This window comes from Planotetraspora kaengkrachanensis, assembly GCF_016862895.1.
In the GTDB taxonomy this organism is placed as follows: Bacteria; Actinomycetota; Actinomycetes; order Streptosporangiales; family Streptosporangiaceae; genus Planotetraspora; species Planotetraspora kaengkrachanensis.
In genome coordinates, this window is record NZ_BONV01000032.1 from 1 (window position 1) to 55,873 (window position 55,873).

Annotated in this window: 56 protein-coding genes (1 of these 56 cut by a window edge); 15 read left to right on the forward strand and 41 right to left on the reverse strand. The window is 71.7% G+C overall.

Annotated features, from left to right (window positions below):
* Positions 1-5: 5 nt before the first annotated feature.
* From Pka01_RS28445 to Pka01_RS28455, 3 genes are all read right to left on the reverse strand, one after another.
* A complete protein-coding gene (locus Pka01_RS28445; protein ID WP_203885984.1) occupies positions 6-1,097 on the reverse strand; it encodes an ADP-ribosylglycohydrolase family protein in 1,092 nt (363 codons plus the stop codon).
* An 83-nt stretch (positions 1,098-1,180) separates the two neighbouring features.
* Positions 1,181-1,816 (reverse strand): class I SAM-dependent methyltransferase, encoded by a 636-nt coding sequence (locus Pka01_RS28450; protein ID WP_203885985.1) that lies wholly within the window; start codon positions 1,814-1,816, stop codon positions 1,181-1,183.
* Positions 1,813-2,244, reverse strand: coding sequence for a DUF6069 family protein (locus Pka01_RS28455; protein ID WP_203885986.1), 432 nt, complete (start codon positions 2,242-2,244; stop codon positions 1,813-1,815). Before Pka01_RS28455 ends, Pka01_RS28450 begins: the two co-directional genes overlap by 4 nt.
* Before the next feature lie 186 nt (positions 2,245-2,430).
* Here Pka01_RS28455 and Pka01_RS28460 point away from each other — a divergent pair, with 186 nt between their 5' ends.
* The 6 genes from Pka01_RS28460 (at position 2,431) to Pka01_RS28485 (ending at position 7,289) form a co-directional block, all read left to right on the forward strand.
* Positions 2,431-3,615 carry a sensor histidine kinase gene (locus tag Pka01_RS28460; protein ID WP_239115463.1) on the forward strand — a complete coding sequence of 395 codons (1,185 nt, stop codon included), beginning with the start codon at positions 2,431-2,433 and terminating at the stop codon, positions 3,613-3,615.
* The gene (locus Pka01_RS28465) at positions 3,603-4,265 is read left to right on the forward strand and encodes a response regulator (RefSeq protein WP_203885987.1); all 663 of its coding nucleotides are present in this window, start codon (positions 3,603-3,605) and stop codon (positions 4,263-4,265) included. Before Pka01_RS28460 ends, Pka01_RS28465 begins: the two co-directional genes overlap by 13 nt.
* Positions 4,266-4,352: 87 nt before the next feature.
* The gene (locus Pka01_RS28470) at positions 4,353-4,775 is read left to right on the forward strand and encodes a CBS domain-containing protein (RefSeq protein WP_203885988.1); all 423 of its coding nucleotides are present in this window, start codon (positions 4,353-4,355) and stop codon (positions 4,773-4,775) included.
* A gap of 158 nt (positions 4,776-4,933) precedes the next feature.
* Positions 4,934-5,656: an MgtC/SapB family protein gene (locus tag Pka01_RS28475; protein WP_203885989.1), complete on the forward strand. Its 723-nt coding sequence runs from the start codon at positions 4,934-4,936 to the stop codon at positions 5,654-5,656.
* Positions 5,657-5,712: 56 nt separating this feature from the next.
* On the forward strand, positions 5,713-6,339 hold the full coding sequence (locus Pka01_RS28480; RefSeq protein ID WP_203885990.1) for an FMN-binding negative transcriptional regulator: 627 nt from the start codon (positions 5,713-5,715) through the stop codon (positions 6,337-6,339).
* Positions 6,340-6,428: 89 nt separating this feature from the next.
* Positions 6,429-7,289, forward strand: coding sequence for an ACT domain-containing protein (locus Pka01_RS28485; RefSeq protein WP_203885991.1), 861 nt, complete (start codon positions 6,429-6,431; stop codon positions 7,287-7,289).
* A 33-nt stretch (positions 7,290-7,322) separates the two neighbouring features.
* Here the strand turns inward: Pka01_RS28485 and Pka01_RS28490 are convergent, their stop codons facing one another.
* From Pka01_RS28490 to Pka01_RS28505, 4 genes are read right to left on the reverse strand one after another with little or no spacing between them, the layout of a single operon-like run.
* Positions 7,323-8,480 carry an alpha/beta hydrolase family protein gene (locus Pka01_RS28490; RefSeq protein ID WP_203885992.1) on the reverse strand — a complete coding sequence of 386 codons (1,158 nt, stop codon included), beginning with the start codon at positions 8,478-8,480 and terminating at the stop codon, positions 7,323-7,325.
* 10 nt (positions 8,481-8,490) lie between these two features.
* Positions 8,491-9,912, reverse strand: a complete 1,422-nt coding sequence (locus Pka01_RS28495; protein WP_203885993.1) for a S41 family peptidase — start codon at positions 9,910-9,912, stop codon at positions 8,491-8,493.
* Positions 9,909-10,961 carry an ABC-2 membrane transporter-related protein gene (locus Pka01_RS28500; protein ID WP_203885994.1) on the reverse strand — a complete coding sequence of 351 codons (1,053 nt, stop codon included), beginning with the start codon at positions 10,959-10,961 and terminating at the stop codon, positions 9,909-9,911. Before Pka01_RS28500 ends, Pka01_RS28495 begins: the two co-directional genes overlap by 4 nt.
* Complete coding sequence (locus Pka01_RS28505) at positions 10,958-11,845, reverse strand: ABC transporter ATP-binding protein (protein WP_203885995.1); 888 nt, start codon at positions 11,843-11,845, stop codon at positions 10,958-10,960. Before Pka01_RS28505 ends, Pka01_RS28500 begins: the two co-directional genes overlap by 4 nt.
* Positions 11,846-12,110: 265 nt before the next feature.
* Here Pka01_RS28505 and Pka01_RS28510 point away from each other — a divergent pair, with 265 nt between their 5' ends.
* From Pka01_RS28510 to Pka01_RS28535, 6 genes are all read left to right on the forward strand, one after another.
* Entirely contained in the window at positions 12,111-13,562 is a 1,452-nt protein-coding gene (locus tag Pka01_RS28510; RefSeq protein ID WP_239115465.1) for a sensor histidine kinase, read from the forward strand.
* On the forward strand, positions 13,559-14,230 hold the full coding sequence (locus Pka01_RS28515) for a response regulator (protein ID WP_203885996.1): 672 nt from the start codon (positions 13,559-13,561) through the stop codon (positions 14,228-14,230). Before Pka01_RS28510 ends, Pka01_RS28515 begins: the two co-directional genes overlap by 4 nt.
* An 88-nt stretch (positions 14,231-14,318) precedes the next feature.
* Positions 14,319-15,584, forward strand: coding sequence for a D-arabinono-1,4-lactone oxidase (locus tag Pka01_RS28520; protein ID WP_203885997.1), 1,266 nt, complete (start codon positions 14,319-14,321; stop codon positions 15,582-15,584).
* Positions 15,585-15,748: 164 nt separating this feature from the next.
* Complete coding sequence (locus tag Pka01_RS28525) at positions 15,749-18,529, forward strand: AfsR/SARP family transcriptional regulator (RefSeq protein ID WP_203885998.1); 2,781 nt, start codon at positions 15,749-15,751, stop codon at positions 18,527-18,529.
* A gap of 128 nt (positions 18,530-18,657) precedes the next feature.
* Positions 18,658-19,266 (forward strand): dihydrofolate reductase family protein, encoded by a 609-nt coding sequence (locus Pka01_RS28530; RefSeq protein WP_203885999.1) that lies wholly within the window; start codon positions 18,658-18,660, stop codon positions 19,264-19,266.
* A gap of 37 nt (positions 19,267-19,303) precedes the next feature.
* Entirely contained in the window at positions 19,304-20,185 is an 882-nt protein-coding gene (locus Pka01_RS28535) for an alpha/beta fold hydrolase (protein ID WP_203886000.1), read from the forward strand.
* A 63-nt stretch (positions 20,186-20,248) separates the two neighbouring features.
* Here the strand turns inward: Pka01_RS28535 and Pka01_RS28540 are convergent, their stop codons facing one another.
* Positions 20,249-20,965, reverse strand: a complete 717-nt coding sequence (locus Pka01_RS28540) for a DsbA family oxidoreductase (RefSeq protein ID WP_203886001.1) — start codon at positions 20,963-20,965, stop codon at positions 20,249-20,251.
* A 104-nt stretch (positions 20,966-21,069) separates the two neighbouring features.
* Here Pka01_RS28540 and Pka01_RS28545 point away from each other — a divergent pair, with 104 nt between their 5' ends.
* Together Pka01_RS28545 and Pka01_RS28550 are read left to right on the forward strand one after the other, a co-directional pair.
* Positions 21,070-21,483 carry a winged helix-turn-helix transcriptional regulator gene (locus tag Pka01_RS28545; RefSeq protein WP_239115468.1) on the forward strand — a complete coding sequence of 138 codons (414 nt, stop codon included), beginning with the start codon at positions 21,070-21,072 and terminating at the stop codon, positions 21,481-21,483.
* A gap of 65 nt (positions 21,484-21,548) precedes the next feature.
* Entirely contained in the window at positions 21,549-21,773 is a 225-nt protein-coding gene (locus Pka01_RS28550; protein ID WP_203886003.1) for a hypothetical protein, read from the forward strand.
* Positions 21,774-22,248: 475 nt separating this feature from the next.
* Here Pka01_RS28550 and Pka01_RS28555 read toward each other — a convergent pair whose 3' ends face one another.
* The 27 genes from Pka01_RS28555 to Pka01_RS28680 form a co-directional block, all read right to left on the reverse strand.
* Complete coding sequence (locus Pka01_RS28555; RefSeq protein ID WP_203886004.1) at positions 22,249-22,773, reverse strand: phage tail protein; 525 nt, start codon at positions 22,771-22,773, stop codon at positions 22,249-22,251.
* Positions 22,774-24,720 carry a putative baseplate assembly protein gene (locus tag Pka01_RS28560; RefSeq protein ID WP_203886005.1) on the reverse strand — a complete coding sequence of 649 codons (1,947 nt, stop codon included), beginning with the start codon at positions 24,718-24,720 and terminating at the stop codon, positions 22,774-22,776.
* Entirely contained in the window at positions 24,720-25,163 is a 444-nt protein-coding gene (locus Pka01_RS28565; RefSeq protein WP_203886006.1) for a GPW/gp25 family protein, read from the reverse strand. Before Pka01_RS28565 ends, Pka01_RS28560 begins: the two co-directional genes overlap by 1 nt.
* Positions 25,164-25,165: 2 nt before the next feature.
* The gene (locus tag Pka01_RS28570) at positions 25,166-25,456 is read right to left on the reverse strand and encodes a PAAR domain-containing protein (protein ID WP_203886007.1); all 291 of its coding nucleotides are present in this window, start codon (positions 25,454-25,456) and stop codon (positions 25,166-25,168) included.
* A gap of 16 nt (positions 25,457-25,472) precedes the next feature.
* Entirely contained in the window at positions 25,473-27,194 is a 1,722-nt protein-coding gene (locus tag Pka01_RS28575) for a VgrG-related protein (RefSeq protein WP_203886008.1), read from the reverse strand.
* Entirely contained in the window at positions 27,184-27,915 is a 732-nt protein-coding gene (locus tag Pka01_RS28580) for a CIS tube protein (RefSeq protein ID WP_203886009.1), read from the reverse strand. The genes Pka01_RS28575 and Pka01_RS28580 overlap by 11 nt, the downstream gene beginning before the upstream one ends.
* 3 nt (positions 27,916-27,918) lie before the next feature.
* Entirely contained in the window at positions 27,919-28,359 is a 441-nt protein-coding gene (locus tag Pka01_RS28585) for a phage tail protein (protein ID WP_203886010.1), read from the reverse strand.
* Between the two features lie 37 nt (positions 28,360-28,396).
* Entirely contained in the window at positions 28,397-30,259 is a 1,863-nt protein-coding gene (locus tag Pka01_RS28590) for a hypothetical protein (protein WP_203886011.1), read from the reverse strand.
* Positions 30,260-30,376: 117 nt separating this feature from the next.
* Entirely contained in the window at positions 30,377-30,508 is a 132-nt protein-coding gene (locus Pka01_RS41370) for a DUF6760 family protein (RefSeq protein WP_275414515.1), read from the reverse strand.
* Positions 30,505-30,999 carry a hypothetical protein gene (locus Pka01_RS28595; RefSeq protein ID WP_203886012.1) on the reverse strand — a complete coding sequence of 165 codons (495 nt, stop codon included), beginning with the start codon at positions 30,997-30,999 and terminating at the stop codon, positions 30,505-30,507. The genes Pka01_RS41370 and Pka01_RS28595 overlap by 4 nt, the downstream gene beginning before the upstream one ends.
* Positions 30,999-31,442, reverse strand: a complete 444-nt coding sequence (locus Pka01_RS28600) for a phage tail protein (RefSeq protein ID WP_203886013.1) — start codon at positions 31,440-31,442, stop codon at positions 30,999-31,001. Before Pka01_RS28600 ends, Pka01_RS28595 begins: the two co-directional genes overlap by 1 nt.
* A gap of 50 nt (positions 31,443-31,492) precedes the next feature.
* On the reverse strand, positions 31,493-33,007 hold the full coding sequence (locus tag Pka01_RS41375; protein ID WP_203886014.1) for a phage tail sheath family protein: 1,515 nt from the start codon (positions 33,005-33,007) through the stop codon (positions 31,493-31,495).
* A gap of 153 nt (positions 33,008-33,160) precedes the next feature.
* A complete protein-coding gene (locus tag Pka01_RS28610) occupies positions 33,161-35,644 on the reverse strand; it encodes a hypothetical protein (protein WP_203886015.1) in 2,484 nt (827 codons plus the stop codon).
* A gap of 106 nt (positions 35,645-35,750) precedes the next feature.
* Positions 35,751-36,395, reverse strand: coding sequence for an eCIS core domain-containing protein (locus Pka01_RS28615; RefSeq protein WP_203886016.1), 645 nt, complete (start codon positions 36,393-36,395; stop codon positions 35,751-35,753).
* Between the two features lie 116 nt (positions 36,396-36,511).
* Complete coding sequence (locus Pka01_RS28620; protein ID WP_203886017.1) at positions 36,512-37,963, reverse strand: hypothetical protein; 1,452 nt, start codon at positions 37,961-37,963, stop codon at positions 36,512-36,514.
* A complete protein-coding gene (locus tag Pka01_RS28625; protein WP_203886018.1) occupies positions 37,960-38,979 on the reverse strand; it encodes a COG1470 family protein in 1,020 nt (339 codons plus the stop codon). The genes Pka01_RS28620 and Pka01_RS28625 overlap by 4 nt, the downstream gene beginning before the upstream one ends.
* Entirely contained in the window at positions 38,976-40,874 is a 1,899-nt protein-coding gene (locus Pka01_RS28630; protein ID WP_203886019.1) for a zinc ribbon domain-containing protein, read from the reverse strand. Before Pka01_RS28630 ends, Pka01_RS28625 begins: the two co-directional genes overlap by 4 nt.
* Entirely contained in the window at positions 40,871-42,922 is a 2,052-nt protein-coding gene (locus Pka01_RS28635; RefSeq protein WP_203886020.1) for an ATP-binding protein, read from the reverse strand. Before Pka01_RS28635 ends, Pka01_RS28630 begins: the two co-directional genes overlap by 4 nt.
* Positions 42,919-43,581 (reverse strand): Pvc16 family protein, encoded by a 663-nt coding sequence (locus Pka01_RS28640; protein WP_203886021.1) that lies wholly within the window; start codon positions 43,579-43,581, stop codon positions 42,919-42,921. The genes Pka01_RS28635 and Pka01_RS28640 overlap by 4 nt, the downstream gene beginning before the upstream one ends.
* On the reverse strand, positions 43,578-44,192 hold the full coding sequence (locus Pka01_RS28645; RefSeq protein ID WP_203886022.1) for a helix-turn-helix transcriptional regulator: 615 nt from the start codon (positions 44,190-44,192) through the stop codon (positions 43,578-43,580). The genes Pka01_RS28640 and Pka01_RS28645 overlap by 4 nt, the downstream gene beginning before the upstream one ends.
* 99 nt (positions 44,193-44,291) lie before the next feature.
* Positions 44,292-45,425: an alpha/beta hydrolase gene (locus Pka01_RS28650; RefSeq protein ID WP_203886023.1), complete on the reverse strand. Its 1,134-nt coding sequence runs from the start codon at positions 45,423-45,425 to the stop codon at positions 44,292-44,294.
* A gap of 200 nt (positions 45,426-45,625) precedes the next feature.
* On the reverse strand, positions 45,626-46,510 hold the full coding sequence (locus Pka01_RS28655) for a hypothetical protein (RefSeq protein ID WP_203886024.1): 885 nt from the start codon (positions 46,508-46,510) through the stop codon (positions 45,626-45,628).
* Positions 46,511-46,632: 122 nt separating this feature from the next.
* On the reverse strand, positions 46,633-47,445 hold the full coding sequence (locus tag Pka01_RS28660; protein WP_203886025.1) for an aminoglycoside 3'-phosphotransferase: 813 nt from the start codon (positions 47,443-47,445) through the stop codon (positions 46,633-46,635).
* 172 nt (positions 47,446-47,617) lie between these two features.
* On the reverse strand, positions 47,618-48,235 hold the full coding sequence (locus tag Pka01_RS28665) for a signal protein (protein ID WP_203886026.1): 618 nt from the start codon (positions 48,233-48,235) through the stop codon (positions 47,618-47,620).
* Between the two features lie 186 nt (positions 48,236-48,421).
* A complete protein-coding gene (locus tag Pka01_RS28670; RefSeq protein ID WP_203886027.1) occupies positions 48,422-48,883 on the reverse strand; it encodes a hypothetical protein in 462 nt (153 codons plus the stop codon).
* Positions 48,884-48,918: 35 nt separating this feature from the next.
* Positions 48,919-49,326, reverse strand: a complete 408-nt coding sequence (locus Pka01_RS28675; RefSeq protein WP_203886028.1) for a hypothetical protein — start codon at positions 49,324-49,326, stop codon at positions 48,919-48,921.
* Positions 49,327-49,536: 210 nt separating this feature from the next.
* A complete protein-coding gene (locus tag Pka01_RS28680; RefSeq protein ID WP_203886029.1) occupies positions 49,537-50,037 on the reverse strand; it encodes a winged helix-turn-helix transcriptional regulator in 501 nt (166 codons plus the stop codon).
* 189 nt (positions 50,038-50,226) lie between these two features.
* On the opposite strand from Pka01_RS28680, the gene Pka01_RS28685 reads away from it, so the two are divergent.
* Positions 50,227-51,387 carry an alpha-hydroxy-acid oxidizing protein gene (locus Pka01_RS28685; RefSeq protein WP_203886030.1) on the forward strand — a complete coding sequence of 387 codons (1,161 nt, stop codon included), beginning with the start codon at positions 50,227-50,229 and terminating at the stop codon, positions 51,385-51,387.
* A 3-nt stretch (positions 51,388-51,390) separates the two neighbouring features.
* Here the strand turns inward: Pka01_RS28685 and Pka01_RS28690 are convergent, their stop codons facing one another.
* The 6 genes from Pka01_RS28690 to Pka01_RS28715 form a co-directional block, all read right to left on the reverse strand.
* Positions 51,391-51,648 carry a hypothetical protein gene (locus Pka01_RS28690; RefSeq protein WP_203886031.1) on the reverse strand — a complete coding sequence of 86 codons (258 nt, stop codon included), beginning with the start codon at positions 51,646-51,648 and terminating at the stop codon, positions 51,391-51,393.
* Positions 51,649-51,856: 208 nt separating this feature from the next.
* Positions 51,857-52,474: a fasciclin domain-containing protein gene (locus Pka01_RS28695; RefSeq protein WP_203886032.1), complete on the reverse strand. Its 618-nt coding sequence runs from the start codon at positions 52,472-52,474 to the stop codon at positions 51,857-51,859.
* Between the two features lie 43 nt (positions 52,475-52,517).
* Positions 52,518-54,059, reverse strand: coding sequence for a molybdopterin-dependent oxidoreductase (locus Pka01_RS28700; RefSeq protein WP_239115471.1), 1,542 nt, complete (start codon positions 54,057-54,059; stop codon positions 52,518-52,520).
* Positions 54,060-54,163: 104 nt separating this feature from the next.
* The gene (locus Pka01_RS28705; RefSeq protein ID WP_203886033.1) at positions 54,164-54,946 is read right to left on the reverse strand and encodes an anti-sigma factor; all 783 of its coding nucleotides are present in this window, start codon (positions 54,944-54,946) and stop codon (positions 54,164-54,166) included.
* Complete coding sequence (locus Pka01_RS28710; protein ID WP_203886034.1) at positions 54,943-55,539, reverse strand: sigma-70 family RNA polymerase sigma factor; 597 nt, start codon at positions 55,537-55,539, stop codon at positions 54,943-54,945. Before Pka01_RS28710 ends, Pka01_RS28705 begins: the two co-directional genes overlap by 4 nt.
* 244 nt (positions 55,540-55,783) lie before the next feature.
* Positions 55,784-55,873 carry the final stretch of an alkaline phosphatase PhoX gene (locus Pka01_RS28715; protein WP_239115472.1) on the reverse strand. 1,347 nt of this gene lie beyond the right edge of the window, so only the last 90 of its 1,437 coding nucleotides appear in the window; the start codon falls outside the window, past its right edge; its stop codon occupies positions 55,784-55,786.

The window sequence follows — 55,873 nt, forward strand, 5'->3', positions numbered from 1 at the left end:
TCACACTAGGTGCCGGGATACCTGTCCGGGCGCGGGTCGCCCGAACCGATGACCAGGTCGGTGAGGTCGTCGGCGAGCTCGATGACGGTGTCCCTGCCCTCCAGCCGGGACAGCCAGGACTGCGAGAGTGCCGCCTCGCCGTGGCGGGCGCCCAGGAGGTTGCCGCAGACGGAGCCCGTGGAGTCGCTGTCGCCCGAATGGTTCACGGCGAGCAGCAGCGCGCGGTCGATGTCGTCCTCGCCGACCAGGGCGCAGTAGACCCCGATCGCGAGAGCCTCCTCGGCGACCCAGGCGCCACCGAGCGTCTCGACGGCCTCCGGCGACGGGCGTCCCTCGCCCGCCAGGGCCACCGCGGCCTCCACCGCCGCGGTCGTCTCCTCATGTGCGGGCCGCTCGGCGATCAGGCGCAGAGTCTCCCGTACGGCCTGGCTCACCGTGCCGCCGCGCGAGACGAAGAAGACGATCGAGGCGAAGGCGCCGGCCGCGACGTACCCCGTGGGATGCCCGTGAGTGATCTGGGCGCACTCCGCGGCCAGCCGGAAGGCGCTGGACGCGTCCGGCGCGGCCAGGCCGAAGGGGGCGGAGCGCATGACGGTGCCGCAGCCCTTGGAACCGGGGTTCACCGGCCCCGGCATGCCAGGACCCGCGAGCGGGCCGAGGTTTCTACGCAGGCCGGACAGGCAGGCGTTTCCCGGCGCGCGCCGCGAGTACAGCCAGGCCTGCTCGCGGAGCCATCCCGTGCGGACGAGGCCGTCCGCGGCCGGCGGCGCCTGATGCTCCTGGGTGTCGAGCCAGCGCAGATAGGCGTTCCTGACGATGTCGACCTCGGCGCCGCCGACGCCCTTCTCCCTCTGGAGCACACCGGCGCGGATCAGCCCCTCGACGGTGAACAGCGTCATCTGCGTGTCGTCGGTGACCAGGCCGACCTTGCCGCGCCAGTCGTGCACGAAATCCGTCAGTCCTTCCCGGCCGTGGTTGCGCCGGATGACATTCAGGGAGTCGAACTCGATGGGCGCGCCCAAGGCGTCGCCGACCGCCCCGCCGAGCAGGCAGCCGCGCACCCTGCTCCGGAAGGTCGCACCTTCTGTTCCGCTCATGCCGTCTCGCCCGTGCACATGATCTCCTTTCGCCGGACCGACCGTAGCGACGCGGGCCGACATTCGCGACCGGCTGATCGCGGTCAGCGGATGTCAGCCCGCCCGGCGATGTACGGCCCGTGCACGGCGAGGCGCCTTCCGGAGGTGAACCATCGCAGGTCGAGGTCGGCCCAGCCCGCCGACCCGATGGTCTTCCAGGTCTCCCGGCTCGGATCGCACCCGTCCCCGCAGAGCCGGGAGACGCCGGCCCAGGCTGCCTGCGACCTCCGTGCCAACGTGCCGGACGGCGCCGCGACGTGCTCGAAGAACACGAAGCGGCCCGGGCGCCGCAGCACCCGCCGGATCTCGGAGAGCACGCGGCCGGGGTCGGCCACCGAGCACAGGACGACGGTCGTCAGGACGGCGTCCACACTCCGGTCGGGCAGCGGGATCTCCTCGGCCGGACAGCCGAGGATCGTGGGACGGCGGCCGTGGCCGGCGGCCGCGCGAGCCAGCCGTCGGTGCAGCCGGCCGTCCGGTTCGAGGCCGATCCAGGTCACGTCCGCGGGGAGCAGTCCGAAGTTGGCCCCCCGGCCGGCGCCGAGCTCGAGGACGGTGCCGGTCAGGGACGCGAGGAGCCGGTGTTTGAGGCTGGTGTAGGCGCCCATGTCGCCGACCGGTGTGCCCGCTCCCGCCGGGCCGAGATCGGTGCCCGGCCCGGCGGGACGTGCCGCGCTCATCCGCGGCGCCGTACGGTCAGACCCGGGATGAGCACCGCGGCGACGGCCAGGTGCATGCAGGCCAGGACCGCCGTGCCCGCGGCGCCGACCGCGCCGAGCGGGCCGGTGAGCGAGAACACGAGCACCACGGCGGCGATCACCGTCCACATGCGGCGGGCCTGGTTCGTGAGGCGCTCGAGCAGCGCCAGCGACGCCCAGGCGGCCAGCCCGGCGGCCAGGCTCGCGGCGACGACGGCGCCCGCCCCGACCTGCTGGTCGGCGCCGTTGAGCCGTACGGTCAGATCGATCCCGGCGACGGGGCCGGCCAGCGCCCAGATCGCGAGCGCGGCGGCGGAGGCGCCCGCCACGACGACGAGCCGGCGGACGCGGGTGGGGCGGTCGGACGCCGGCGAGGTGGAGACGGATGCGAGATCGGGGTGAGCGGACATCTGCTTTCCCTTCAAGGGGGGTGGGGGACGTTCCGTCGGGTCGCGTCCCTTGCGGTCCACCGCAGGATGACCCGGCTGCGCCGCCCGTCGCATCGGCCGCGGGGCCGCGGGCGGTACGACACAGGTCGGGCGGAGTACCGACTTTGGTCGGTGTCCGGGATCCGGGCCCCGCCCTACTGTGGGCGTGTGAATCTCGTGGAATGCGCACCGGCCGAGGTGATGAGCCCCCGCCCGGGCGCCCCCGGGCGGGTCGTCACGGTCGCGGTGACGATCGCGATGACCGCGATGACCGCTCTCGCGTTCTGGGGGCACTCCGACGCGCACGGCACGACGACGGTCCTGCTCCTCGACCTGGTGGTCGGCACGGCGGCCTGCGCCCTCATGCCCGTGCTGCTCCGCCGGCCGGTTACCGGAGTGCTGGCGTTGACGGTGCTGGCCGCGCTGTCACCGGTCGCCACTCCGACCGCCACCTTCGGTGCCTCGTACGTCGCCCGATGGCGCCGCTTCCCCGTCGCGGTCGCGGTTGCGGCGGCGGGGGTCGCGGCGCATGCGATCCAGGGCGTGTCGCGACCGCAGGGGGGACTGTCGTTCGGCTGGTGGGTGTTCGTGGTCGTCGTCGCGTACGCCGGGCTGATCGGCTGGGGCGCGCTGGGACAGGCCCGGCACAGCCTGATCGTGTCGCTGCGCGAGCGGGCCCACCGCGCCGAGGCGGAACAGGGCCGCCGGGTCGCCGAGGCGAGGGTCGCCGAGCGCGCCCAGATCGCCCGCGAGATGCACGACGTGCTGGCGCACCGCCTGTCGCTGGTCGCCACCTACGCGGGCGCACTGGAGTACCGGCCCGACGCGTCCCCGGAGAAGCTCTCCCGCGCCGCCGGCGTGGTGCGGGCGGGCGTGCACCAGGCGCTGGACGAGTTGCGCGCCGTCATCAGCCTGCTGCGCGACGACGACCAGGGGACCGCGGCCGACGGACGCCCGCAGCCGGTCCTGGCCGACCTGCCCCGGCTGGTCGGCGAATCGCTCGACGCGGGGATGCGGGTGCGGCTGGACGACCGGACGGCTGACCCGGAGGCGCTGCCGACCACGACCGGGCGGACGGCCTACCGCGTCGTCCAGGAAGGGCTGACCAACGCCAGGAAGCACGCTCCCGGCGTTCCCGTCGAGGTGACGCTGGACGGCCGGCCCGGCGCGGAGCTGGTCATCGACCTGCGCAACCCGCTGCCGGACGAGCCGTCCGCCGCCCCCCTCATCCCGGGCAGCGGCACCGGCCTGATCGGGCTGACCGAGCGGGTGCGGCTCGCCGGGGGACGGCTCGACCACGAGATCACCTCCGGGGAGTTCCGTCTCCGGGCCTCGCTACCATGGCCGGCGTGAGCCATGCTGTGCGCGTTCTCATCGTGGACGACGACCCCCTGGTGCGAGCCGGGCTTTCGCTGATGCTCGACGGCGCGAACGGCATCACGGTGGTCGCCGAGGCTGCCGACGGCGACGAGGTCCCGGCCGCGGTCGACGCGCACGCGCCCCAGGTCGTGCTCATGGACCTGCGCATGCCGCGGGTGGACGGGATCACGGCCGTCCACCGGCTGCGCCGGCGGCAGAGCCCCCCGGAGGTCATCGTGCTGACGACCTTCGACACCGACGAGAACGTCTTACGCGCGCTGCGCGCCGGCGCCAGCGGCTTCCTGCTCAAGGACACCCCGCCGGCCCAGATCGTGGACGCGGTGCGCCGGGTCGCGTCGGGGGACCCGATCCTGTCCCCGGCGATCACCCGCCGGTTGATGGAGAAGGTGGCCACCGCGTCCGGCGCGTACGAACGGGCGCGTGACGCCCTGGCCGGCCTGAGCCCCCGCGAGCACGACGTCGTCCTCGCCATCGCCCAGGGGCTGACGAACGCCGAGATCGCCGCCGAGCTCTTCATGAGCGTCGGCACGGTGAAGGCGCACATCACCCACATCCTGAACAAGCTCGGTCTCGGGAACCGCACGCAGATCGCACTCCTCGCCCACGACGCAGGTCTCGCCTGAGACGCGGCAGGGACCTGCCGCGCGCCCGCGTCCGGGTTAGGCCTCGCCGCCCCGGGTAGAGCGATTCACCGGAAGGAGGGGTGGAAGATGACGCAGAAAGTACGAGAAGTCATGACTCCCGGTCCGGTGATGCTGACCAGGGAGGCGACCGTCACCCAGGCCGCCAGGCTCATGCGCGACCAGGGCATCGGCGACGTCCTGGTGATCGGGGACGGCGAGCGGCTGTGCGGCGTGGTGACCGACCGTGACATCGTGGTACGCGGCGTCGCCGAGACCCGTGACGTGACGGCCACGCCGATCGGGGTGCTGTGCACCTCCGACGTGGTGACCGTCACCCCCGACCAGGACGCCGACGAGGTCGTCCGGCTGATGCGCGAGAAGGCCGTGCGCCGGGTTCCCGTCGTGGAGAACGGCCACCCGGTCGGCATCGTCTCGATCGGAGACATGGCCGTGGAGCGGGATCCGGCGTCGGCGTTGTCCGACATCAGCGCGGCACCGCCCAACAACTGAGGGCCGTACCGAGCGAAGGGCCCCCGCATCTCCCCTCCGGGGGTGCGGGGCGCCGTCCGCCGCGGCTCACGTCACGGTGACTCAACCCGTCAACTGCGGCTCATTTCGCGGCGCGTCGCCGGAGAAAGCCCAGGTCACAGGAGGGTTAGCCTGATCAGATGGACATCGCGCCGTTCGGCCAGGCAGGTCAGGGGTGGACGCAGCTCGCCCAGCTCGCGCTCGCCCTCGTCCTGTCCGCGGCGATCGGCCTGGAGCGTGAGATCAGGCAGCAGAGCGCGGGTTTGCGCACGCACACGACCGTGGGATTCGCCGCCGCACTGATCATGCTGGTGTCGAAGTTCGGATTCGGGGACGTGATCGGCGACCACGTCGTGCTCGACCCCTCCCGGGTGGCCGCGCAGATCGTGTCGGGGATCGGGTTCCTCGGGGCCGGCCTGATCTTCGTCCGGCGGGACGCCGTACGCGGGCTGACCACGGCGGCGGTCATCTGGCTCACGGCGGCGGTCGGCATGGCGGCGGGCGCCGGGCTCTGGCTCCCGGCGATCGCGGTGACGGCCGGGCACTACCTGGTGATGTTCGCCTTCACCCCGCTCGTCATGCGCCTGCCGCAGTCGAGGCACGCGCTCAGGCGGATGCTCGTCACCTATCAGGACAGGCACGGCGCCCTGCCCGCGGTCCTGTCCGAGTGCACGCGGCGCGGCTTCACCGTCACCGACCTGTCCGTGGCGCGACACGACGAGGTGCGTGATCCGCGGCTCGTCACCGTACGGTTCACCGTCCAGGGCCCGGGAGCGATCAGCGAGCTCACCGCGGCGCTGGCCGCGATCGACGGAGTGGTGAGGGTCTCGCGCGAGGACGCCGGCGATCCGGTGGTGCCGTGACGGCCAGGTCTCTGGGGCGAATCCGGGTCGCCGGACATTTGGCATAGATTCACCGCATGTTGATCCATCCGTGGGACGCCGCCGGTGACGACGAGGCGATGGCGTTCGTCCGGGCCAACGAGTTCGGCCATCTCATCGCCTCCGGCCGGGACCGGGACGTGCCGGTCGTGGTGCCGACGCAGTTCCTCGTGACCGGCGACTCCACGGTGGTGCTGCACCTCGCACGGCCCAACCCGATCTGGGGGGCGATCGAGGAGAACCCCATGGTCGTGCTGTCGGTCGCGGGTGACTGGGCCTACGTCGAAGGCGCATGGAAGGCTCTGCCGGGGACGGACGAGGACCCCCGTCTGGGCGTTCCCACCACCTACTACGCCGCTGTGCAACTCGTCTGCCGGGCGGAGGTCGTCACCGACGCGGAGGGCGTGCTCGACATCCTGCGCGCGCAGTTGGACCGCCTGGACGGCGGTCTGGCCGATCCTCGCGAGCACTCCCGGCGGCTTCCCGGCATCCGCGGCCTGCGGCTGGCCGTCCAGAGGATCAACGGCAAGTTCAAGTACGGCGGCAACGTCGACGAGGCGCACCGGCGTCATGTCGCGGACCGGCTCGCCGAGCGGGGCGGGCCCGGTGACGCGGCAGCCCGTGGCCACGTGCTCCGCCGGACGCCGTCCGGCGGCGTGGGGTGACGATCGGCGGACGAGACGTGCGGGCGGTTTAATGCTGCCGTAATTGCACACTGCGTGATCGCGAAACAACCGACGGTCAGCCTGGCTTCATGAGCGAAGCGCACGGTGCCGATCGGGCCCGCACCCCGGACGAGGTCTCCGCGTCATGGAAGCGCGAGGCCGTGGAACTGGCGGTGCTGTTCATGACAGTGGGCCTGGCCCACCTGCTCGCCATCCTTCTCGGGCACACCGACCCCGGTCCGATGTTGCTCGTGGGTCTGGGCATGGCGGTGATCGCGGGCGCCTTCGTCCACAAACGGCTGAGCGCGCGGCGCGGGCGCGTCCGCCTTCCCCGCGAGACGCGAGACGTCGCCGAGGACCGGCCCATGAGCCTGTGGCGCATCCGCACCCGCGTGGTCGACAGGCCGGGCCGGCTGGCCGACCTCGCCGGCGCGTTCGCCGGCCTGCGCTGCAACGTCCTCGCTCTGCACATCGCGGCCACCGGCGGGAGCGCCGTTTCGCCTTCCGGATGCGACGCCCTCGACGAGTTCGTGATCGAGGCGCCCGCCGGCCTCAGCATGCGGGACCTGGCGTCGGCCGTCGGCGGGGCCGGAGGGCTTGACACGGTGATCGTGCGCGCTCACGTGGAGGATCTGGTCGATCCCGGGGTCCAGGCACTGGTCCTGGCCCATAGCGTCAGCGAGGATCCGGATCGGCTGCCCGAGGCGATGGCGACGTTGTTGCGCGCACCCGCGGTCCACTGGCGGCGTCCCGGCGACACCGTCGATGGCGCGGGGGAACTCGGGACGACCCTGGTCGTGTCCGTCCATCCGGAACGCGCGCTCCTGGTGAGCCGCCCGGCGCTGCCGTTCACGCCGACGGAGGCGGCGAGGGCGGCCGCGCTGGCCGCGTCCGCCAGGCGGCGGCGCTATCACTCCGGCGGCGTACCCGGCCGTCCCGCTGGCGAATAGAACGCCCGGAGTTCGTCCGCCGTGCGTAGGGTCTCAGGATCGACCGCAGGTCTCGGGGCAGAACTTGACCTCGGGGTAGCGGGATGACGGCTTCTCCAGGAGGGACTGTCGCTGTGACTTCAGGTGCTGGTCGAGGAAGGCGGCCACGTAGGTGCGGGTGAGCTCTGCGCCACGGGCCGCGGGCAGGGTGGCGGGTAGGGGCTTGACGGCGAGGGCGTCCGCCATCAGTGGGCTGTCGGTGAAGGACTGGTGTTCGGCGCCCGTCAGAACGAGCCAGCGCTTCCATCCGGTCAGCAGCTTCCAGTCGCGGTCCCAGGAGTTGTCGCGCCCGCCGGGAAGGTGCTGCTCCGTGCCCATGAACAGGAACGGCTTGGAGAACCCGGTCTTGGGGATGCGGGCGTAGGTGGTGCCGTCCATGTCGATTCCGGCGCGGATCCGGGGGTCCTTGACCATGGCCGCCGGGGCGGCGGCCCCGCCGATCGACTGGCCCGCCATGGCGATCCTGGACCGGTCGATCACACGGGAGCCGTCCCACTTCGATGGCAGTTGGTCCAGGACGAAGGAGACGTCGGCCACCCGGCCCTGGACCGTCCCGGTGCCGAAGCCGGGGTCGGTGTCGCTGTCGCAGGCGAGGCATTCGGCGACCCGTCCATCGGAGAGGGTGGTGGCGTAGCTCTCGTAGGTGTGGTCGATCCCGGCCACGACATACCCCCTGCTGGCCAGGTCCTCGGCCAGGGAGGTGAGTGTGCTCATCGGCTTGGTGAAGCCGGGGGAGAGCACCACCAGGGGAAGCTTTCGTCCCGCGGGTGCGGCGTCCTGGACGGCGTTCGTGCGGGTCTTGCTCAGCGTGTCGTACGGCGCGCTCGCGATCCCCGAGCCTTTCAGGAGCAGCTCCGACTCCTTCGGCGTCATGTACAGCGCGCGCTGCCCGTCCCGCTGCTCGGTCGGGTACCACAGGGTGACCTTGAGCTCCCTGGCGTCGATGTCGAGGTTCCAGGGATCGGGGCGGGAGGTGTCCGTCAGATACAGAACGGTGGTGCCGACCGGACGGTCACCGGTAGGCGCGGGCAGGGTGGCGGGGCCGGTCGGTGTGACCGGCGGGGCGTCGGACCGGGGTGGTGCCGGGGTGGAGCAGGCGGACGCGGCCAGGACGACGGCCAGTCCCGCGGCGATGACCAGGATCTGTCTCATGGGGATCCGTTCACTTGTGCAGCAGGGTCAGGGCCTCGGCCAGCGCGGGGTCGCGCCCGGCGGCCGCGTCCTGCGGGGTCAGGGGCACGTAGTGGTCGGGCGGCACGCCGATCCGGTCGATCACCTCGCGATCGGGCCCGAGGTGGTGCCTGGCGGGGAAGCTCAGGACGGTGTTGTTGGCGAGCAGGTAGGACTGAGCCGGGCCGGAGATCACGCCGGCGGTTCTGGTGCCGACCAGCCGGCCGATGCGCAGGTCTTTGACCGCGGAGCTGAAGTGCTCGCACGCAGAGGCGCAGCCGTGGTCGACGAGCACGACCAGCGGCAGGTTGAGCAGCTCGACGGTGTCGTCGGTCGACGACTTCGCACACCTGCCGTCCACGGTGCACTGGTAGGCGGTGACCTTGCCGTGGACGAACGCGCTCACCAGCCGGGCCACCTCGACGGGGCTGCCGCCGCCGTTGCCGCGCAGGTCCAACATGACGCCGGCCAGCGTCCGGCCGGTGCGCAGCCTGGTGATCGCCTTGAGCACACGGTTCGCGGAGTCGGGAGCGAATCCGGTCATCCGTACGTAGGCGACGTCGTCGTTCAGCAGCTTCGACCTCACCACTTGCAGGGCGGCCAGGTCCCGCTGGTAGAGGCCGGGCTTGAGCGTGACCGTCCAGCGGCGGCCGGTGGTCTGCCGCAGGAGCCGCAACTCGACCGGACGCGCCTCGGGATACGTCGGATAGAGCGCGGCGATCGCGGGGGTGACCTTGCCGTCGACGAAGGGCGCCGAGCCGTTGACCGCTTCGATGACGTCCCCCGGGTGCAGTCCGGCGGCCCGCGCCGCGCCGCCGAGCACGGTGGTGACGAACAGCGGAGCAAGGGCGACGCGGGGGCTGCTGCCGTCCGTCTGCGAGCTGCTGACGTTCGCCTGGAGACCCAGGCCGTAGCCGTCGCCGTCGTAGTAGTCGAGCGGCCGTGCGTCATCGTGCGTCCATCGGGCGTGGTTGTCGCTGAGGGCGGCCACGATGGCCTCGAGGGTTGCGACGGCCAGCTTGTCACGCAGGTCGGGGACCTGGTCGGTGATCTTCCGGTAGGCGGTCGCGAAGGCGGCCCAGTCGGCTTTCCGGTCGCCGGTCAGCGCCGGCATGGTCGCGTCGGGCACGTCGCGTCCGTCGCGGTCGAGTTCCTGGGTCAGGGCGAGGAAACCGGCGGTCAGCAGCGTGCGGGGGTCCAGGGTCGGGCCGCTGTAGTAGTTGCCGAGGATGCAGAAGTACGCCTGCTCGATGACGTCGATCGTGGTGGCCGTCTCGGTCCCGAGCGGTCCCTGAGGGTGTGCGCAGGCCGTTGCGCCCACAGTGCTCGCCTGGGTGCGCGGTGGCGTCGGCGCCGTGCAGGCCGCCGCCAGGAAGAGGGCGAGTACGGCGGCTGCGGTCGTGTTGACGGTCATGACAGGCGCCTCCGGAGCCACCAGAAGGAGAACCATGTGAGCCCGAGGGTGAGCAGGGCGTAGATCCCGGTCTCGATCCACTGGAAGGCCCAGAAGCGCTCGAGGGGCTGGTACGTCGCGTGCTGGCGGTAGCCGAGGCGGTTGATCTCGAGCCAGCACGCGTCCAAGCCGTGTGGTCCCGCCTCCTGCGGCGAGCAGGGGCCCGACGTCACCGAGACGGGGACGGGCGCTTCTTCGCCGCTGCCGGCGATCGTACGTCCGGACGAATCGAGGAGGTCGCTGGACAGGACCCAGGAGCCCGCGTGGCCGGGAACCGCCGGTCTCGTGGAAATCTGCACAGGTCCGCCCTGCTCTTCTACGTGGATGCCGCCCATGTTCACCTGGCTGAGCTCGAAGGTCGCGGTGACCGGAGGCATCAGGTGGGGACGGACCAGCAGCGGCATGGCGAATTGGACCGCGGCGAAGACGGCCAGGGTGATGGCCATGGCGGGCAACGTGTGGCGCACCAGCATGCCCACGGCGACGCCGAGAATGAAGGCGAAGGCCGCGTACCCCATCGGTGCGATGCCACGCGCGCCGAACACCAGGGGAGCCATCAAGGCCAGGTCCGGAACGGCCGACTTGTCCAGGGGATCGGACCACCACGTCACCGCGAGGCCGCACACGCAGGCGGCGGCCATGGCCGCCAGGCCGACGATCCCGAGCTTGACCGCCAACCAGCGGTTGCGGGTGACGCTCTGGTTCCACACCAGCAGATGCGTGCCCGCCTCCAGTTCGCGGGTGATCAACGGTGCCCCCCAGAAGAGCCCGACCAGAGCGGGCAGGGCCAGCACGACGAAGCTGACGGCGACGAAGGGGAGCTGATGTTCGTCGAAGAAGCGGTCGAAGAACCGGTCGCAGGTGTCGTCCGGGGTGCAGCCGGCGATCCCGGCGGCGTAGCGGGAGGCCAGGTCCGGGCCGGTCAGGGCCAGCACGACGGTGAGGACGACGAGTACGGCGGCCATCATCGTGGCCGAGCCGCGGAACTGGCGCCAGGTCAGCCAGGTCATCGCTGCACCTCCAGGTGGGCTCGCCGGTTCTCCGTGGACGTGTCCATGTAGGCCAGGACGAGGTCTTCGAGGCTGAGCCGGCTGACCGTCCAGGCGGGGTCGTGGATCGGGGAGCCGGTACGGACGACGACGGTGCTCTGCTGATCGGTGTGGCTGACGGAGATCACTCGCTGGTCGAAGGGGAACCGATCGAAGGCGTGGCGGGGGCCGGTGAGGCGGTGGTGGGTGGCCAGTAACCGGTCGACTTCCCCGGCTACCCGGACGCGGGAGTCGACGAGGACGATCAGGTGGTCGCAGACCTTTTCCAGGTCGGAGACCAGGTGGGAGGAGAGCACCACGCTCAGCTTGTGCTCGGCCGTGGCCTCCGTCAGCCGCTGCAGAAACTCGCGGCGGGCGAGCGGGTCGAGCGAAGCGACCGGCTCATCCATGATCAGCAGTTCGGGCCGTTTGGCCAGGCCCAGGGTGAGGGCGAGCTGGGCGCGCTGGCCGCCCGACAGCTTGCCTGCCCGGTGCGAGGGATCGAGCCCGAGCTGTCCGCTGCGCTCCCGCGCGAGCGCGGCGTCCCAGCGGGGGTTGAGCCGGGCGCCCAATCGCAGGTGTTCGGCAACGGACAGTGCCGCGTAGAGGGGGGTGTCCTGGGCGACGAACCCGACTCTGGCCAGTTGCGCAGGCGTGCTCCCGGGCCGCCCGCCGAGCACCGTGATGTCACCCGTCGTGGGCTCCAACTGGCCGCCGGCCAGCTTCAGCAGCGTGGTCTTGCCGGCTCCGTTGGGGCCGACCAGCCCGACGACGTGGCCTGCCGGGATGTCGACGGTGCACTCGCGCAGCGCCCAGCGCTTGCCGTACCTCTTGCCCAGTGCCTGGGCCTGCAGAACAGAAGTCACGCTGTGTCCTCCTGAGAGGTGGTCCGAAAGGCGGTCATGAACGGCGCCCCGATGCCTTCGGTGAGGTCGCGGCTTCAGAGCGGCGTGATGGCGGGAACGAAACTAGGCACTGCCCCTGCCGGTGCGCGTCGGCCGTCATGCCGAGATGTCGTACCTCCTGAGAACGAAGGGCCGTCAGGTCATCCCTGCGATGTACTCCCGAAGACCGTGAGGCCCGTCACAACGGCCGATGCGTGACGGACAGGCAGGCGGTGACAATGTGCCGGTGGAAACCGGTGAACGACTGCCGTGGTGGCGGCATGTGCTCGACCTGGACAGCCGGCTGGACTACCCGGACCGGCGCGGCGTCCGGGAGACGCCGGGGCTGAGCAGCGAAGCACTTCCACGGCTGTCTCGCAGAGCACTGGCCGCCGACGTGGTGGTCGCGATCGTCCTGACGGTCATCGCGGTGACCGTATCGGTGAGCTATTCCGTGAACGACTCTGATGCGGATCGGCCCCAAGTGATCGAATACTTCCGGCTCCAACCTGCTCCGCCGCCCCCGGCGCCGGTTCCTGATCTCCCGCCCGCTCCTGATCCCCCGACCGGCCACCCGTCACCTCCTCGCGTCCTGCCCGACGTCCCGTCCCGACCTCCTGGCAACCTGTCCGGCGACGCGCCTGCCCAGCCTCGGCCCTACGACCCGCCCGTGTTCCTTGTGGCGCTGACGGCGTTGCCGCTGGCGGCGCGGCGCCGGTACCCGCTCATCACCTTCTGGGTGGTGCTGGCCGCGGCGCTGGCCACCCACGCGGGTGCGACCTGGATCACCGTGCTGACCTGTGCCGTCGCCGCGTACGGTGCCGTCGCCTACAGCCGTAACCGGCTCCTGGCCATGGGTGGCCTCGTGCTCGCGGCCGTGCTCGCTGGGAGCGCTTTCCGGGACGTCGCGCCTGGGCTGCCGAATTGGATGGGGCCGTTCGTCGTCCTGCTGAGCGTCGGCGTCTTCGGGAGCTTCGTCCGTTTCTGGCGGCGACAGCTGGGAGCCAGCCGGCATCGGCTCGCCGAGCTGCAGCAGGCGCAGGCGGACGCCATGCACAGGGCCGTCGCGGAGGAGCGCTCCCGGATCGCGGCGGAGCTCCACGATGTGGTGACACACAATGTCAGCGTGATGGTGATCCAGGCCGGTGCGGCCCGCAAGGTCATGGACGTGGAACCGGAGCAGTCGAAGCAGGCCCTGCTCGCGATCGAGTCCGGCGGCCGGGCCGCCATGGCCGAACTGCGCCATGTCATGGGCCTGCTCGCCGGCCCGGGCGGCGAGCGTCTCGACGGGCCTTCCGACGGGCTCGAACCCCAACCCGGGCTCGACCAGCTCGACGCCCTGGTGGAGCGGGTCCGCGCCGCCGGCGTGCCGGTGAGCGTCGAGGTGTCGGCGCCGGGGCCGCTGCCTCCCGGGATCGACCTCGCCGCCTACCGCGTCGTACAGGAGGCCCTCACTAACACGATCAAGCACGCGGCCGGGGCCGCCGCGTCGGTGACGATCGGTCATGACGGCGACTGGCTGGAGATCGAGGTGACCGACACCGGCGGGACACGGAGCGCCTGGCCGCGGACCGGCGACGGCAGGGGGCTGATCGGGTTGCGCGAGCGGCTCGCCGTCTACGGTGGGACTCTGGACGCCGGACGGACTGTCGGGGGCGGATTCCGGATCAAGGCCCGCGTCCCATGGAGGACGACATGACCGAGCGGTTGCGCGCCGTCATCGCCGACGACCAGGCACTGGTACGCACGGGATTCCGCATGATCCTCACCGCCGACGGCATCGAAGTGGCGGCCGAGGCCGCCAACGGGGACGAAGCCGTCGCCGCGGTCCGCCGTACCAGGCCCGACGTCGTGCTCATGGACATCCGGATGCCGCAGATGGACGGCCTCGAAGCCACCCGGCGGATCCTCGCGGGCGGCGCCGAGGACACCCGCGTGCTGATCCTGACCACCTACGACCTCGACCACTACGTGTACGCCGCGCTCGCAGCGGGGGCGAGCGGGTTCCTGCTCAAGGACGTCACACCCGAACACCTGGTGGCCGCGGTACGCATGGTGCGCTCCGGCGACGCCCTGCTCGCGCCCACCATCACCCGCCGCCTGGTCGAACGTTTCGCCCGCCGCGACAACGTGAAGCCCGCCCTCCACCGCGATCTGTCCGAGCTGACGCCACGGGAACTGGACGTGCTGCGCCTGCTCGCCACCGGCCTGAGCAACGCCGAACTCGCCGACCGGCTGACCCTCAGCGTGGCCACGGTGAAGACCCACGTCGCGCGCATCCTGTCCAAGCTCGGCCTGCGTGACCGTGTGCAAGCCGTGGTGGTCGCCTACGAGACCGGCCTGATCTCCCCCGGCGGCACCGGCTGACCTGGCCCGGTCTCCGTCTGTGCTCGTGCTCTATCGTGCACATACGGCGGATCCGACTGCATGCAACTGAATCGGAGGAACACCTCCAGTGACCCATAAAGTGACGAACTGGGCGGGCAACGTCGCATTCCGCGCCGAGCGCGTCGAACGTCCCTCCTCCCTGGACGAACTGCGCGCACTGGTCGCGCGGAGCCCGAAGGTCCGCGTGCTGGGCAGCGGGCACTCGTTCAACGACATCGCCGACTCGTCCGGGTCGCTGGTCGCGCTCGACGGCCTGCCGGCCGACGTGGAGATCGACAGCGCCTCCGCGACCGTGCGGATCGCCGCGAGCGTGCGCTACGCCGAACTCGGCCGCCGCCTGCATGAGAAGGGCTGGGCCGTACCCAATCTCGCGTCGCTGCCGCACATCTCCGTCGCCGGATCCTGCGCGACGGGCACGCACGGCTCGGGGAACGCCAACGGGGGTCTCGCCACCGCCGTCACCGCGATCGAGATGGTCACCGCGGACGGCGACCTCGTCACGCTGAGCAGGGACGCGGACGGGGACCGCTTCCCCGGAGCCGTCGTGGCCCTCGGCGCGCTCGGGGCGGTCGTCACGATGACGCTGGACATCGTCCCGGCGTTCGAGGTGCGGCAGTACGTCTACGAGGGGCTCGCGGGCGAGGTGCTCGACGAGCGTTTCGAGGACGTCGTCTCCTCGGCCTACAGCGTGAGCCTGTTCACCGACTGGCGGACGTCCCGGATCAACCAGGTCTGGGTGAAGGAGCGCGTCGAGGGGGAGGGCGACGCACCCGCGCCGAGCCTGTTCGGGGCAACGCCCGCGGACGGCCCGCGGCACCCCGTCCCCGGTGTCGCGGCCGACGCCTGCACGACCCAGATGGGCGTCTCCGGGCCGTGGTTCGAGCGTCTCCCGCACTTCCGGCCCGACTTCACCCCGAGCAGCGGCGAGGAGCTTCAGGCGGAGTACCTGCTGCCCCGGCGGCACGCCGTCGCCGCGCTGCACGCACTGGACGACATCCGGGACCGGATCGCCGCGGTCCTGCAGATCTCCGAGATCCGCACCGTCGCGGCCGACGACCTGTGGCTGAGCCCCTCCTACGGGCGTGACACCGTGGCCTTCCACTTCACCTGGGTCAAGGACACGGCGGCGGTGCTCCCCGTGCTGGCCATGATCGAGGAGCGGCTGGCGCCGTTCGATCCCAGGCCGCACTGGGGCAAGCTCTTCACTGTGGCGCCGGAGGTCCTGCGGTCCCGTTACGACCGGATGGACGACTTCCGCGCCCTCGCCCAGGCGCTCGACCCCGCGAGGACCTTCGCCAACGAGTTCGTCGGCAGGTACGTCCTCGGCATCTGAGGCGGCCCCCCGGCTCTCTCCTGGTGCTCCTCACCTCTGATCAGGTGAGGAGCACCACTTCCACGGAGGGCCCGCGCACGGAGTAGTCCGTCGCCCCGGGCACCGGCGGTTGGGTAGGGGGCTACTCATGCGCCGCCCCAGGGTCCGGGGTCACGCTGGGCGGCATGGTGCGGGAGCGGGACGGGCTGGTGCGGGGCCGGCTGCTGGCCGAGCTGTGCGGAGCGCCGGGAAGTGAATCGGCCCGGCGGGTGACGGTGGTCGCCGCGCCCGCGGGGTGCGGGAAGACGACTCTGCTCGCCCACCACGCCGCGAGCTTTCCCGGGCCGGTGGCCTGGCTCCGCCTCGAGCCCGGCGACGCCGCCCCGCCGGCGCTGGCGCGCCGGCTCAGGAACGCCCTCGCTCCGCTCCTGCCCGATGCGGGCGGGGACGCGGCCGCGGCGGTCGACGCGTCCCGGGAGATCCCTCCCGGCGGCCTTCTGGTCGTCGACGACCTCCACTACCTGTACGGCACGCCCGCCGAGGGCCAGATCGAGCGCCTGCTGAGCGCCGCGCCCGTCCAGGCCGTGCTCGCGAGCCGCCGGATGCCTGGCATCAACCTGCACCGGCACGAGCTCGGCCCGGTGACCCTCGTCGGCCAGGACGCGCTGCGCTTCCGCACGTGGGAGGTCGAGCGCCTGTTCCGCGACGTCTACGCCGAGCCGCTGCTGCCCGAGGACGCGGCCGTCCTGACCAGGCGGGCGGGCGGCTGGGCGGCGGGACTGCACATGTTCCACCTCTCGACCTCCGGGCGGTCAGCCGGCGAACGCGGGGCCGCCGTCCGCGCCCTGGACGGCAGACTTCCGCAGTCGCAGGCGTATCTGGCGCGGACCGTCCTCGCGGACCTCCCCGAGGGCGCGCGCGACTTCCTGGTGCGGACGTGCGTCTTCACCGTCCTCACTGCGGAGCGATGCGACCTGCTGCTCGGCACAGACGACGCCCGCAGGCACCTTCACCGGCTCGCCGCCCTCCAGGCGTTCACGCTCAGCCCCGACCACGGGCGCACCTTCCGCTACCACGAGGCGCTGCGCGCGCACCTGGAGATCGAGCTCGCCGAGGATCTCGGTGAGCAGGGCGCCCGCGAGTGGCACGGCAGAGCGGCCGCCCTGCTCGAGGCGGAAGGCGCCTACGCGGACGCCGCGCAGGCGTACGCACGGGCCGCCGACTGGCCGGCCGTACGGCGTCTCATCCCGAAGACCGGGCTCGGCGGGCCGCCCGGAGATGCGGGTGCACCGGACGCGAGCCCTGTGGCGGGCGCGTGGCACCCCGGGCCACCGGAGGAGGGGGACCTCCGGCATGACGAGCTGCCCGCCTGGCTGGTCGCGGAGGAGCCGCTGCTGCTGCTCGCGCAGGGCCGCCATCTCTTCAGCCGCGGTCGGGCCGACCAGGCCGTGGACGTCCTGCGGCAGGCGGAGCAACGAGCGCGGCACCCCTCGACACTCGCGGCCTGCCGACGCCATCGGGCACTCGCCGCCACCTGGTCGCCCCGCGCCCCCGTAGGCGGCACGCCTCCGCACTGGACGGCCGAGCTGCGGGCGGCGACCCGGGCGAACCCCGGCGAGTTGAGCGGTTCGCGGCCGGTGGCGGTGCTCGCCGCGCGGCTGCTCTGCGGGGACGTGGCCGCCGCCCGGCGGCTGGCCGCGACCGCCGACCCGGACGGCCTCGATCTGGACGGCCTTGTGTCGCGGCTCGTACGCGGAGGCTTCGCGGCGGCCGACGGCGATCCCGGCGCGGCCGTCGAGCTTGAGCGGGTCGCCGACGACGCGGAGCGGGCCCGCCTGCCCTGGTTGTCGCGGATGTCGAGGGTCGTGCCCGCACTCGGCGGGACGGAGCCCGACAGGAAGGAGGCCCGCAGGATCGCGGAGGAATGCGAGCGCGACCACGATCCGTGGGGAGCGCTGCTGGCTGCCTCCGTGTGGTGCGCGGCCGACCTGGTGTGGGGCCGGCCGGCTCAGGAGGCGGCCGACGAGGTCGTCCGGCTGGCCCGGCCCCTGGGCGCGGACGTGTTCGCCGCCTGGGCCGGCGCCGTGCACGGCGTGCTCGCGGGGGCCGGCTCGGAGGAGGCGAGGAGGGCCGACGCACAGGCGAGGGCCGCCGGAGTGCCCGCCGCGCGCACGCTCGCGACGGCCGTTCGGACGGCTCACGCCTTCCGTCGCCGGCAGGCCGCCGGCGCGCCTGACGATCTCCGCTCGCCGGTTCACCCGCCCGAGCGGGCACACGCGGACGGACGCCCGGAGGAGGGCGAACCGGTGGTCCGCTGCTTCGGCGGCTTCGCCGTCCAGGTCGCCGGCCAGGCGCTGGACCTGTCCGGCGTGCGCCCGAAGGCACGAACCGTGCTGCGCCTGCTCGCGGTCAACGCGGGCCGCCCGGTGCACCGTGACGTGCTGCTCGCGGCGCTGTGGCCCGACAGCGACCCCGCGGCGGCCACGCGCGGCCTGCACGTCGCCCTGTCGGCGCTGCGCACCTCGCTGTCCGCCCACCGCCTGGCCGGCGTGGTCGCCAGGCGAGGGGAGGCGTACCTTCTCGACGCGCCGTGCGACGTCGCCCGGTTCCGCCGGGCCCTGCGCGGGCCGCGAACGGCCCCGGCCCTGGAGAGCGTGCTCGAGATGTACGGCGGCGACCTGCTTCCCGAGGACGGCGCCGCCGAGTGGGTCGTCCACGAGAGGGAGGTGCTGCGCACGCAGGCGGCCGAGTGCGCGAGCGAACTCGCCGCGCTGCGGCTGGCCGCGGGCCGGCCGGACGCGGCGGTGCTCGCGGCCGCCCGATGCCTGGAGATCGATGAGTGGCACGACCCCGCGTGGCGGACGCTCATCGACGCCTACGACCGGCTCGGTGACGTGATGTCCGCGGCCAGGACGCGCAGGCGTTACTCCGCGATGCTGGACGACCTGGAGGTCCCGGCACGGTGATCGGCCCGGCCACACCGAACCCGGCCCGGTCGTCCTCGGCGCGGCGAAAAGTTTTCTCCGGCCGGATGTAGAGATGCGTCCTGCGGCTCCGACGTCCCTGTGAAAGCCAACGAACAGGGGAGAGAGCGATGAGCACGGTATTCGTCTCGGTGGGCATGTCCCTCGACGGTTACATCGCCGGGCCGAACGCCCGGCCGGGCAACCCGCTCGGAGACGGCGGGCCGCCGATCCACACCTGGATGTACGAGACGGCGACCTTCCGCGAGCGCCTGGGGTTCGGCGCAGGCGGCGAGACCGGGCCGGACGACGACATCGTCCGGCACACCTTCGACCGGATCGGCGCCAACGTGATGGGACGGCGCATGTTCGACGAGGGCGAGGTGGGCTGGCCGGAGGAGGCGCCGTTCGGCACCCCGGTCTTCGTGGTCACCAACCACGCGCGCGAGCCGTGGGTCAGGAAGGGCGGGACCACGTTCTTCTTCGTCACCGACGGCATCGAGAGCGCCCTCGCGCAGGCGAAGGAGGCCGCGGGTGACAAGGACGTGCGGATCTCGGGCGGCGCGGACGTCGTCAGGCAGTACCTGTCCGCGGGCCTGGTCGACGAGCTCGACATCGAACTCGCCCCGGTGCTGCTCGGCTCGGGCAACCGGCTGTTCGACGGCCTGGCCGGGGCCGGGGACATCAGGTTGCGGACCGAGGGGCGGGTCGCCCACCTCAGGTACCGCGTCGCCAAGTGATCGACTGAATTTCGACTGGACTGCGAGGAGGACGACGATGAAGACGGACCTGCTGAAGGTGCCGGGCGCGAACCTGTACTACGAGGTCCGCGGATCGGGCCCGGTCCTGCTGCTGATCTGCGGCGGAGTCTACGACGCCGCCGGATACGCCGGCCTTGCCGACCGCCTGGCCGACCGGTACACGGTGGTGACCTATGACCGGCGTGGCAACTCGCGCAGCCCGCTGGACGGGCAGCGCGAGCACCAGAGCATCGAGGTGCACGGCGACGACGCGCACCGCGTCCTGGACGCCGTGGGAGTCACGGAAGGCGATCCGGCGTACGTGTTCGGCAACAGCTCCGGCGCGATGATCGGCCTGGAGCTCGCCGCCCGGCATCCCGGGCAGGTGCGGGTGCTGGTCGCCCACGAGCCGCCCCTGTTCGACCTGCTGCCCGACCGCGACCACTGGAGGGCCGTCATCCGGGACGTGGAGGACGCCTTCGTCAAGGAGGGGGCCGCAGCCGCCCAGCAGGCACTCGCCGCCGGCCTGCGGATGAGGGGCGGCGAGCCCGCGGAGGAGCCCTCCGACGAGGGACGACGCGTCCCCGGCGGCGAGCAGGCCCCACGAGGGACGCCGGACCCTGAGACGCTCGCGATGATGGCCCGGCTGGAAGGCAACATGGAGTTCTTCATCGGCTACGAGGTGCCGCCGTTCTCCAGGTACGTCCCCGACTTCGCCGCCCTCCGGAAATCGCGGGCGCGGGTGGTGGCCGCGATGGGGGAGGAGTCGGACGGCGAGCCGCCGAACCGGGCGGCACTCGCGGTGGCCGAGCTGACGGGGACGCGACCGGTGGCGTTCCCCGGCGACCACGGAGGCTTCGGCGCGCTGCCCGGCGCGTTCGCCGCCCGACTCCACGAGGTGATCGCGGGCGCGCTCTGAGGGATCCGGCACGGGCATGGCCCGCCGCGGTGGCGTGGGGCGGACGCCCTTGATGCTGTTCCTTCAGGCGTCACCCGGGACGGCGCAGCCGTCAGGGGCGCAGATCCCGTCCTCGTCGGCGAGCGCTGTCAGCGGGACGGGATCCGCGTTCTTCTCCCGCCACGCTCGGGTGATGGCGGCCAGCAGGTCGTCGGTGTCGACGGCGCCGGGGATGGCGTACGTTCGGTCGAGCACCAGGAAGGGAGCGCCGCGGGAGCCGAGGCGCTCGGCCTCCCGCTGGTCGTCAGTCACCTGAGCCAGAAAACGCCGGCTGCGCAACGCCTGCTCGGCCTCGGCGCGATCCAGGCCGATCTCGGCGGCGAAGTCCAGGACCTCGTTCGCGGTCCACAGATTGCGGGCCTGGCCGAAGTGAGCCCGGAAGATCGCGCTCCAGGCCTCGTCGCCGCGGCCCTGCTCGGTGGCGTACGCGAGCAACTGGTGGGCCAAGTCCGTCGGCCCGAGCGTGCGATCGAGGGCGTGGTAAGGCGTCAGCCCTTCTGCGTGGGCGGCCGTCTCGATCGCCCTCAGGGTCCGCTCTCCCGTCGCCCGCGGCATCCCGGCCAGGTCGAACAGGCGCCGCTGCGTGACGCCCGTCCGCGGCAGGTCGGGGTGAAGCTGGATCGACCGGTGGACCACCCGCACGTGCGCGGCATGCGGGAACCGCTCCAGCGCGCGCTTGAGCCGGTGCTCCATCAGGCCGCAGTACGGGCAGATCACATCCGACCAGAACTCGATCTTCATGTACATCGGTCCTCCGCTCTACTTACTTTTTGTTCTTAACCGCATGGTGCATAAGATTCGGAAGGCCTACAAAATGCACATTGATGTGCGTGGGAGGTGGCGACGTGGCGGCGAAGAACGTGCGAGCGCGGGTGCGCGACGTCCCCGGACCGTGTGCGCGGTGGGGCGACGACGACGCCGACTTCATCCGTGAGGTGCTCGACCTCGTCGGGGACAAGTGGAGCGTGCTGATCATCGGCACGCTCGCCGACGGCCCGGCCCGCTACTCCGAGCTCGCCGCCGCGATTCCGGGCGTCTCCCAGCGCATGCTGACGCTGACGCTGAAGCACCTGCAGCGCTACGGCCTGCTCGCCCGCACGGCCTATCCGGAGGTCCCGCCCAGGGTCGAATACCGCCTGACCGTGCTCGGCCGCTCGCTCCTGTCCACCGTCCTCGCACTGGCGGAATGGTCCGCCGACAACCATGCCGAGGTCCGCCGCAACCAGGAGGCCTTCGACGGCGCGACCGCCGTGGACTGACCCCGCTCCTGTGCCGCGAAATCCGAGGCGTCGTCACGGATCTTCCGGCGGTTAGGCTCCGGAGCGTGAACGACTTCAAGTGCACGCAGTGCGGTGAGATCGGCCTGGAGCCGGGCTTCATCGAGGACGCGGGCCAGAGCTCGCAGGGATACCTGCGATGGATCGAGGGCGCCCTCGAACGAGGGCCGTTCGGCGGAGCCAGGAGGCTGGGCCGGCAACGCTGGCAGGTCGACGCGTACCGCTGCCCGAGGTGCGCTCACCTGGAACTGTTCGCGACCTCGGAGATCTGACGCGCTTCCCGGCGTCCGGATCGGCTTGCGGGCGGATGTGACCCTGTTGGGCGGGAGATTGCCCGACCTCCAGGGTGGTGCAACCCCGGGGTGGTGCAACCCCGGGGTGGTGCAACCCCAGGGTGTGCAACCCGGGTGGTGATCATGCACAACCTCGCGAGCATGCGCGCTGACCTGCGCCAACCTCGACCGTGATCATGCACAGATTCGGCCATCACATCGTCTGCCTGGGGTTACGCGTGTCGTGATCATGCACCGGCACGTGCATGATCACGAATAGTGGACGCCCAGGTCAGACGCGTTGATCACGAATCTGCGCATGATCACGATTCGCGTTGCGCCTGCTCAGCGGGCGGATGACCGAGGCTTTGCATGATCACACCCAAGGTTCGCTCGTGCATGATCACACCCAAGGTTCGCTCGTGCATGATCACACCCAAGGTTCGCTTGTGCATGATCACGCGGGGTGGGCGACTCAAGGCGTGGCGGTGTCGACGACGACGCGGACGTGGGCGGGCAGCATGCGCTCGGCAGCGGCGCGCAGCCGGTCGGGATCCAGGCCGGGCGCCTTGATGAGCACCTGGTTGGCGACCGAACCGGGAAGCGGGGTGCCGGGCTCGTCCGAGCCGACGCATCCGCCGGTGTCGACGACCTCCAGGTCCCTGCCGGTGAGCAGCCGCAACTGGTCCCGGAGCCCGTGCAGCGTGCCGCGGGCGCGCGAGTCGGCTACCGCGCGGGCGATCATCGCGCGGCGCTGGTGCACGGTCCAGTGCTCGTCCAGGCTCAGCGCCACCCAACCGGCGAGCCAGTCCAGCATGTCCTCAGGGGCGAGCTCGGGGCTCAGGTAGCTGTCCAGGCAGTCGAGCGTGGTGAACACCGGAGCGAGCACCTCGTCCAGTGCCGCGGTGAGCCGCTGGGTGTATCCGTCCTCGGCGTACAGGGAGGGCAGCGCCTCGCCGATCGGGAACGCGGTGCCGAGCCCGCTCAGGCCGCCGCGCATCTAGACCTCCACCTTGATCTGGTGTGCGTAGGAGAAGACCAGCGCGTTCGGCGTGAGGTCGATGACCTGGGCCTGCGTGGTGCGTTCCCCGGTCACCGGGTCGGCCTTGAACAGCAGGACCTCCTCGACGAGCTCGACGCCCGCCACCCGTTGCAGCACCGCGAAGACCTCTCCGGTCTGTACGGCCCTGCCGAACGGCCAGCCTCTGCCGTCCGGCCCGCCGACCAGCGGGTTGAGATAGGTCCGCAGCGCCAGCAGGGCGCGGTCGCGGACCCCGTCGCGCGAGGCGTCCCGCGCCGCCCTGAGCCGGGACACCACGGTGATCCCCTGGTAGAAGGGCGGTTCGACGACGACCCTTGCGCCGACGCAACGACGTTCGTCGAGGTGGGCGGTCACCCGGTCGCGCAGCGGCCCGGGGACCCGGAGGTCGCGGAACGCCACCTCGACCGGGTCGGGCACGGCGGGGACCAGCAGCACGCGCACGCCGGCCGCGACGCCGCGCTCGTCCGCGCCCACGGGGACGCACCGCACCCGGGCGAGGTCGGGCGCCGCCTCCCTCGCGAGCTGCTCGTAGTCCCCGGTGGTCACGGCGCGGTCCCGGGTGCGCAGCAGCAGCGGGCCGCGCACCGCCGCGTCCTGCACGGACTCCGCGTCCACGCCGCCCGTGGCGGGCCTGCGGTTGGTCACCGAGGCGACGTACGGCACGGCGTCGCGCTGGACGACGAGCGTGTTGCGGGCGACGTTGCCCCTGCGCCCGCCGCCGGTCCGGTAGACGGGGACGCGGACGACGCCTCGTTTGGGCGGCACGCCTCCGTGCTGCCGCAGCGACCCGTCCGCCTCCCGGACGGCGGGCCCGAACTCGATCGTCCCCTCCGCCCTGTCCACCCGGATGTGCCGGTCGCCGGGCCCCGATTCCGCGAACGAGGCGACCTCCCACCACTCCTGGAAGCCGCCGTTGCCGACCACCAGCACCACCAGGGGCTTGTCGGAGCTGATGATCGGGGCGTGTTGGGTGCCGAACCGCTGGCCGGGGATCGCCTCGCTCGTGCCGAGCACCTCGTCGTACACGAAGTCGGAGTGCACGGCCGCGACCGTGCCGCCGATGGTGGAGGCCGCGGCGGCGTGCAGCCGGGGCGAGGAGGTGTAGAACGGCTGGCCCGCGCCGGGCTCGGAGACCACGCAGCGCAGCCAGCCGGCGGCGTGCCGGCCGACCACCGACGTGACGTGCCCCTCGGGCACGTGCAGGACCACGTCGCCGGGCCGGTTCAGCCCTCCGGTGGTGTCACGGTCGACCTCACAGGCTGTCCAGCCGTCACCCGTGTAGGCCTCCCAGACCAGCGGCGGATTGCGCGGGTCCACGCCTGCGCCCGTGAGTTCGCACTCCACGCGCAGCAGCACCGCGCATCGGGGCACCGCGACGGACAGGCCGAAGTAGAGCAGGTCACCGGCGACCGGCGCCTCGGCGAAGCAGGCGAAACCCTGGCCGGTGGCGAGGTCGTCGCCGCGGTCGACCGGCTCGCCGCCACCACTTTGTGTCATCACGCGGACCAGCGCGGACGGCGGCATGACGAGTTCGTCCTCGGTGGTGAAGACAACGGGCTCGTCCCCCTCCTTGCGCTCGGCCGCGATCTGCGCGCCCGACCGGATCGCGACCGGCTGCCGCTGCGCGGCCGACAGCCAGTAGGTGACCTGGGTGCGCGCCGCCGTCGGCGGGAACAGGCGCACGCCGATCAGCTCCAGGTAACGCAGGTAGTGCAGGTCGGTCACCTGGTTGAGCCGGTACAGGAGCTGGTCGACCATGAACGCGAACGTCTCGATCAGCGTCACGCCGGGATCGGAGACATTGTGGTCGGTCCACTCGGGGCAACGCTGCTGGACCAGGCGCTTGGCCTCGTCCACCAGGTCCTGGAACCGCCGGTCGTCGAGGTCGGGCACGGGCAGGGCCATCAGATCTCTCCCTCGTCGTCGGTGGGAGCCGCGTGGCCTGCGGGGCCCGCGTCGTCGGGGATCACGTAGAACGGGAACACGAGGTTGCGGGGATCGTTGTCGCCGCGCAGCGCGTACCTGATGTCGAGCAGCAGGATCCCCTGGTCCACCTGGTCGAAGTGCACGACGACGTCGTCGAGGTCGATGCGCGGCTCCCACCGTTCGAGCGCGAGGCGCACCTCCGAGGCGAGCCTGCCCGCGGTCCGGGCGTCCGCGGGCGCGAAGACCAGGTCGTGGATGGCGCAGCCGAACTCGGGCCGCATCGGCCGCTCGCCCGGCGAGGTGCCGAGGATGAGCCTGATGCTCTCCGCGATCTCCCGCTCCCCCCGGACCAGCGCGATCGAGCCGGTCGCGTCGGTGCGCACGGGGAAGGTCCAGCCCGCGCCGATGAAGTCGGACGCCATGGTCAGCCTCCGATCAGCACGACGGGGCAGCCCGCGACGACGGGCGCTCCGCACCCTGTCAGGTCGCCCATGACGGCGGCGGGCATTCCACCGATCAGCACGGTCGGCACGCCGGGCCCGGCCAGCGGCGTCGGCGGGTGCGGGGGAGCCGGAGGGACCGCGGGGAACGCGCAGGCGTGCATCGTGCCCACCGTGGCGGCGGGCATCCCGCCGATCAGCACGGTCGGCACGCCCGGCCCGCTGATCGTTCCGGGGTGCCCTGTCGGGTCTCCCACGCGTGCGGCGGGTGGCATCTCACATCTCCCGTGGTCAGTTGAGTTTGATGATCGCGCCGGTGACCGTGACGTCGCTCTGGCCGCTGACGGTGACCCGGCTTCCCTTGAGTTCCAGCGGACCGGCGCCGGCGTCGAGGGTGATGCCCGAGGTCGCGGTGACCTCAACGGAGCCGGAGCCCGCGTCGACGGTCACGCCCTTCGCCGCCTTGATCACGACGGCCCCCGACTTCTCGTCCAGCGTCAGCGTCACCTGCTCGTCGCCGGTGCTGAGCCGTACGGCGCCGGGCTTCTCCACGAGCTCCAGCCGGTGGCCGGCGCGGGACACGAGTGCCCGCACGGCGACCTGGCCGCTCGTGCCGTCGACGATCTCGGCCGACAGGCGTGGCGCGGTGTCGGTCCCGTTGTGCAGGCCACCCAGGACGTAGGGGCTGTCGAAGTCGCCGTTCTCGAACCCGACGAGGACCTCGTCGCCGACCTCGGGCAGCAGTTCCAGTCCGCGGTCCCTGCCCGCGCCCGGCAGGGCCACCCGCGCCCAGCCGCTGGTGAACTCGCCGCTCAGCCACGGGAACGTGAGGCACACGCGGCCCATGGCGAGCGGATCCTTGATGTTGCTGACGATGGCGGGGACGAGGCCGTGTGCCGTGCCGGACGCGCCCCGCGACGTCAGGCCGTAGAGCGAACGGTCCTGGCGGCCCGACACGGTGAACGCGGTCGTGTACCCGGTCGAGGGCGAGAACAGGTGGCGGGTGCCGCTCAGCGTGTACTTCCCGGCGAACGGCGCGCCGACCCCGGCGAGCGAGACCGCCACGCCGGCACGCAGCCGCGGGTTCCCCTTGGCCACGCCGTCCAGCTCGACGGCCGTGCCGCCGAGGTCGGCGGCGAGCGCGTCCGCCGCGGCCTTGACCTCGGCTTGTGTCCGGTGCCCGCTGACTCCCGCGAGGACCGTCGGAGCCGCGAACGTCCGGCCAAGCTCGGCCGGATCGGCGCCCGCCTCCTTCAGGGCCGGCGTGGCGGTGGCGGTGATCTCCTGCTTGTGCTCGTAGTCCCACCCCCGGACCTCCACCTCGGCGGCCTGCGAGGCGGCGGTCACCGAGGCGCGCAGTGAGATCAGGTTCGCGTCGGCCTCCAGCACGAGCGGGTTCTGCTCGGCCTTCTCCGACGGGCCCGGGGCACCCGACGGGGGAGTCGGCAGGCGGAAGAAGAGCCTGCCCTCGGCCACGCCCACCTGCGCGCCCACGCGGTCGGCGAGCCGGGTGAGGAACGTCCAGTCGCTCACGTTGTCCTGGCTGAGCTGGGTGTGCAGCCGTCCGCCGACGCCGGGCAGCGGGTCGATCCGCCCGACGGGGATGTTCGCCCGCCTGGCCACCTGGCGGACCACGTCGCCGACCGTCATGTTCGGGTACGCCGCGACGCGCCTGCCCCGCATCAGACGGTGGGCCTCGTCGAAGCCGCGCACCTCGGTGATGGTCCCCGCCGCGTCCAGGTCGAGCGTCAGCCCGGCGACCTCCCCCGTCATGAGCGGCACCGGCGGGCCGGGGTCGGAGGTCTGCGCCTTCAGCGTCACCTTCGCCCCCACGGTCAGGCCGCCCTTGTCCACCACCAGGTGCCCCGGGTCGCGAAAGCGCAGCACGAACGTGTCGAGCAGGTTCCTGTTGTCCTCCACGTAGCCGTGGACGAGCAGTGCGGCGATCTCCGGCGCGAGCTCGGCGCCGCCAACCTCCACCACGAGGGTGCTGGAGAACGTCTCAGCCGCCACCGAGTTCCTCCCTCGCGGGGATCAGCAGCCGGGCGCCCGGCCGGAGCCTCATCGGGTCGCCGATGCGGTTGGCCTTCGCGATCTCCCGCCAGAACCCGGGCTCGCCGTAGCAGGCGTAGGCGATGCCGGCCAGGGTGTCGCCGGCGACCACCACGTGCACGTCTCTGGCGGCCAGGGAGCCCGACGTCGGATTCTGCCGTTTGGTGGTGCCGAACACCTCCTCGATCGCGATCGTGCACAGGGCACGTACGGGCATCCCGCCCGGGGTGAACAGGGTGTACTTCGCGGTCACGCTGCTGACGAACGCCGGGAAGCCGGTGAGCCCGCCCCAGTTGAAGACCACCCATGGCGGCGTCGGCCTGCCCTCGCCGCAGACCATGCAGGAGAACAGCCGCTCGACGGCCTTGACCACGCCGTCGTCCATCTTCTCCGTGGCGTCGAGGAACATCTCCAGCTGCAGCTTGCAGGGATCGGACCCCAGATACTGCGGCCGGGCGCCGCGATCGGTCTTCTTCTGCGCCTTGCGCTCCCAGCTCGCCGACTTGGCGAGCGAGAGCTCCCTGGGGTTGTACTGGAACTTGACGGTGCCGATCTGCGCGCCGGGATTGCGGTCCGTGGGCGTCTTCGGCGGCTCGTGGATCGCGAGGAACGCCTCCTGCACGCTGGCGGGGGCCGCGCCGGTGACGCCGGGCGCGCTGAAGGTGACGGGAGCGGCGGTCATCGCTCAGGCACCCCATCCCGGTCCGGTGAACCCGTGGTGGGCGAGCTCGAGCGTCTCGGTGGCCACCTTGGGCGAGTCGAGCGTGAACTGCGGGCCGGTCCACCGGACGGGGACCACCCCTGTGAGACCCCACGCGACGATGACCTCGCCAAGGGCCGTACGGGCCTCGATGGTCGCGGTCTTGCGCTGCACGCCCTTTGCCAGGCTCGTCAGCCACTGGGGGATCTTGTCCGCGGTCGCCTTGGTGACCGGCCTGGTCAGCTTCACGTTCGGATACTTCAACCGGGTCGGCAGCTGCAGCACCATGCCGTTGTCGCCGCCCACCTCGCGCTGCTCGATCATGACTTCGCAGCCCAGGCCCTCGCAGCTGTTGAACGCCCCGATGTTCTTGCCGTCGATCGTGACGACGAAGCACACCGAGACCGCGATCAGGTCCTCATCCATGCGGATCACCCATCCGAGTCAGCCAACGGGTCGCCATTCAAAATCGCCTCCCGCCCGGTTCCGACAGGTCGCCGCGGCGCTCGCGCTCCAGCCAGAGCTCGGCCCTGAGGCGGCGCAGCAGCGGTTCGAGCAGCCGTCCCACCAGTTCCTGGTCCTGTTTCGCGTCCCCGGGCGAGCGCCCCGCCGGCTCCGCACCCTCTGAAGGTGCGGCCTGCGGAGGGGTCTGCGCGAACTCCGGCCGGTCGGCGACGGGGGACTCCTCGCGGGAGACCGGCACGCCTGCCGCGGCCAGCCGCATCACCACCTGCCGGGCCGCCTCCGCCCTGTCGTACGGCGCCGCCGTACCGGGATCCGCCTGCCGGCCCGACTCGTGGGACGGGGTGCTCACGGCGGGCGTGTGCACGGCTTGCACGATCGGCGTCGTGTCCGGACCGGCCGAGGCCGGGGAGGCCGGCGCTTGGCTCGGCGGCCAGGCCGCCCCGCGGACGGCCGTTCGCAGCAGAACGGGAGGCACAGGACCGGCGGCGGAGCGCTGGAGCGCCACGAGCCGCCCCGCCCCGCCCGTGCGCGGCACCGGCGAACCGTCCGCCGCCGGGAGCGGGTCCGGTGCAGCGTCCAGGAGCGGGACGGAGACGCTCTGCGCCGGCTCGATCCCGCGGGCCCCGAGGAGAGGACGCGTCGGGATCGCCTCCGGTGGTACGGCCCGCGCGGCGACCTCCGGGCGCGTGGCGGCCGGGGGCTCGCCTGCCGTGCCCGTGTGCGTCCGTTGAACGGGCGTGCCGATCCCACGGACGGGGACGGCGTCCGGACGTCCCGGTGGCGGGTCCGCGGCGGTGCGGCCGGACTCTCCTGGCGGAACGGGGGAGGACTCGCTCGATCGCGGCCGATCCAGCCCCAGCGTCGGCGCGACGGGGCTCGGCTCCACCCGCACCCTCACGTCGGACGGAACCTCCGGCGGATCTTGCGTGGCGGACCGGCCCGGAACGGAGTCGTGGGCGCCGTGCACCTCGATTCGCGCGACCGTGGGCGTCGTGCCGGACCGGTCCGGGTGACCTGACGCCTCTCCGGAGCTGTTCGGTGTGCGGGCGGGTCCGGCATCTCCCCGCGTGTTCCAGGGTGCCGCGCCGCCCAGCACGTCACCAAGCGTGCCGGTCTCGATCGGCGGTCCGAGCCCGAGCCGCCTTGCCGCCGTCCGCTGAACGGCGGGACCGGGACCGGGACCGGCGGACGGCGTACCGGGATCAGCCGTGACCTGCCCGAACGAGGACTCGTGGGCGAGGAACTGAACGGTCTCGGCGGCAGAGGTGCTCATGGCCGTGTCGCCGGAAAGCGGACGCGTGCCTCCTGCGGGATCCGGGCCGACGGCCTGGGCCTGCTCCGAGCCGTCCCAGGCGGGAATGCGGGCCGCTGGGAGGACGGCGCCGCCCTGGACTCCAGGAGCGAGGCCGTTCCGCGGTCCGTCCAGGGGGCCATCAGAAGAGCCGTCGCCGCGCTCATCGCCTCTCGGCTCGCCTCGCGGCTCCGCTCCCGCGCCGTGGGCACGGCTCACGACCGGTAGCGCGTCGGGGGAGGGCGCGGGCGCCGCCCACCGGGCGATCGTCACCGGCTCGGGGCCGGCCGTCGACGCGTGCCGTACCGGTGGGCGGTCGTCGTCGGGAGCGCCCGGACGTCCGGCGGCGGAAGCCGTACCGGAGGAGAGGGACCCGATGAGACCGCCGGGCAGGTCCACAACGTCGTGGCCGAGCGGCGCCAGCGACGACGGGTCGCGCCACGTCGTCAGCAGGCCGGAGAACGCGTCCCCGGAACCGGCCAGCGGGTGCGGGCCGAGCACACGCTGAAGCGGCGGCAACGTCCGCCACTCGCCGCGGTGCACGGGAGCCTGCCGCGTGTCCGGCTGCATGGGGGCCCTGGCGTCCTGGGCCGGCGCTCCCGCGTTCGCCTGGATTCCGGTCCGCCCGCCGTCCCCGCCGGATCGCCCGGCCCGTCCGGAGCGTGTCCATGGCCACCGCATCGCGGCCTACCGGACCAGCCGGCCGGTCTCGGCGACGAACCGGCGGCGCTCGTGATGCTCCAGATCGAGGAGGTCGTGGAGCGGCCAATGCAGGTGGTATGCGAGGTAGGTGACCTCCTCGTACAGCCGGTCGCTCATGATTCCCCCAGGCGGCTGCCCGAGAGGTCGACCGTGAACTCGTGGCGGCACTCGGGACAGGCGACGGCCGCGCGCGACTGGCCCTCGCTGTTCACCCGCCGGTAAAGGTCCTGCAGGAAGGCCAGATCGGAGGCGAAGAAGTTCTCGATCAGCCCGGGATGGACGTCGGTGATGGTGCCGATGCGCGTGACGACACGGCCGAGGAGCACCACCGTGAGGTAGGCGCGGTTCTCCCGCACCCGGTCGTCCCTGAGCGGAACCAGCTCGTCCCTCGCCGTGGCCAGGCGCATGACGCCGTCGCGATGGACCGTGCCGTACTCGTCGACGTAGCCCCGGGGCAGCTCGAACGCGAACTCCGTGCGCATGGTCTCGCGCCGGGGCTCGGCCCCGCCGTACGGCCTGCCGTCCTGTGCGTGGCCGCCAGGGGCGGCGGCATCGGGAGCACCCGTGCCGGCCACGGCCGACAGGGACGTCGCTGCGGTGCGGCGCATCACGCGGGCTCCATCCCCTCGTGCACGATGACGAGCTTCTCCATCAGCACGGTGGTGTCGCCGGCCTTGAGGGTGCCGATCTCCAGGCTCTTCGGCCAGGCGTTGTGCAGCTTGTAGCGCTTGATGGCCACGCCCTCGAAGTCGTACACGATGATGGCGCCGCCCTTGCGGGCGTCCTTCATCTTGCCGAACTGGGCGTCCTTGGCCCACTTCTCGAAGCTCTGGTCGTTGGTGAGGCCGCGTGAGAGCGTCACCTCGCCGGGCTTCGGGCGGCCGGGCAGCTTCTTGCGCATGAACTTGCCGTCGGCCGTGTTCTGCGGCAGGTCGATGACGTCCTGCTCCATCTTGAGCCCCGACACCTCGCTGATCTGCTTGATGACGATGCCGTCGATCTCCAGGCCGAAGGAGTGACCGACAGAGGTGTCCATCTCGGGGAGTGCCATCACCTAACTCCTTGGGTGCTGTCAGGGGTGCCGTCCGGGGACCGCTCGCCCTATTCGCCGATGAGGCCGGCGCCGCCCGATATCTGGGCGAGCCGGAAGACCACGAACTCGGCGGGTTTCACCGGGGCGACGCCGATCTCGCAGATGACCTGTCCCGCCTCGATGCTCTCCGCGGTGTTCGTCTCGTCGTCGCACTTGACGTAGAAGGCCTCGTCGGGCGTACGGCCGAACAGTGAGCCCTGCTGGTAGCCGAGGATCAGGAACGCGCTGATCGACCGCCGGATCCGGGCCCACAGGGCGTCGTCGTTGGGTTCGAACACCACCCACTGCGTGCCGGTGAGGATCGACTCCTCGAGGTAGTTGAACAGCCGCCGCACGTTGAGGTAGCGCCAGGCCGGGTCGGACGACAACGTGCGCGCGCCCCAGACCCGGATGCCGCGCCCGGAGAACGCGCGGATGCAGTTGACCCCGATGGGGTTCAGCAACTCCTGCTCACCCTTGGTGAGCTGGGTCTGCAGGGCGACCGCGCCGCGCACGACCTCGTTGGCCGGCGCCTTGTGCACCCCGCGCGTGGCGTCGCTGCGCGCCCAGATCCCGGCGACGTGGCCGCTGGGCGGCAGGAACCGGGTGGCGTTCACCGCCGGGTCGAAGACCTTGACCCAGGGGTAGTACAGCGTCGCGTACTTGCTGTCGTAGCCGGCGAGGTCGGTGCGCCACTCCTTCACCTGGTGGGCCGTCATCCCGGGAGGCGCGTCGAGGATCGCCATGCGGTCGCCCATCAGCTCGCAGTGCGCGATGATCGCGTCCTGGACGACCTTCACCCCCTCGAGGTCGATCGCACCCCGTTCGTAGGCCCCCATCAGGTCGGGGACGGCCACCATGGTGATCTCGTCGACGGCCTCCAGGCCGCCGAAGCCGGTGCGCTCCGCGACGTTGCCGACGTACTCGTCGGCGGAGACGTGGTCGGGCACGGGGGCGGGGGCGGGCGGGGTCCGCAGCGTGACAGCCTGGGGGGCCGGCACGGCGGCGGTGCCGCCGGTGTCCTCGAGCGTGATCAGCCGGGACTTGCTCTGCACCTGGGTCGCCACGTTGTCCTTGCCGCGCTTGGCGGTGACGCCCTCGTAGGTCTCCTCGACCTTGCCGTCGCGCTTGACGACCAGCGTGAACCGGTCGCCCGCCTCGTCCTGGCCCGCCGGTTGCGCGACCTCGACGACGATCTCGGGCTTGCCGTTCCCCAGCTCTTTCGCGGCGACGCGGTAGGTGCCGAGCATCGCCTGCGGCTCCGGCACGGACGCCGCTCCGTCGCCGCCGATGCGGACGACGTAGCAGGTGCCCCCACCGTTCATGAAATATCCGTAAACGGCGTGTGCGAGGTTGCAACCAGGGATGAAGTCCCCGAAGGTCTGGGTGAACTGGCTCCAGCTCGTGACGAGGGTCGCGGTGTTGTACGGCCCGAGCGCCGCGAAGCCGACGAACGCGGCGACCGCCGTACCGACCCCCTCGATCGGCCGTGAGCCCGCCTCGACCTCCTCGACGTACACACCTGGGGTCAGATACGTGGGCATCCTTGCCTCCGTTCGCGGAATCTCGTCCCGCATCCAGAATCAGATGCCCAGGCCGTGAGCACAGCGTCCGTACGCCCGTCCTTCCGTCCCTCGCCGGCTGCCCGAAGGGGCGACTCCGGGGCCCCGAGAACCGTCGGCGCGATTTCGACGCGCCTATGGACGCCGCAGTGAGGGGTCCTTCGTCTCGATGTGGCTCAACTTGGTGTTGTCGGCCTGGAAGAGGAACTGGATCCGGTCGCCGTCCAGCGCGTATCGGTAGTTGTCTCCGGTCGCCTTGGGGGACATGTGGTCCAGGCCGAGGGCGACCTCCTGCCTGTGCACACCCTCAACCTCCAGATATGCCGCCCGCTCGCCGTTGACAGTGAACCCGCGCTCGACGAAGAACGCTTTCGCGGAGGCATGCTCTTGCTTCCCCATGAGCCGCCAGAACCGTCCCGCCGCTGATTTGTAGTGCTCCGGGTAGTTCGCGGCCGTCAAGGGTCCTCGGTCCTGGAGCGTCGCGTCCACGGCCTTCTGCCAGCACGAGGCGATGGCGTCGTTACCACTGATCTTGAGCCCGATCACCTCCTGGGCTCTCTGTGCGGCTTCGAGAGGGAGGACGGCGCCGGGGATGGCCGGCGGTGAGTAGGTGTAGTCCGCCCGCAGCCGTCCGTCCTTCTTCATCTCCGCGATGTTCTTCTCGATGAACTCCATCTTCTCGGGGCTGACGGCGTTGTTGGCGATGTCGAGACGCTTCTCGGGCAGTCGCTTCATGGCGGTGAACTTGGGGTGTTCAGAAGTCGCCACGTTGGGGAGCGAGGCGGCCCACAGGTCGAGTTCCTGTTCGGTCAGGTTCTGCAGCGCCTGATCGGCGGACGCCGCGTCGCGCGCCGCCCACACCGGATCCGTCCGCGCCCGCCGGGCGTCGCCTTCAAGACGTTCTCCAACCTGCGGGTGACGCGTCAGCGAGTTCTCCCAGAACTCCCCGATGAGCGGGCAGGGTTCCGGACTGCAACGCTCGATGCCGCGCTCCGTGGCCCTGACCTCGTGGCCGGCCGCCACCTCCACGCGCGCCGCCTTCATCTCCTCTGCGAGCGCGTGGGCCTCCTTGCCCGCGATCCCGGCGAACTTCGCCTCCGCCTCGCCCGCCTTGGCGAGCGCCTTCGCACCGCCCTTCGCCGCGGTGTAGGCGTCCACGAAGGCCATGACGGTGTCGAGGGCCGCGGTGAGGAACTGGTCACTCACCTGGTCGCGTGACATGAGCGCCGTCTCCTCGCTCATGTTCGTCCCCTCCGCTGCCTTGAGCGTGAAGTACTTGTCCCAACTGGCCGCCGCCTGCGCAATGCCGCCCGCCGCCGCAGCGGCGAAGAAGAACGTCGCGAGACCGCCTGACGCGAGTTCCGCGACGACGAAGAGCGCCATCCCGATCGCGCTCACACCGATGGTGTTCCAGAACTCGACGTTGCCGTGTTCCCTCACGGCCTGCCGTGCCACCATCTGCCGGAACGGGTCCCGCCACGCCGGATCGGACAGGAAGAACTGCTCATGGATCGGCTGCAGCTCTAACGGGAAGTCTCCCTTGGCATCGTTGACGAGGCCGTACGTCTTGTCGATGTTGCCCTTCGTGTCGTTCAGCGCTTCCCGGACCAGCTGCATGGCCATAAGACGGCCCGCGGGTTCCTCCGAGGAGACCGCTGTCCGCGAGACGTCGTTCAGCACGGTGTCCTCGCGGAGAGCCACCAGTGCGGGATAGCGGCGCGTGTAGTGGTTCACGACACCATGCGCGCGGTTGTAGTTCTTCTTCACCTCATCCCACGAGGGCAGGGCTGCGCTTTCGTCGGCCCATCGGCACGACAGGTCGTGCGCGGAGACGTTGCCGGCCTGGGGTGGCGCCGTCGGATCGAACTGTGCGGCACACCGCTCGGTCCTGGCGCTCTCCGGCCGGCCGACCGGATGATCACGGCCGCCGCCCGGAGGGTTCACCACGTGGGTATAGCCGACGAGCATCGTCTCCAGGGCCTTGACGGCGTTCTTCGCCTTGTTCACGGCGATCGACGCCGTCATGAGGTCCTCGCGTTCGCGCGCCTGCTCGGGAGACGGCGTCGCACCCATGTCGTTCAGCCCGTAACGCTTGAGCTCCGTTTCGACGGTCCTTCTATTGGCGTCGAGATAGGTTCGCGCCCTCCCGGCCACGGCCTGCTTGAATTCGGTCTTCACCGGCTGGAGGTCGGGGATCGACCAGATCATGTCCACGTGCCGGCTGAGGCACATGTTCCACACGTAGGCGTATTTCGACGCGAGCGCGACGACGCCCTTACCCCTGCTCTTCCATATGTCGTAGATCGCGCTTTCGTCGCGCGGACCGACCCACCCCTGGTTGAGGAGGATGAGGATCATGTCGATCGTTTGGCTGTCGTTCGCCAGCGTGTAGGCGCTCGACTCGACGCTTTTGATCTTTCCGATGTCCTTGTCACGGATGCCTTCTTCGATGAGCTTGCGCTGCTCGGCCGTGTCGTACTCGCCCGGAACCCGCTGAACGCCCACGGCACCGATCAGCCGTTGGACGTGCGGCTCATCCTCCTGGGACGCGCACGCGCACCCTTCGTGGATCTCGCCTCCGCACTTCTGGACGACCGGACCGCTCAGCAGCCGCCCCACACCGCTGTTCCCGGCTGTCCGTTGGAGCGACAGCAGGTAGGAAGCACGCGAAAGCTCCGCACGTGGACGAGCGCTCACGCCCGGCGCAGGCGCAGCGGGCCGACGCTCATCCCCCCGCAAGCTCGGGATCTTCAACCTCTTCCTCCTGACGCTGGACGTACGTCTGCGCCGTCGCCTCTTCCTCCTGCGTCTCCTCGCGCTGCACGGCGGGGGCGGGGGCCGACATGACGTGGTCGGCGGTGGCGGCGGCCTCCCGTTCGAAGCGGTCGGAAGGGTCGCTGACCCGCACGCCGCCTGCCGCCTCCGTGCCGTCCACGGGCCCGTTGCGCTGCTGGACGACATGGGTGAGCTCGTGGGCCAGCATGTGGCGGCCGGCGTCCGAGGAGGGGTCGTAGTGCTGGAACACGACGTCGGACCCGACCGTGTACGCCTGGGCGTTGACGGAGGTCGCCGAACGCCTGGCCTGCTCGCCCGTGTGGATCCGCACGTCCGAGAAGTCCTGGCCGAACCGGGCTTCCATGTCGGCCCTGACGTCGTGATCGAGTGGCCGGCCGCTCGAGGAGATCACGTCATGGACGGGTGAACGCTCCTCCTCGAGCATCCCGGTGACCGCGGCGTTGCCCGCCGTACGCTGCAGGCCGAGCAGGTCGCGCGGGTCGAGGCCCACGTCGTGAGCCGCCCCCTCGTCGGCCCGCACGCGATCGCCCGGCGGGCGGAACTCCGAGCCGAGGTCACCGGCATGCCTGTGCATAGCGCCCCCTGGGAGCAGTGTCGTCTCACCGACGCTGACACGCTCCACCGCCGGCAGGGAGGACCGGACGGCCGTACGAAGGGGCGGCCGGCGCTGCCCCTTCGTGCGTCACCTCGCTACTGGCGCTCGATGACCTGGTCCAGGATGTCCGTCACGGCCTGCCAGTCAGAAGGCAGGGCGTCGTAACGGACCGACCGCCGGCCGTTGACCAGCAACTCGTAGGTGATGTGGTCCGCGCCTCCAGGTTCCGCGGCGGGCTCGCCGAGCTCCAGCACCTCGAGCTTCTCGTTCAGCGCGGCCAGCTCGTCGGGTGTGAGGGTTGTGTCCACATTGGTGGTGACCCGTGTGACCGTGGCGCGGCCGTCCCCGAACACCGTGATGCGGTCGGCGAATCCGGCGAAGCCGCCCGAGCGGCGGTATTCGACGAGCAGCTTCGACGCGGGGTCGACCGGAGGAGGCGCGGGGGAGACGACCCGCGGCGACGGCGACGGTGACGGCGCCGGCGACGCTGAGGGGGACGGCGAGGGCGGCTCCGGCGGCCGCATGGTGACCCCCGGCGCGGGCGAGACCGCCTCCTGCGAGGGCGACCCCGCCACCCCGATCGGGCCGGATCCCGAGTCGGCGGAATCGGTGGACGATCCCAGGTTGAGCGCCACGCCTCCGGCGAGGACGGCGACCAGGGTTCCGGCCAGGACCAGCGGCAGCACACCCAGACGCGGCCGGACGATCCGCACGCCGTCGGCGCCCACCGGCCGCCCCTCCTCGGGCGTGGCCACGACGTGGAACCGCACCCGCTGCGGCCTGCCGAACCATTCCTGGCGGGCGTGCACCTGGAACGGGACCGAGGATCTGCCCGGTTCGACCGTCGCCTCCGCCGGGAGCTCGAATCGCAGCAGTCCATCGGTGTCGGACGCGGTGAGCCGTAACCGCTCGGGGACGTTGCCCTGGTTGTCGATCAGCAGCGTCTGCGTCGTACGGCTCCCGCCGCGTGCGGCGCCCGGTTCGAGCATCAGCGACAGCGACCGGAAATCGCCCAGGTGCACCGCTCCGACGACGCTCGCCTGCAGGCCCGCGGTGACCTGGGAGTCGGCCAGCACGCCGAAGCTCCACGTGCCGGCGGACGCCGAGGCATGACGGGTGGGCGCGAACCGCACGGTGCACACGGCTGGGCGCCCGGGATACACCGTCAGGTCGGCGGGCTCGACGCTCGCCCAGGGCGCCGCCGGGCCGGACACGCGGACCAGGAACCGCTCGACCCGGGTCCCGGTGTTGTGGACGGTTGCCTGAGTCTCCGCGATCTGCCCGGGATCGACCGCGAGAGCCGTGTCCGCGAGCTCGATCCTCGCCCCCGACCCTTGCTCCGGCTCCACCCGTTCGTGCCGTGCCGTCCGCGGCCCCGTTTCCGGCGGCGGCGAGTGCGGATCCTGGCGTTGTGGCTGCGGTTCCTGGGGAGGCGGGCGGTGGCCCGCCGTCCGGTCCCACGGCAGGTAGGCGCCGCAGGCCGGGTTGACGCAGAACTGGGTGCCCTCGGCGTTGACCTGGCCGCAGACCGCGCAGGTGACGTTCATTGCAGACCCTCCAGCCACGATCGCACCTGGTCCTGGTTGTCGTATGCCCAGGACGCCGCCGCGAGCAGCAGGGCGAGCAGGACGCACCACACCAGCAACCTGACCAGTCCGCCGAGACACCCGGCCGTGCGCTGCCGCGGAGCTCCCGCGGGGACGTACACGACCTGCGGGCGCGGCGGCTCCGGCGGCTCGGGCCGCGGCGGAGGGGGCGCGGGGGCCGGCGCCGGCTGCGGCCGCGGCGCGGCGGGGACCGCGCGGGAGCCGTTCACGACGATCGGCGTGCGGTCGCGCGGCGTCGCGGTGACGGTGAAGCGGAAGGTCCGGCCGTCGTCCTGTCCGCTCACCACGGTCACCCTGACCGGCACGGTCGTGCGCCCCGGCCCGGCGGAGACCGATGCGGGCAGGTCGAGTCGGAGCTCGCCCGACTCGTCTGCGGCGCCCAGCTTCACCACTTCTGCCAGGTTGCCCCCGTTGACCAGGATGAGGGAGTGCTCGGTCGTGCCCCGGCCCCGCGTCACCTGCGGCCACAACTCCGCGGAGAGTGCGGAGAACGTGCCGACCGTCAGCCAGCCGGTCGCGTCCGCGTGCAGGCCGGCGTTCACCGACGACTCGACGAGGACGCCGAAATCCCACCGGCCCGCACCGGCCGACGACGAACGGGGCGGGGTGAAGCGCAGCACGCAGACGGCCTTGGTGCCCGGGTAGACGGCGAGTTCGGCCGGGTCGGCCAGCCCCCACACCGCGGCGGGCCCGAACAGCCGCAACTCGAACTGCTCGACGCGGGTCCCGGTGTTGTGGATCGTCACCTGGGTCTCGGTCGTCCGGCCGGGTTCGACCGTCAGGGCGGTCTCCGCGAGTTCGACGCGCACACCGGCGCGCTGCTCCGCGACGGGCACCCGGCCCGGCTCCGGCTGCCGGGCGCGGTCCCACGGAAGGTAGGCGCCGCACGCCGGGTTCGCGCAGAACTGGACGCCCCCGACGTTCTGGAAGCCGCACTTGGCGCATGTCGATGTCATGTCACGACCAGCCAGTCATAGGGGATCTTCACGAACGGCCGCTGGATGTAGAACGGCTCGACCTCGGCGAAGCCGTCGCCCTGGCTCAGCACGCACACGTCGGCCAGAGCCGTGGCGTACAGACCCGAGTCGTCGCGGTAGCTCGTGGCGTCGGGGGTGAGCAGGACCGCCGACCGTTCGCCGATCAGGTCGTCCTCCAGCCGGGGAGCGGCGGTGCCCACGTTCCCCGGTTCGGTCCTGTCGAGCCCGGCGGCCGCCTTCCGCTGCCCCGTGCCGTTCCCTTCCGGGTCGACCACGAGATAGTCGAACGAGACCTCCGCCGCCGCAGGCAGGGCGTCGAGGGTCGAGGCGATGAAACCGCCGTCCTCCTTGGCGTCGATCCGCACGGCCTGGCCGCCCTCACGCACGGTCAGGATGATCACGCTGTCGGGCGTCGCCGTCTCGATGCCGGGGACCCGTACGCGCTGCTGGCCCGTTCCGATGCGCGCGCTGCCCGCCTCGTACGGCAGGCCTCCGACGGTCCCTTTCGACCGGGTGAGCACGAGGTAGCTGAAGCGCAGCCCGTCGGGCGGGGAGTCGGACACCGCCTCCACCCGGAACGACTTCTTCTCCCGCCCGGCCACGCGCAGCGCCGCGGCGGGGTAGTTGCCGCCGGTGCGCGGCCGGGCGTCGGTCACGGTGGTGCCCGACATCGTGATCGCGGTCAGGTCGGGGGTGAGGAAGATCTTCGAGTCGGAGGTGAGGCCCGTCACGGAGACGTCCGCGGCGCCGCCGGACAGTTCGCCCTTGCCGGCGAAGTACGACGGAGCCGGCGGCGGCTTCTTGGGGCTCGGCTTGGGCGTGGCCTTCGTCCCGCCTGCGCTCGGGCTCGGGCTCGCGTCCTTTCCCTTGGCCTCGGCGGGTTCGTCTTCGGGGCCGCCGGGTGTCACCTCGCCCGCCGCTCCGGCGGGCGCCGCCGGGTCGGTGGTCGACCGGGTCAGCGCCAGCGCGCCGCCGACGAGGGCGGCGGCGACGAGCGGCGCCACGATCAGCGGCCACCGGCCGAACCTCGGCGCGACGATCCGCGTGCCGTCCACGGCCACGGCCCGCCCGCCCGACGGCGTCACGGTGATCGTGAACGGCACCCGTTTCGGCAGGCCGAAGGTCGCGGGCGTCGCCGCGACCTGCACCGCCACCTCTGTCTTCCCCGGAGCGAGCCGCGCGCCGCCGGGCAGGGTGATGCGCAGTTCGTTCTCCGGATCGGTGGCGCCGAGCCACACGTCCTCGGGCGCGTTGCCCTGGTTGTCGAGCACGAGCACCTGTCGCGTACGGCTCCCGCCGCGCGCGGCGACGGGGGACAGGGCGGCGGTCAGCGCGTGGAACCGCGCGACGGACAACGTGCCGGGCGCGCTCTGGCGCAGGCCGCCGCTGACCTCGGAGGCCGCCTGCACGGCGAAGTCCCATACGCCGGCGGGCCCGCCGGGGCCGCGCGGCGGAGCGAACGTCACCGTCGCCGTGGCGGCGGCGCCCGGATAGACGGTGAGCTCGCCGGGGTCGGCCGTGGCCCACCGGGCCGCAGTGCCGGTGACGGCCAACGCGAACCGCTCGACCCGCGTCCCGGTGTTGAACACGGTGACCCGGACCTGCGCCTGTCCGCCCGGTTCGACCGAGGGCTCCGCCAGGTCGAGCTCCAGGCGCATCCCCACCTGCCCGGAGGACGGGGGGATGAACGACGTCTGGGGTTGCCGCGTCTCCGGTCGCGACCGCCCCGAGGACTGTTCTCCGGGCTGCTCTCCTGGCTGCCGGGGCTCGCCGGGTTGCGGTCCGGCCGACCAGGAGAGGTACGCGCCGCAGCCGGGGTTCGAGCAGAACCGGGCTCCGGGTGGGTTGGAGGTGCCGCAACTCGCGCAGTTCATTGGCGCTCCCGGCTGACGAGGGAGAGATAGGGCCCGAACTCGCGGTCCAGGCAGAGGCGCCCGAGCTTGCGGTACTCGCGCGCGACGGCGCCGACGACGTCGGCCATGCGGACCGGTTCCCCCGACGTGGCCGCCAGGTAGGCGGCCGTGATCGCGACCGACCGGATGTGCCCGCCCGCGAGCTCGAAGGAGCACGCGAGGAAGCCGAGGTCCACGTCGGGATCGCGAGGCAGCCGCGCCCCCAGGCACCGGTCCCACAGCGTGCGCCGGAGTTCGGGCGAGGGCACGGGGAAGTCCACCACCTGGTCGAGCCGCCGGGTGAACGCCTCGTCGAGGTTGGCGCGAAGGTTGGTGGCCAGTATCGCGAGGCCGTCGAAGGTCTCCATGCGCTGCAACAGGTAGGCGCTCTCGATGTTGGCGTACCTGTCGTGCGCGTCACGGACCTCCGACCGCCTGCCGAAGATCGCATCGGCCTCGTCGAACAACAGGACGCCGTTCACTCCGGACGCCTCGGCGAAGATCCGCTCCAGGTTCTTCTCGGTCTCGCCGACGTACTTGTCGACGACGGTCGCCAGGTTCACCGTGTACAGGTCGAGCCCGAGCGAGGCGGCGATGACCTCCGCCGACATGGTCTTGCCCGTGCCGGAGTCGCCGGCGAACAGGGCGGTCACGCCCCTGCCCCGCCCGCCTCCCGGCCGCATCCGCCATTCGCCGAGCACGGTGTCCCGGTGGCGCGCCCGCGCGGCGAGCTCGCGCAACTGGGCCGTCACGTCGGTGGGCAGCACGAGGTCGTCCCAGCCCACGGCGGGCTCGATCCTGCGGGCCAGCCGTTCCAGCCCGCCCGCGTTCTGGGCGCGGGCGCCGAGCCGCAGGTGGCCGGCGCGCAGCGGGCTCTCCTCGGCGCGCGCGACGAGGGCGGCGGCCGCCGCGGCCCGGGTGATCTGCTGAGGTCCCAGCGTGAAATGGGCGGTCGCCGCGTCCGGGTCGACGCCCGGCGCCAGCAGCCCGTTCAGCGCGTCGCGCCACAACTGCGCGCGCACCGTCGCGGGTACGGCCTCCACGTCCGCGGGCAGCGGGGGAGTGGCGCTCCAGTGCGGATCGAAGGGGGCCGTGCCGTACAGGATGACGACGACGCCCGCGCCGGGTGGCGCGGGAAGCGGCCCGGAGATCGGGCCCAGGACGATTCCACGCCCGGTGAGCAGCGCCTCCCGGTAGAGCGAGCGGGCGAGGTCGGGCGTGAGCGGCGCGGCGTCCGCGCAGAGCGCTCCTGCGCCCGCTTCTGACAGCGCGGCCACGGCGAGCGCGCGCCCGCCTCCTCCTGAACGCTCCCGCAGGTAGATGAGACGGACCCCGTTCCGTACGGCTCGCGCCAGCCGCTCGGCTCCAGGGAGCGCCACCGCCGCGGGGCCGGTGCCCGGGGTCGTCGGCGCCGGGCACGTCGCGGAGAACGTGAGCACCGGCGCGAGCGCGGTGTCGGGACGGTCGTCGCCGAGCAGGTGGGCGACCACCCGGTCGGGCACCCGCAGCGTCCGCGACAGCAGCGGCCGTTCGGGTTCCTCCACGACCAGCAGACCGAGGCCGGCCAGTGCGTCCAGCCGGGCCCGCCCGTGCGCGGACGCCTCCGGCATGCCACACAGCCGCAGTGCGAGCCCGGCAGTGGCCCGCCGCCGGGTGACGTCGTCGTTGAGATAGCCGTAGAGCTGCTCGTACCTGCTGTCGACGTCGGGCAGCATCGCGGTGAGCAGCAGTTCGACGTCGAGGTGACCGAGGGCGGCCGCGGCGGCGAGGTCACGGAGCCGGGACCGGCCGCCCGCCGCCTCCGTCCGGTCCGCCGCCGCCTCGACGTCGGCGAGCCCCGGATCGCCGTCCGTGATGGGCATCCGCCTGGTGCGCAGAACCTCGTCGACGGCCCGGTCGGAGAGATAGAGGCCGCGGAAGGGGTCGTCCGGAAGGGGATCGCGGGCGCGGAACGCCGCGACGGCGCCGCGGACCCGTCGCTCGACGAGACCGAGCCGCCCGAACAGGTGGGTCATGCTGGGATCGGTCACCGTCGCCGCTTCCCTTTCTTCGTCTCGGACGGCGTCGCCGGGTCGCCGGGCGCTCCGTTCGCGTGGCGGGTCATCACGATGCGGGTCTGCCTGTTCACGACGCGGGTGACGAGATTCTCCGTCACCAGCGGGGCGGCGGGCTCGGGCGGCGCGGCCGGGACGGGCACGCTGACCACCACGTCAAGCGAGGGTTTCAGCTCACCGCCCAGCGCCGTCCAGACGTCGGCGAAGGCGCGGTCCTCCGGTGGTGGCGACGCCACGGTCATCGGCACGGGAAGCCCCAACTCGGCCAGGGAGCCGGTGAGCCGCGACGGCGGGATCATCTCGTTCGCGAGCAGCACGACGAGCATCGACGAGAGCAGCCGGTGCTCGTCCTCGGGCCGCTGCGTCCACGCGGTGACGAGATACGACAACTTCATGTGGCGAGGCGGCCGGTGCCGCGCCGTGATGCGGCCGCCTGCGTCGTATTCCGGGATCCGGCCCAGCTCACGTCTGCGCAGGTCCTCGCGGATGTCGTAGAGATACACGTTGACGGTGGGGGTGTTCCGCCGGGCGGCCCACTCCTTGGTCGGCGCCTCGAGCAGGACCTCGATCCCGCCGCCCACCAGCGCGTCCTCGCGGATCAGGTTCCGCAGAGCCTCGTCGATTTCGTGGATCACAACAGGCCGTTCCTGAGGGCGTACGCCACCGCGTGCGAGCGGTTGCGCAGGTTGAGCCGTGTCGTGACGTCATGCATGACGCTCTTCACGGTGCGCTGGGAGTAGCAGAGCCTGGCCGCGATCTCGGCGGTGTCGTACCCGTCCGCGACCAGGCGCAGCACCTGCACCTCCCGGTCGGCGAGGCCGGTGAACGACAGCCCGCGCGGGCCGAGCACGTCGCGCTGGAGGCTGCCCACCTGGGAGAGCAACCGGCCGAGCAGGTCGGGCGGAAGGCAGCCCTCACCCTTGGCCGCGGCCTCGATGATGGACAGGAGCCGGTCGGGAGTGGCCTCCGCCCGCCGGACCAGCCCGGCCACCCCGATCTCCATGACCGCGATCAGCCCAGCGTCGTCGACGTGCCGGGAGATCACGAGGATGCGCAGGTCCGGACGGCACCGCAGGACCTTCAGCGACCGCAGCAACTCCTCGTCGACGGTGTCGCCGACGACGAGGGCGACCCGCGCCTCGTCCTCGCCCACCAGCCGGACCTCGGGGCGCTGGCGCAGTTGACTGGCCACCCCGGCTCGGAGGATGGGGTCGTGAGCCTGGACGTACACCGCGATGCGATTCACGCGGTCAGTATGCGAAGCGGGTCCTAACGTGCGGTCAACGTGCACCTAACGCCGCCTCTTCGGGCGCTTGGCCGGGCACCCGGAGAGGCGGCGTTCTCGTCACCGGTGGGCGAGCACCCAGGCGGCGAAGGCCTCGACCCCGTCGACGACCCGTTCGAAACGCAGGGAGTGGAACAGGTCGAACGCGTGCTGCGCACCGGGCAACTCCGCGTAGACGACGGGGGCGGACGAGGTGCTGCGCAGCTTCCCGGCGAAGAGCCGGGCGCCTTCCACGTCGGCGATCGAGTCCCGGTCACCGTGGGCGATGAAGAACGGCGGCGCGTCCTGCCTGACATAGGCCAAGGGGGAGGATTCGGGGCCTTGGCCGTAGTAGTTCCCGTACCAGCCGTTCAGGGAGACGACCGCGGTGACCGAGGTGTCCGCGTGCTCGAATCCCGGCTGGAAGGCGGGGTCGTTGGGGGTGAGGGCGGCCATCGAGGAGAGGTGGCCACCCGCGGAGCTCCCCGACACGAAGATCGTTGACGGGTCGGCGCCGTATTCGTGTGCGTGTTCCCGCGCCCAGGCGATGATCTTCTTGAGGTCGACCAGGTGGTCGGGGAACTGCGCCGCCGGCCTGAGGCGGTAGTTCGCGCTGATGCAGACCCACCCTCGGCGTGCGAGTCGGTGGATGAGAGGGAGCGACTGGCTGTTCTTCCTGCCGCTGTAGAACCCTCCTCCGTGCAGGTGGATCAGCACGGGACCACCTGAGGGGCGGGAGCGGTGGCGGTAGACGTCGAGGAGGTTGCGCCGGCCGGCGTCGCCGTAGCTGATGTTCGCGTGCCGTTCGACATCGCGGGGGCGGAAGGGCACCGGCAGGAAGAGGATCCGGAGAAGCGGGAGCCGGGGGCGCCGCCCGGCGTCGGCGGCGGCACGCCACCCGTTGCCGAGGGCCTCGGTCAGGGCGTGGTCGACGGCCGGGCCGGTCCGCAGCCCCCGACGGACGACGACCGCCAGCCCACCCGCCACCACGACCGCCGGCCACGCGCCCGGTGCGTCGATGGAGCCCTGGCCGAGCGCCAGCGCGGTCGAGGCCAGGATCCAGTAGAGGACGACGATGGACAGCTCGTTGATGACGATGCCGATGCGGAAGCTCAAGTAGGCGAGCGACCACGGCCTGTTGATCGGTCGCAGGGCGAGCACCACGCAGATCGCGGTGAGAGCGATGGCCGTCAGGTAACCGATGGGGGGTGTCATGAAGGCAGCATCGCCGTCGCGGCCCGGCGGGCGCATCGGGCGCGCGGTCACGACGAGTTCGACCGAGGTGACGCCTGCCTACGACTTTGGTCGGGGGCCGCAGACGCGGTCCCTCGTCGCGGTCGGTCGTGAAATGGCCCGCCATGCCGCACACCTGCGAAGGTGATTTCCCCATGACCGTGTGCGAGGAGGCAGCACGGTCAACACTCAGGGTCGAGTCGGCCGAAGGACACCAAGGTGCGCATGCTCTGTAGCGTGACGATGCCTCGCCATTCGAGAAGCGAGGCCGGGCCGGGGGGTTCCCACGCGATCGGCCATCCGCCGTCAGCTTGTTGGTCGCGCTCCAAACGGTCGAGATGCGCCTGAATGACGTCGTCGGCGAACAGGCTGCGCCACAGACTGTCGGCGAAAGGCGCGACGCTGAGCGGCGACAGCCCATAGCTGGTGTCGTCCGGGTCCAACCGGAACCAGGACGCGTCGAGGAGGCTTTCGCGCACCCTGGCCGCCACCGAACTGGCGCGTTCGGACTCCGGGGTGTGCTCCAGGAAGACCAGGACCTCGTTCAAAGCATGAGCGTCAGTAGGCAGGTCCGCCTTGTCGAGTTGTTCCCAGCAATACTTGGCCGCCGCGGGGATCCAGGGGTGGTTCACGCGTAGCCGGTAGAGCAGGCCGACGATCCCCGCGGACGGGTTGAGGCCCGGCTGGTAGGTCCACTCCGTCCAATGCGCCGCCCTCGGATATGCCTCGATCACCGGGAAGGCGAGCGGAACGGCTGCACCGCAGTCCATGTCGGCGGCGACCTTGGCGAGATACTCGCACGCACCGCGGACCAGCGGCGGATCGACGGTCCGAGCCGCGGCCATCGTCTGAAGCGCGACCTCGACATCAATGGGCAAGCTGGCAGGACAGCGCTTGTCGGGCTCAAGTCCATGGCCGAACCCGCCGTCATCGTTGGCGTATCCCTTCAGGACGTCGATGGCCCGGTTGCCGGGAGCGTTCTCGAAGCAGGTGGCGAACAGGCGCTGCTCCAGGAGCCTGCCCTGGCGCAAAATGAACTCCCGTCCAGCGGCGAATCGCTCATTCATGACGGCGAGGGTACGGGGAGGGTCTGCCGGCCGTCTTGAACGAATCGGACGTGAGCCGCACCGGTGTGGGACTCGTGGCGGCACCGCGGCTCGGCTGACCGGCGAGGGTCGTGGAACCTGGGTCAGGCCATGTCCCAGAGCAGGCGGTAGTAGGCGATGCGTTCCCGGTCAGGGGCCACGCCGTACGCGTCGTACACGATGCCGTCGTAGCCCGGGCCGTAGTTCCACTCCGTGCTCCACGCGGCCACCGCCAGGTCGGCCCAGCGGTCGGCCACTCCGAGCGAGCCGAGGTCGACATGCGCGGAGAACCGCCCGTCATCGTGCACCAGGGTGTTGGGGACGCATGCGTCTCCGTGGCACACGACGAGGAGGTCGACGTCGGGCGGCGCTCCGATGCGCGCCCGGGCGTCGGAGAGGTCGAGATGCCGGTGCTCGGGAAACCGGTCGGCGGGTCCCTGACCGGCCGCGATGCGTTCGTCGGCCCTGGCGATCCGCCGGTCGACGCTCCAGTCGAACGGGCACCGCTCGACGGGCAGGGCATCGTGGAAGGCGCGCAACCCTCGCCCGATCGCCGCGGCCGCGGTCGCCGGTTCGGCCACCCATCGCGGTGCGACGGCCGACAGGCCGGGGACGGCAGCGGTGACCAGCCATGAGCCGTGGGCGTCCGCCCCCTGCTCGACGACCTGGGGAACCGTCACCCACGACCGCGCCCAGGCCAGCCGTTCGGCCTCGCCGGCAAGGTCGATCTCGGGCGTGCCCGCGGCGATCCATTTGACGTAGCGGACACCGCCGCGACCGTCGTCGAGCCGGAACGTCAGCCCGCCGAGTTCGTTGCGCCACACCGGGGTGACGGCGTGTTCTCCGGCGAGCGCCGCGACGGCATCGGGCACGTCCACGGGCCCGGTCGGGATCTCGGAGGTGACGTCGCGGCTCACGGCGAGCGATTCTTCCGGAGAACACGAGACGTCGTCGAGCCGGGGCCGGCCGGCATGAGGGGCGCCCATCGACGCTGTTGCCGTTGTCGTCCTGCCGCCAGACCGACCATGTCGTCATGCGGAGATCATCCTGTGGCTTCGGGTCCGGCCACGACCCGGCCATGGACGACTCTCATGCCTGCTGACCGGTTTCGACAATGAGCGTGTAATCGACGCCCGTGTGGAAGTCGCCGGAGGACCCGCGGATGATCAGGGTGTGCCTGCCGGGTCGCAGCGGCTGGAGGCGAACCCACAAGCCGCATGCGAAAGACGTCGTCGTTCCCTCCTCGCCGGTCAGTGGATTGCCCGCCACCCCCGTCACGGCGACGTCGTCGTCTTCCATGCGTTCAGGCGTGACCGGCTTCCCGTCAAGGGTGGCCCGGCCCTGAGCAGTGGCCAGGAAGTCCTTGCACTCCGCCTCGGAGCAGACCAGGTTCGCCAAGGGCACCACCACCGGTCGGCCCGCGGGAACCCGGCACGTCCGCTGCACCGTGCCGCCGAACGTCCCGGCGAGGAACCACACATCGACCGGCTGATTCCGATCGCAGAATTCCCCGGTCGTGTCCATCACCGGGTTCGTGCTCTCGCCTTCGGAGGCGGCCCACGTCCACCAGCGTCCTTGGATCGTCTCTGTCGTCGCGGCCCTTTGCTGTGGGAACGCGATGTCGTTCTCGCCGCTCAGTCGGAGCGTTCCGCAGCCGGTGAGAACGCTGAGGATCAGCAGAAGCGGTAAAGCGGATCTTGCGAACATCCGTGAATCATAGGCTCAATGAAGATCCGGAATTCCATACGGATCAAGAGGTGCCCGCCTGTCCCGCAGGGGAGCTTCCGTACGCAGCCACTCACTCAGCGATTCCACGTTCGGACCGTCGTCCGGATGGATCGAGACCATCATGTTGGCGACCCAGCTCATCGGGCTATCGTCCGTGACGGGCGATCAGGTGCTGTAGAGCCCGTCCCACGGTTCTGAGAACCCGAGGCGGTCCGGGTACAGCTCGACCCAGTCGCCTCTCTCGGCGTCAGACTCGTCGATCAGCCCGAATGTGACACCGTCATAGAGCACGCGGAACAGTTGAACGGCGATGTCGGCGTACTTGCGCTCAGGCAGCTGATTCAGCAGGCCGGCCAAGCGTGTCTCGGCCTGTTCGCCAAGTTCACCGCGCAGATTCGGGCCGATGCCCACCAGAGAGATGTCGGACCGGCGATGACGGCCATCGGCGTCGAACAGGTGCAGGTAGGTGTACCAGCGTATGCGCGCTCGGTCCCAGTCCGGCTCGTGGTCGTCGTCGCGACGGGCGCCGTGTATCCCTGCGTAAAACTGACCGTCGGCGTACAGCCCCACCGTGTCGGTGCGGTAACCCGGTTCGTGCGCGATCGGAACAAGATCAGGTACCGGCATGCGGGCAAGGGTATCCGGCTGATCGGCGAGGAGTGTCAGGGGTGGTAGCCACGGCCGCCGGGTTGGGTCTCCTGCCATTCGTCGTACAAGCCGTATCCGAGGGCGAGCACGGGCAGGAAGGAGACGGCGGCGATCGCCAGGACGCCCAGGATCGCGAGGATCCACGCGCGGCGAAGGGACGCGGCCCGGCGGGAGTGCGACCACAACACGGCCGCCGCCGGGTACCCGACGAGTGGCGGAAGGCCCATCGCCATCAGTCCGGACCAGGCCCCGTCACCCCCCTGGGAAATCTGTCCCGCGAAGACCGCGATGACGAACACCGCCCAGGGCAGCGTGATCATCCCCACGGGCGCCGCCACGCAGACCAGCAGCGCCGCGGGGAGACGAAGAGCGAAAGGGCGGCGCACCTCCGGTTCGGGGACCGTGTCCGTGACTGCGCCCATCACGCCCACGTGCCCGCGCGGCCCTCGCGCCCGGACGTCGTCGGCGCCGCCGTGCCCGTACCGGCCGCGACCACGAGATCCGCCCAGAGGGTCCGCATCAACCGTCCAAGATTCATACCGGTGAGACTACGGTCCAAGGCGCCATCGCCTGCTGATCCGGCTGGGGAACGGCTCGGCCGAACGCCAGGGGCGCAGGCACAGTTCGTCCTCTCAGGTTCCGATGCGGGGGACCGGCAAGGCGAGGGGGAACGGCTCGGCCGAACGCCAGGGGCGCAGCCACAGTTCGTCCTCGCGCCGGATCGGCTCCCCGCAGTGATCGCAGACGTCGCTGGGCGCCGTGGCGTGATCGCAGGCCCGGTGGATCACCTGCATCGGAGCGGACGGCTCACCCGGCTCCGTGTGCGCCTGCCCCCAGGCCGCCAGGGCGTGCAACACGGGAAGGACGTCGGCCCCGGCGGCGGTGAGGCGGTACTCGTGGCGGGGGCGCCCGCCGTCGCAGTAGGGCACGCGGGTGAGCAGGCCCGCGTCGACCATCCGGGCGAGCCTGTTGGAAAGGATGTTGTCGGCGATGCCCAGTTCGGAGCGGAAGGCGTCGAACCGGGTCGTCCCCAGATTGGCGTTGCGCAATATCAGCAGCGTCCACCGTTCGCCCAGCAAGCCCACCGCTCGCCCGATCGGGCAGGGGGCGGACACCTGTTCACGGGTTGTCACGTCGGCCTCCATGAGAGTGCCAAGCTGTCTTGCCCCGGCTTGAGTCTAAGGCGTAAAGTCGGCGTTATCGAGGGCTTGCATATTGCAAGTTACGAGGTGGGATGGTAATCGCCGCGTGCAAGCTCCTCATGGATCACCCCGCGCGGCAGCGCCGACGGATCGGAGGCGGGCCAGGGAAAGGAGGCGGCCATGGCCGTGCTCGCCGATTACCAGCGCGAAATCTACTTCCGCGGGCTCGACGGCGTGCTGCCCGACCTGCCCACCGATCTCGACGCCCTGGAGCGTACGGCGGAGCGGCGGCTCGAGCCCCGGGCGTTCGCCTACGTCGCCGGAGCCGCCGGCACGGAGTCCACCGCACGGGCCAATCGCGCGGCCTTCGAGCGGCGCCGCATCGTCCCGAGGATGCTGAGCGGCGTCGCGGACCCCGACACGTCGCTGGAGTTGTTCGGCGAGTGGATGGCCGCACCGGTTCTGCTCGACCCGGTCGGCGTCCTTACGATCATGCATCCCGAGGGGGAACTCGCCGTGGCCCGGGCGGCGGCCGCCCTTGGGACGACCATGGTGCTGAGCACCGCCGCGGGGCACACGATGGAGCAGGTGGCGGAGGCGAGCGCGGGCGGCTCCCGGTGGTACCAGCTCTACTGGCCCAAGGATCGCGACCTGGCGGAGAGCTTCCTCGAGCGCGCGCGGTCGGCGGGCTACCGCGCCCTCGTCGTCACGCTGGACAACCACACGCTCGCCTGGCGGCCGCGTGACCTGGACCAGGCCTACCTGCCGTTCCTGCGCGGTGTCGGGATCGCCAACTACGTCACCGACCCGGTCTTCCAGAAGGCGGTCGGCTCCCCGATCGGCGAACACAACCTGCGCGAGGCCGTTCTCGCCTGGACGGCCACCTTCGGCGACGCGTCGCTGAGCTGGAAGGACGTTCCGTTCCTGCGGGAACACTGGGACGGGCCGATCATCTTGAAGGGCATCCTGCACGCCGATGACGCGCGGCACGCCGCCGACGCGGGAATGGACGGCGTCGTCGTCTCCAACCACGGCGGACGGCAGGTCGACGGTGCGATCGCCGCGCTGGACGCCCTGCCCGCGGTCGCGGCGGCCGTGGGGGACCGGGTCGACGTCCTGTTCGACAGCGGGATCCGCACCGGGTCCGACGTGATCAAGGCGCTCGCCCTGGGAGCCCGGGCCGTCCTGATCGGCCGTCCCTACGTCTACGGGCTCGGGCTCGCCGGTGAGGCGGGAGTCCGGCACGTGATCCGCAGCCTGCTGGCCGACCTGGACATCACGATGACGGTGTGCGGCATCCCGGCAGTCGGCGAGATCACCCCGGAGATCCTCGCCGCGTGATCCCTACGCGGCCTCGGCGGCCCTGCCCAGCTCCGCGAGCGCGGGGTAGCGGTGCTGTTCGGCGAGGAAGTGGCCCGCGCCCACGATGAGCACGATCGGCCACTCGACGATCTCCATGGCTCCGAGCAGGCCCAGAACCGCGTAGAACACGAGCCGGTCGGGCGGGGGGACGGTCACAGTCCCGATCAGCGGCAGGGTTACGTGGCGCCGCTCGTTCAGCTCGAGCTGGACCTTGGCGACGACGTGCGATCGGTTGGCCATGGCGTCCTCCTGAGGCGTGTCGGGCACGAGTCGAACGGCGGCGGTGAATCGCGTCGTATGCCCGCGATGCCCGGCTCGGCGCCGTCGGTAACGCCAGTTGACGAGCACTTTGCCCCGGTGCCGCGTGCGGGCGGCATCGCCCTCCCTGGAGAAAGGGCGATGCCGCGGCCCGCGCGTCCCGGAATCTCCCGCGCGAACCGGCACGAGGTCAGCTCTCCGGCATCAGGACGGTGTCGATGATGTAGACGGTCGCGTTCATGGTCGGGACGTCGCCGCAGACGACGTTGGCGCCGCCCGCCGTGAACGTCTCGCCGGAGCCCGTCGTGGTCACCTTGGCGCCCTCCAGCGTGGTGAACGAGCCGTTCTCCAGGTCGGCCGGGGTCTTGCGGCCGGGCACGACGTGGTAGGTGAGGATGTCGGTGAGCTTCTTCTTGTCTGCAAGCACCTTGGCCAGCGTGTCCTTGGGGATCTTGGCGAAGGCGTCGTTGGTCGGCGCGAAGACGGTGATGCCCTGGGCGGAGTTGAGCGTGTCGACCAGCCCTGCCTTCTTCACCGCTGTGACCAGGGTGGACAGGACGGGGTTGTTGGACGCGGCCGTCGCCACCGGGTCGTCGGCCATCCCGCTGAAGCTGCCCTCGCCCGAGGCGGGGACGGCCGAGCAGGCCGTGCCGAACGGCATGGCCGCGGCGGGAGCCGGTGACGTCGGCGCCTGGGCGACCGGGGCGCCGGCTGTGGACGCCGGGGCGGTCTCCGCGTCGCCGCCGCAGGCGGTGGCCAGGCACAGGGCGCCCGCGAGGACGGGCAGGGCGAGCAGGGTGTTCCTCATGATGATCTTCCTTCGGATCGGTCGGACAGATGGCGGGGGATGGTCATGAGACGGTCACGAGGACCGAGTGCCGTCCGGTCGTGCCGTCGGGGAACGGCGGCGTCCGTCGCGATGGCTGGACCTGGCCGGTCGCGTCGATCGCGCGGACTTCCAGGTGGTGGTCGCCGGGAGTGGCCGGCCAGTCCAGGTGCCACTGCCGCCAGGTGTCGGGCGTCGGCGACGGAGCGAGTCGGGCCCGCGTCCACGGCCCCTGGTCGATGCGCACCTCGACCGCGGCCACGCCGCGATGCTGGGCCCAGGCGGTCCCGGCGATGGTCGTACGGCCGGCCGGGATGCGGGCGAACGGCTTGGGGACCTCGATGCGGGAGGCGGTCTTGATCGGGGCGATCTCGGCCCAGCCGCGGCGGGTCCAGTAGGCCTGCTCGTCGGCGAAACGGGTGATCTTGATCTCGGTCACCCATTTGGTCGCCGAGACGTAGCCGTACAGGCCTGGGACGATCATGCGTGCGGGGAAGCCGTGCGCGGCGGGGAGGACCTCGCCGTTCATGCCGACGGCGAGCAGCGCGTCCCGGCCGTCCAGGACGGTCTCCACCGGAGTGCCGCAGGTCCACCCGTCGGCGGAGCGCGAGAGGATCTGGTCGGCTCCGGGCCGCACGCCGGCCTCTCGGAGCAGTTGGGCCAGATCGACGCCGAGCCACCGCGCGTGCCCGGTGTACGGACCGCCCACCTCGTTCGACACGCAGGTGAGGGTGATGTCCCGCTCGACCAGCGGCCGCGAGAGCAACTGGTCGAAGGTCAGCTCGACAGGCCGGTGGACGAGCCCGTGCACGCGCAACCGCCAGTCCCGGTACGGCACGCGCGGGACCACCAGAGCGGTGTCGACCCGGTAGAAGCTCCTGTTCGACGTCGTGAAGGAGCTCAGTCCGGGCAGGCGCAGGTCGCTGCCGGGAGGCAGCGGCCGTGCGGGGTCGGCGGGGAGCGGTAGAGCGAGGTCCCCGCCGGCGGCTGCGTCGCGCGCGCCGTTCACCAGGCGCGCGGTCCCGCCGCTGACCGCGGCGAAGCCCAGCACCGCGACTCCCGCCCGCAGCAGCGCCCTTCTGCCGGCACGCGCAGGCTCGGCCGCCGCCGGCAGGTCACGGTGCGGAGGCCGCGGTCGGCGCATCAAGTGAAGGGCGAGGGTTCCGGTGACCGCCGCCACCAGGGACGGCAGTGCGTCGGCCGGCGCCGCGCCGGGGCGCGACAGCGCGGCCACGGCGGTGAGGGCGGCGAGCGTGGCCACCCCTCCGGCCGCGAGGCGGGGACGGCGGGTCGACAGGAGGCCGGCGGCGATCGCGCACGCGGCGACCGCGGCCACCAGGCCGAGCATCAGGACGGTCTTGTCATCTGCCCCGAACGTGCGGATCGCGAAAGCCTTGAGCCATTCGGGGGTGAGGTCGATGAACGCCGATCCCACAGCGAGAAGGGGGCTCGCCTGCGGCCGGAGCAGGGCGGCGGCCAGTTCCGCCGCGCCGAGGGCGGCCGCCCCCGACAGCAGGCCGGAGGCGGCCGCCGCGATCGGGGTGTGCACCCGTTTCTCTGCTGTCACATGAGGGCTTCGGAGCCGTCACGCATCCGGATTGGCCCGTCACTAAGCGGAGTCGGAAGCGCGGACGTTCTGCTCGGATATGAGGCGCTCGGGCCTCGGGCCGCTCAGGCCTGCGGCAGGTCGAGCAGAAGGAGCGGCTGCGTGGTCGGCTGCTCCGAGCCTCCCGCGGGTTCGACCGTCACTCCCACCGTGGTGGCTCCGTCCACGGTCGCGGACACCACGGGAGAGATGTGGCCGGTGCCGTCCGGGCGGAGCAGTCCCGCCGAGCGGGCCCCCGCCGGGCCGATCTGCCAGAGCTGGTAGGTGCGGCTGTCCGGCAGCGAGGCCAGCCCCGAGGCGACGAACACCATCTTGCCCTGGGATCGGGAGACCACCACGGTGCCGCCCGCCGCTCCCGAGGGAGCCGTGGCCGACCGCGCGTCAGGGGCAGCGAGTACGGCGGTCACCTCGCGGTCGGTCGCCCGCAGCTCGTCGAGCCCGGCCTGCGTCCTGACCGCGACGACCCCCAGCAGGACCGCGGCCGCGACGGCTGTCGCGGTGAGCGCGGCGGCGAGCCGGGGCCGCCAGCGGAGCCACCCGGCCAGGGGGTCGCGCCTGCGCGCCGGGGGACCGGACCCCTGAAGGCGCGGCGACGGCGCCACCACCGGGGGCAGCTGCCGGACCTGGCCGATCTCCGCCATGATCCGCTCACGCAGTGCGGGCGGGGGCTCGACGGCCACGGCCCGCCCGAGCCGCGTGGCCGTCTCGGCGAGTCCGCGCACCTCCTGCGCGCACTCGGCGCACCCCGACAGGTGCTCCTCGAAGAGGCTCAGTTCGCCGTCATCGTCGATGGCGTGCAGGGCGTAGGCCCCGGCCAGCGCGTGCACGTCGGATCCTCTGGTGGTCACCGCTCCACCCCCAGGCAGTCGCGCAGGCGGATCAGCCCGTCGCGCATCCGTGTCTTCACCGTCGCCAGCGGCACCTTCAACAGCTCGGAGACCTCACGATAGGAGTATCCGCCGTAGTAGGCGAAAGTGACTGATTCGCGCTGAAGGTCCGTCAGCCCTCCCAGGCAGCGCCGGAGCCGTTCCTGCTCCAGGCGGGCGGCCACCGACTCGGCCACCTCGTCGAACGGCCGGTGCACGTCCATCCGCGCCACGCGGGTCTCCCTGTCGGCGCCGGCCTGAGCCGAACGGACGCGGTCGATGGCGCGGCGATGGGCGATGGTCATCACCCAGGCCATCGCCGAGCCCCGGTCCGGGTCGTAACGCGCCGCGGCGCGCCACACCTCCACCAGGGCCTCCTGCGTGACCTCCTCGCTCTGAGCCCGGTCGCGGACGACTCTCAGGACCATGCCGAAGACGGGCCCGGCGACCTGCGCGTACACCTGCTCGAAGGCGTCCCTGTCACCTCGCGCCACCTGGCGCAGGAGGTCGTCCAGTTCGGGCGGGGCGGCGGCATGCGGCCGTCCCTCCGGCGGCGCCTCGTCCTCCGGCCTCATACGCGCCCTCCCATCGCGGCGTCGATCATCCGATGAAATCACCGGACAGAACCTGCCGACCAGACTTCGGAGCCGAACCGCCGCCGGATTGGTCTCATTGGAGCAACATGTGAAGGGCGGAAGAAGACACGACGCCGCCCTCCCGTGGAGGGAGAGGGCGGCGTCGTGGCCGCGTTCCGCAGGCAGGGGAGTTGCCTGGGGCGGTCGCGGGGGATGCACCTGTCCCGGCGACCGGCGCCGCGGCTCAGTGGTGGTCGTGGCCGTGGTGGTGGCCGTCGTCGTCCTTGCGGCCCCAGGGCCCCGTGATGGCGAAGACGTAACCCGGCGTCTGGAT

Excerpts from the sequence above, each read along its gene's own strand:
- Pka01_RS28560 (WP_203886005.1), bottom strand. The coding sequence starts at position 24,720 with ATGGCCCTGCCCGTGCCCGACCTCGACGACCGGCGGTTCCAGGACCTG.
- Pka01_RS28580 (WP_203886009.1), bottom strand. The coding sequence starts at position 27,915 with ATGACCGCCGCTCCCGTCACCTTCAGCGCGCCCGGCGTCACCGGCGCG.
- Pka01_RS28595 (WP_203886012.1), bottom strand. The coding sequence starts at position 30,999 with ATGCGCCGCACCGCAGCGACGTCCCTGTCGGCCGTGGCCGGCACGGGT.
- Pka01_RS28570 (WP_203886007.1), bottom strand. The coding sequence starts at position 25,456 with ATGCCACCCGCCGCACGCGTGGGAGACCCGACAGGGCACCCCGGAACG.
- Pka01_RS28530 (WP_203885999.1), top strand. The coding sequence starts at position 18,658 with ATGAGCACGGTATTCGTCTCGGTGGGCATGTCCCTCGACGGTTACATC.
- Pka01_RS28515 (WP_203885996.1), top strand. The coding sequence starts at position 13,559 with ATGACCGAGCGGTTGCGCGCCGTCATCGCCGACGACCAGGCACTGGTA.
- Pka01_RS28450 (WP_203885985.1), bottom strand. The coding sequence starts at position 1,816 with ATGAGCGCGGCACGTCCCGCCGGGCCGGGCACCGATCTCGGCCCGGCG.
- Pka01_RS28590 (WP_203886011.1), bottom strand. The coding sequence starts at position 30,259 with ATGCAGCCGGACACGCGGCAGGCTCCCGTGCACCGCGGCGAGTGGCGG.
- Pka01_RS28620 (WP_203886017.1), bottom strand. The coding sequence starts at position 37,963 with ATGAACGTCACCTGCGCGGTCTGCGGCCAGGTCAACGCCGAGGGCACC.
- Pka01_RS41375 (WP_203886014.1), bottom strand. The coding sequence starts at position 33,007 with ATGCCCACGTATCTGACCCCAGGTGTGTACGTCGAGGAGGTCGAGGCG.
- Pka01_RS28685 (WP_203886030.1), top strand. The coding sequence starts at position 50,227 with ATGGCCGTGCTCGCCGATTACCAGCGCGAAATCTACTTCCGCGGGCTC.
- Pka01_RS28470 (WP_203885988.1), top strand. The coding sequence starts at position 4,353 with ATGACGCAGAAAGTACGAGAAGTCATGACTCCCGGTCCGGTGATGCTG.
- Pka01_RS28500 (WP_203885994.1), bottom strand. The coding sequence starts at position 10,961 with ATGACCTGGCTGACCTGGCGCCAGTTCCGCGGCTCGGCCACGATGATG.
- Pka01_RS28695 (WP_203886032.1), bottom strand. The coding sequence starts at position 52,474 with ATGAGGAACACCCTGCTCGCCCTGCCCGTCCTCGCGGGCGCCCTGTGC.
- Pka01_RS28480 (WP_203885990.1), top strand. The coding sequence starts at position 5,713 with ATGTTGATCCATCCGTGGGACGCCGCCGGTGACGACGAGGCGATGGCG.
- Pka01_RS28665 (WP_203886026.1), bottom strand. The coding sequence starts at position 48,235 with ATGTTCGCAAGATCCGCTTTACCGCTTCTGCTGATCCTCAGCGTTCTC.
- Pka01_RS41370 (WP_275414515.1), bottom strand. The coding sequence starts at position 30,508 with ATGAGCGACCGGCTGTACGAGGAGGTCACCTACCTCGCATACCACCTG.
- Pka01_RS28555 (WP_203886004.1), bottom strand. The coding sequence starts at position 22,773 with ATGCGCGGCGGCCTGAGCGGGCTCGGCACCGCGTTCCCGATCGGCGAG.
- Pka01_RS28445 (WP_203885984.1), bottom strand. The coding sequence starts at position 1,097 with ATGAGCGGAACAGAAGGTGCGACCTTCCGGAGCAGGGTGCGCGGCTGC.
- Pka01_RS28490 (WP_203885992.1), bottom strand. The coding sequence starts at position 8,480 with ATGAGACAGATCCTGGTCATCGCCGCGGGACTGGCCGTCGTCCTGGCC.
- Pka01_RS28475 (WP_203885989.1), top strand. The coding sequence starts at position 4,934 with ATGGACATCGCGCCGTTCGGCCAGGCAGGTCAGGGGTGGACGCAGCTC.
- Pka01_RS28585 (WP_203886010.1), bottom strand. The coding sequence starts at position 28,359 with ATGGATGAGGACCTGATCGCGGTCTCGGTGTGCTTCGTCGTCACGATC.
- Pka01_RS28675 (WP_203886028.1), bottom strand. The coding sequence starts at position 49,326 with ATGGGCGCAGTCACGGACACGGTCCCCGAACCGGAGGTGCGCCGCCCT.
- Pka01_RS28630 (WP_203886019.1), bottom strand. The coding sequence starts at position 40,874 with ATGAACTGCGCGAGTTGCGGCACCTCCAACCCACCCGGAGCCCGGTTC.
- Pka01_RS28615 (WP_203886016.1), bottom strand. The coding sequence starts at position 36,395 with ATGCACAGGCATGCCGGTGACCTCGGCTCGGAGTTCCGCCCGCCGGGC.
- Pka01_RS28540 (WP_203886001.1), bottom strand. The coding sequence starts at position 20,965 with ATGAAGATCGAGTTCTGGTCGGATGTGATCTGCCCGTACTGCGGCCTG.
- Pka01_RS28710 (WP_203886034.1), bottom strand. The coding sequence starts at position 55,539 with ATGAGGCCGGAGGACGAGGCGCCGCCGGAGGGACGGCCGCATGCCGCC.
- Pka01_RS28525 (WP_203885998.1), top strand. The coding sequence starts at position 15,749 with ATGGTGCGGGAGCGGGACGGGCTGGTGCGGGGCCGGCTGCTGGCCGAG.
- Pka01_RS28690 (WP_203886031.1), bottom strand. The coding sequence starts at position 51,648 with ATGGCCAACCGATCGCACGTCGTCGCCAAGGTCCAGCTCGAGCTGAAC.
- Pka01_RS28625 (WP_203886018.1), bottom strand. The coding sequence starts at position 38,979 with ATGACATCGACATGCGCCAAGTGCGGCTTCCAGAACGTCGGGGGCGTC.
- Pka01_RS28655 (WP_203886024.1), bottom strand. The coding sequence starts at position 46,510 with ATGAATGAGCGATTCGCCGCTGGACGGGAGTTCATTTTGCGCCAGGGC.
- Pka01_RS28565 (WP_203886006.1), bottom strand. The coding sequence starts at position 25,163 with ATGGCGTCCGACTTCATCGGCGCGGGCTGGACCTTCCCCGTGCGCACC.
- Pka01_RS28495 (WP_203885993.1), bottom strand. The coding sequence starts at position 9,912 with ATGACCGTCAACACGACCGCAGCCGCCGTACTCGCCCTCTTCCTGGCG.
- Pka01_RS28485 (WP_203885991.1), top strand. The coding sequence starts at position 6,429 with ATGAGCGAAGCGCACGGTGCCGATCGGGCCCGCACCCCGGACGAGGTC.
- Pka01_RS28670 (WP_203886027.1), bottom strand. The coding sequence starts at position 48,883 with ATGCCGGTACCTGATCTTGTTCCGATCGCGCACGAACCGGGTTACCGC.
- Pka01_RS28650 (WP_203886023.1), bottom strand. The coding sequence starts at position 45,425 with ATGACACCCCCCATCGGTTACCTGACGGCCATCGCTCTCACCGCGATC.
- Pka01_RS28455 (WP_203885986.1), bottom strand. The coding sequence starts at position 2,244 with ATGTCCGCTCACCCCGATCTCGCATCCGTCTCCACCTCGCCGGCGTCC.
- Pka01_RS28600 (WP_203886013.1), bottom strand. The coding sequence starts at position 31,442 with ATGGCACTCCCCGAGATGGACACCTCTGTCGGTCACTCCTTCGGCCTG.
- Pka01_RS28465 (WP_203885987.1), top strand. The coding sequence starts at position 3,603 with ATGGCCGGCGTGAGCCATGCTGTGCGCGTTCTCATCGTGGACGACGAC.
- Pka01_RS28535 (WP_203886000.1), top strand. The coding sequence starts at position 19,304 with ATGAAGACGGACCTGCTGAAGGTGCCGGGCGCGAACCTGTACTACGAG.